The organism is Photorhabdus tasmaniensis (assembly GCF_011189505.1).
GTDB classification, from domain to species: Bacteria; Pseudomonadota; Gammaproteobacteria; order Enterobacterales; family Enterobacteriaceae; genus Photorhabdus; species Photorhabdus tasmaniensis.
Genome location: NZ_PUJU01000002.1, coordinates 115343 through 166282 on the forward strand (window position 1 = coordinate 115343; position 50940 = coordinate 166282).

The window sequence follows — 50940 nt, forward strand, 5'->3', positions numbered from 1 at the left end:
TGCTTCTTTCAGTCTTATTCAGCAAGTAGGAAGACTTATCCGTAGTCATGAGTGTTATGGTGATGTGGTTATTTATGACCGGCGTTTATTGAGCAAAAGATATGGTGCGAGGTTGTTGAAGGCACTGCCGGTTTTCCCTATTGAGCAGCCGGAAATTCTTTCAGACGCGGAGATTAGACAAATGAAAAAGGATAAATAACTTACCACTAAAAACTGTAATTTATTTATCCTTTACAAATAAAATCGATATAGAAGGCTATTTACCCTACTTTTTTCAGAAAACAGGTTTTCAATACCAAGCCTTTGAGTTTATCTGCGTTACATTCAATTTCATCTTCGCGATGGTTTAGACGAATATTTTTGATGATAGTGCCGCGTTTTAACGTCGCTGATGTGCCTTTTACTTTCAGATCCTTGATGACCTGTACAGAATCGCCATCATTGAGCACAGTACCATTGCTGTCTTTTACTTCGGCATCCATTTTATTATTTCCTCAAGTTATTTATGAAAATAAACCTGGATTATAGACAATTAATGCTGGTTTTTAAAGGATATGGTGATGTTTGTCTGTATGGAGGGTATTTTATGATATTTCTCTGTGCCGGAGTTGGGTGATAAAGGGGCGAAATAAACAACCCCCGTTGTTGTTAATGGGGGTTGTGAGTAATGCAGAGCTCTTAATGTAACGGCTCTTTATATTTTATTGCTCAACGCTTGCTTCAATAAACCATAAGAATTTGTCGAGGTCCCGGGAGGCTGCGGTGAACATGTCTGCGGTATTTTCATCCTCAACTTCACCAATTGCTTCGCGGATATCATTAGCGACAATAGCATAACGGTCAGCCAGTGCTTTTAGATGATCTTGCACGTCATGAATATTTGTTGGGTAGCTTTTCAGTAAAGTGCCTTTATTAACTTCTTGTACTGTTCCGAGAGCTATTCCACCAAGTTGTACCACTCTTTCTGCAAAAATATCCAGATGTTCAATAATAGTGGCACGAAAGTTATCCAGCATTTCATGGATGGAAATGAAATTTTTACCGCGCATGTTCCAATGTGCCTGTTTGGTCAGCAGGGAAAGATCAATAAATTGAATCACCATATGGTTTAAAATTTCAATTGTTTCTTGCTTAACGCTATCATCGACATCATTACGAGTATAAAGCAGTGTGGATGGTGCTGTTTTGACTAATTTGGCAGTACTCATAATAATTTTCCCCTAGTATTAATAATGAGCTTCTCATTTATTGGGATGAATGTAACTCAATATTAGTCTTAAGTCATATAGCTTATTCCTATTAAATCAATAGTTCATTCTTATAAAGTTTACGGAGAATGTTAAAAATATAATTATTATTCAAATAAATATGTGTGATTTATTTTCTGATGAATAATAATGGTTATACTTATAAATAACCGGAGAATTATTTTATTAATTACTCCGGTTTTAGTTTTATTTCGATTAGATAAGGCGATTAATCGACCTCAGTGATTTTAGGTTTTCCTTTAATCGTTGACGTAGAACCGATAGAGGCAAAAATAATACAGAACAGTGCCAGCCATTGAATCATGGTCAGGTGTTCATTGAGGAAAACAATACCGGATAGAGCGCCAAGGGCTGGCTCAAGGCTCATCAGAGTACCAAATGTTTGTGCAGGTAAACGGGTCAGGGCAATCATTTCCAGTGTATATGGGAATGCGGTGGACAGAATCGCTATTGCCAGTGCCAGGGGCATAATTGACATATCAAATAATAATTCTGGCCCTGTTTGTATCAGCCCCACAGGGAAAAATATCAGGGCTGCGATCAATGAACCGATAGAAACCGTTGCCGCACCATGACCTGCTCCAGCGCGTTGACCAAAAATAATGTACAGTGCCCAGCAAACACCCGCACTGAGTGCATATATAATACCTACAGGATCCAAGCCATCAATATTACTGCCAATAGGTAGCAGGAAAGCCAGACCGGCGATAACCAGTATGACCCAGAGAAAATCTATTGGCCTGCGCGATGAAAACATGGCTACGGCCAGTGGGCCGGTAAATTCAAGCGCCACGGCAATACCTAAAGGGATCGTTGTCAGTGCCATATAAAACGTATAATTCATTGCCCCAAGGGCAATACCATAGGTAAGCAGTGGCATAGCTGAATTTCGGCGAAAGCGCAGACGCCAGGGTTTAAAAATAATGAACAGAATGAGAGTTCCAAGACCTAGCCGCAAAGCGGTAACGCCAGGTGCACCGATAACCGGAAACAGCGTTTTGGCAAGAGAAGCACCGCCTTGAATTGATGTCATGGCAAGTAGTAACAATATTACCGGTATTAATGGAAGGGCACTCTTTTGGCGCTTGGAAGAAAACATCCGGGCAAAACCTCAATAAAAATCAAGTGATCTGGCCGATAATCTTCGCAGTGAAATGCAGATAACTCAATAGGTTTAGAGAATATAATTTTAGAGAAATATTCTTCATTTATTAGACTATATTATATATGAATAGTAAAATTATATTTTACTATTGAAGTATGCTCCTGAAAAAATTATATTTTATTTTGAAATAATGATAATTTAGGCGTTAAGATGGTTAAAGTGTTTATAATAATCTGAATTATGCTTTAATGATTAAGCATAAATTACGATTATTACTGATAGAGTATCATGATCGGCATTCTTTTTTTCTTTTTCATTTGTTGGATGACTATAATATTAACGTATAATCATATCCTTTACCGTAAAGATGTAGTAACAGGAGTTTAGAGAATGAAAAGTATTGCCGTTTATTGTGGTTCAAGCTTGGGGCTATCTGAAATCTATAAAGAAAATGTCATTATTTTCGCAAAAGAGTTAGTTAGGCGTGATATTACTCTGATTTATGGTGGGGCCAGTGTGGGTATTATGGGAACTGTTGCTAATACTGTTCTGGAAGAGGGCGGCAAAGTCATTGGTGTTATTCCCACATTATTGGAAGAGCGCGAAATATCACATAAAAATCTGACCGAATTATACGTTGTTGAAACTATGCATCAGCGTAAAAATAAGATGATTGAGTTAGCTGAGGGTTTTGTTGCTTTACCTGGCGGTTTTGGTACGTTAGAAGAGTTCAGTGAAGTATTTACCTGGAGCCAGATTGGGCTACATACTAAGCCTTGCGGTATCCTGAATATCAATAATTTTTACGGGCCGTTGATTGCTATGATTAATAAAATGGTGGATGAACAATTCTTGCATGAAAAATATCGTCATATGGCAATAATCGAGCAAGATCCGGCCTGCTTGCTTGATCGTTTTAATACTTATCAGGCACCATCTGTAAAAACGTATTAAATTATAAAGAAATGAGTAGAGTAATGATAATTAATCTTTGATTAAGATGTCTCTTTAAATATATAAACCATTCCTGTCGGATAAATATTAATTTAAATATTTCCTACAGGAATGGTCGTTAATATTAATGATTAAGCATTAGCTTACAATAGTATATTCTACGATTGGATTATTACCGTTATCAGCCAAGTAGGATAAATGTAAATCATCACCTTCATAGTCTGTTGATATTGAGTAACTGCTGCTTCCGATCAGAGGATTACTCCATGTAATATAGATACTGTAAATTTCACCTTTACTGTCCACAAATACATAAGTACAGCGCCCTGCAACACCACCCAGTAGACTGTTTGAATCACTTCTCCAAATGCCTTTTCCAGGGGTGTTATCACTGCTTTTATTAATTACTTGCGGAGGAAGAGTTGTCCACTCACCCTGATCCAAACGAATAGAATCCTGAATAAGTTTAAGTTTATATACTGATTTGTTAGTTACTTTTGCAATAACACTGATTGGTGCTTTTAACGAAATCGCTTCAATCTCTGACATAATATTACCTCTTATAAAAAGTTTAAAAAATAATTATTAATTACCAAGGTCTTAATTTAACCTGCTGTGGTTAGATTAAATATTTTGGTGTGGAACCGAACTTTTTAGTCATATTTTATGACTGGTTTTTTTACCTTTCATTAGAATTCCATTTCATAACGCTTCCTAAAAGTTAATTTATTTATATTTTGGTTTTTCATCCAAGATTACAAATGTCAGTGTTGATTTTTATCTTTTTAACAAGTTAAAATTGACAACCAATCATTTGTTAAAATAAATCTTCTGTAATTTCGGTGTTTTTCAACAATACCTTTTCTCTCAGATAAATGTCAATTTTTTTACCCTCTGAGTTTTGTTATAAAATAATAAGAGATTAATTATATTTTTATACTCAAAAACATAGATGTAGATGATAAAATATATCTGTGTTTTTAATGGTTGATATGTAAAGTCATTGTAATAACAAACAAAAATGGATTGTCAGGGTTATAATTAACTAATAGTAACTTCATTATTTATTGAACGTTAATTCATCGTTGGGTCGATGAGATGTTAATGCATTGTAATGTTGGATGGGGAAATTTGGTGATGGGTTGTATTTGTTCAGTATAATTGTAATCGTCTATCCTAATTCAATAACCTTGATTATTGTTCAGAAGTTTATTGATTTATTTACCTATTTACCTATTGATTAACAGATATTTGTATAATGAGCTAACATTATATTCACTATAGGTATTATTACATTATTGATGAGAATATCATAATAAAAGGGAATTTATTGTAAACGCAATGTCATTAATACCTAATGCCTAATATGTTTATTTGTGGTGTAATACATCACTATTGATTTTTTTATTTCCTGTTTGTGTCCAATTTGAAAGTGCATTTTGCATTAAATAAAACCACATAACGATATCGTGTTATAATTCAACGTGGTCAACAGAATAAGAACCTTCTTTCTATCTTATTAAAAGTGGGTAACTAGAGCAGTTCATGGCGCATTATTAATAATCGATCTATAAATCACTATTCATCCGTGTTTTTTTATACTTAATGATTAGACGACCGGTCTACTTTTTGGGTATTCCGATGATACTGACCTTGAATGTTGAAGGAGAATATCAATGTTGCAAACGCAACAAATAAATTGCTGTATCGTACTGGCTTCACGTCCGCATGGTTTCCCGATATCCACTGATTTTCGTCTGGAACAGCAACCTATCCCTGAGATTAAGCAAGGAGAAGGGCTGTTATGCACCGCCTTTAGAAAGTGCTCCTGAGGCATTTATTGGCCTGTTGCAAGGTTATAACTTCTGATCTAGCGAGGTAATTATGCAAAATTTTGACTATTACAACCCAACTAAAATCGTTTTCGGTAAAGATACGATTAAACGTCTTGACAACCTGGTACCACGGGATGCGCGGTTACTGATCCTCTACGGTGGTAGCAGCGCTGAAAAAAACGGGACGTTGGATGAAGTCAGGTGTGCGTTGGCTAATCGGACTATCCATGAGTTTGGCGGTATTGAACCTAACCCGACCTACGAAACGTTGATAAAAGCGGTTGAATGGGTACGCAGTAATGAGGTGGATTTCCTGCTTGCTGTCGGTGGGGGTTCTGTGATTGATGGTACTAAATTTGTCGCTGCCGCTGTGCATTTTGATGGCGATCCCTGGTGTATTTTGGAAGAGCGTGGTCGCAATATTCGAAGTGCCCTGCCGTTTGGTGTCGTTTTGACTTTACCGGCAACAGGTTCAGAGATGAACAACGTTGCCGTTATCACCAATAAAGCGAAACAAGCTAAACGAGACCTAATAAACTCATCTGTTTTTCCCCGGTTTTCTATTACGGATCCAACGAAAACCTATACGCTTCCGTTACGTCAGGTGGCTAACGGGGTGGCTGATGCTTTTGCACATATTATGGAGCAATATCTGACTTATCCTGCCAAGGGTATGCTACAGGATCGGTTTGCTGAAGGGGTGTTGCAGACACTGATTGAAATTGGTTCTCAGGCGATAAACTCCCCGGATAACTACGATATTCGTGCAAATTTGATGTGGGCAGCGACGTCGGCTCTCAACGGCTTGATTGGTGCAGGAATGCCGCAGGACTGGGCCTCACACATGATCGGACATGAATTAACCGCGCTTTATGGTATTGATCATGCGCGAACACTCGCGATTATCCTGCCGGCGAATCTGCAAATTCGTCGGGAAAGCAAACGGGGTAAATTGTTGCAGTACGGTGAACGTGTTTGGGGCATCACCAGCGGCAATGAGGAACAACGTATTGATCAAGCCATTGCACATACCCGCAGTTTCTTCGAGAATCTGGGGCTCCAGACCCACTTGTCTGATTACAATCTTGGTGTTGATGACATTGAGTGTCTGATAAAACAATTGGAAGCTCATGGTATGACTCAATTGGGTGAAAACAGCGATGTTACGTTAGATATTAGCCGCCAGATCTTGCACGCAAGTCTTTGAGCTGGACAAATGCCCTGGATGCCCAGGGCTTCTCCCCACAACATCATTATATAGGAAAGAAATGCCTGAACCAAAAATGAACAATAAATATCAGCAATCATCATATATTCAGTCTGAAAATGATCTTTCCCGGATTGTCGTGAGCGGCAGACATCATTTTAACGAGTGGTTGTATTTGCGAAGTGCATTATGGCCTGCGACATCAGAAGAAAAACACCGCGAAGAAATGGACTCGATTTTAGATTCTGATAAAAAAATCGCTTTTATAATTCAATCTAATACAGATAATTTCTGGGGTTTTGCCGAGGCTTCACTTCGCTTTGAATATGTCAATGGATGCTGCTCTTCACCTGTTGCTTATCTTGAAGGTATTTATATTTCCCCGGAACTAAGAAGAAAAGGTTTAGCAACTCGACTTATCACTTGTATTAAGAACTGGGGTAATGATCATGGATGTACTGAAATGGCGTCAGATACGGATATAAATAATAGCGAATCACAGGCTCTTCATTTGTCTCTTGGGTTTGTCGAAGCAGAGAGGGTGGTGTTTTTCAGGAGATCAATTAAATAGGGATAAGAGAAAGAAGCAAAAGAATTTGGCATGAAAGATATTTCATCTAAAATTAAAAATCGCCTTTTATTTAGGAAAGTCAATATACGGGCAAGAAATGTAAATCATGGATCGCCAGACATGAAAAATTTTGATATTAGCAACTATAGGCGATCCTGTTGTTTTATTGTGGCATAATGCGCCACTATCGATTTTTTCCAATTTCCTTTTTGTTTCTAAATTTAAGAGCGAATGCAGTGTTAAGTACAAACAACATCACCATGCAATTTGGCAGTAAGCCCCTGTTTGAAAACATTTCTGTCAAGTTTGGCAACGGTAACCGTTATGGTCTGATTGGCGCTAATGGTTCTGGTAAATCCACGTTTATGAAAATCTTGGGTGGCGATTTGACACCCTCTGCCGGTAACGTCAGCACGGATCCCAATGAGCGTATTGGTAAACTGCGTCAGGATCAGTTTGCCTTTGAAGAGTTCACTGTACTGGATACAGTGATTATGGGGCACACGGAACTGTGGCAAGTGAAACAGGAGCGTGACCGTATTTATGCGATGGCAGAAATGAGCGAAGAAGATGGCTATCGTGTTGCGGATCTGGAAGTGTCCTACGGCGAGATGGATGGTTATAGTGCCGAAGCGCGTGCCGGCGAGTTGCTGCTGGGGGTGGGTATTCCGGTAGAACAACATTATGGCCTGATGAGCGAAGTTGCACCGGGCTGGAAATTGCGTGTTTTGCTGGCTCAGGCTCTGTTTTCTAATCCTGATGTTCTGTTATTGGATGAGCCAACCAACAACCTGGATATTGATACCATTCGCTGGTTGGAGCAGGTGTTAAATGATCGGGACAGCACCATGATCATTATTTCCCATGATCGCCATTTCCTGAATACAGTCTGTACTCACATGGCAGATCTTGATTATGGTGAATTACGTCTGTTCCCCGGTAATTATGATGAATATATGGTTGCTGCAACTCAGGCACGTGAACGTCTGATGGCTGATAATGCGAAGAAGAAAGCACAGATTGCGGAATTACAATCTTTTGTCAGCCGTTTTAGTGCCAATGCTTCCAAATCAAAACAGGCGACTTCTCGTGCTCGCCAGATTGATAAAATCCAGTTGGATGAAGTTAAAGCATCCAGCCGTCAGAACCCTTATATCCGCTTTGAACAGGATAAGAAATTATTCCGTAATGCTCTGGAACTGGAAGGTTTGACGAAAGGTTATGACAATGGCCCGCTGTTTAAAAATCTCAATATGTTGCTGGAGGTCGGCGAAAAAATGGCGGTTATCGGTGCTAACGGTATCGGTAAAACGACTTTCCTGAAAACACTGGTGGGTGAAGCAGAGCCAAACAGTGGTACGGTTAAATGGTCTGAAAACAGCAGCATTGGTTATTATGCTCAGGATCATGCCAGCGATTTTGATTGCGATCTGACGGTTTTCGATTGGATGAGCCAGTGGAAGAGAGAAGGGGACGATGAGCAAGCTGTCCGCAGCGTGCTGGGGCGTTTATTATTCGGTCAGGATGATATTAAGAAGAAAGTCAAGGTGTTATCTGGTGGTGAAAAAGGCCGGATGCTATTTGGCAAGTTGATGATGAAACAGCCAAATATTCTGATAATGGATGAACCAACAAACCACCTGGATATGGAATCCATTGAATCTCTAAACCTGGCGCTTGAAATGTATCAAGGGACTTTGGTATTTGTTTCCCATGATCGGCAATTTGTTAGCTCATTGGCAAGCCGTGTTCTGGAAATCAAATCTAATACCGTCATTGATTTTAAAGGGACTTATGATGAATACCTGAGAAGTCAGGGGATTACTGAGTAAGCGTTTTTTGGCATAAGTTGCCCTAGTTTAGCTCACTGGGGCAACTTGTTTTCATCAGTTGCACACTTCGCAATTGGGATCTTTAAGTAATTTAATATCACGAAATTGCATCGTCATGGCATCAAACAGTAAAACCTTTCCGCTGTTTACCTTGCCATATCCGGTGAGTAATTTGATGGTTTCCATGGCTTGTAATGTCCCGATGGTACCGACCAATGGCGCCATGACGCCCGTTTCTACACAAGTCAGGTTATTTTCACCAAACAGCCGGCTCAAACAGTGGTAGCAGGGGGCATCCGGCTGATAAGTAAATACGGTCAATTGCCCTTCCATGCGAATAGCCGCACCGGAAACCAGAGGCATTTTCCTTACCAGGCACAGACGGTTCAATTGTTCGCGGATCGCAACATTATCAGTGCAATCTAATACAGCATCATTTTCACTAATAAGCTGATCCAGCACCTGATCTTCCAGCAATGCATCGACGGTTTTGATGGTGGCATACGGGTTTATTGCTTGAAGCGTTATCTGGGCTGAGTGTACTTTGGTCATCCCGATGCGTTCATCCCGATGCAAGATCTGTCGTTGTAGGTTTGAGAGAGAAACGGTATCAAAATCTAACAGTGTTATTGTTCCCACGCCTGCTGCTGTCAGATACTGGGATGCAGCACAACCTAAGCCACCCACACCGACTATCAGGATCTTCGAGGATTTCAGTTTTTCCTGTCCATCAAAATCAAACCCGTGTAGGACAATCTGACGGTTATAGCGCAGGGTTTCTGCGTCTGTCAGTTCAATAGTCATTATTCATTTTTCAATAGATGATTGAACAATTCGATCTTAACAATTTCGCCAGCTTCTACCCGACCACGTTCGCGCTCCAGAACGATAAAGCAGTTACCCAGGCTGAATGAACTGAATATATGGGAGCCTTGATGCCCTGTAGTGCGAACTTCCAGCTCACCTTGTTCATTCACAGAGACAATACCGCGTTGAAAATCTGTTCTTCCCGGTGTTTTTTTCAATGGCGTAGTCACTTTAGCATGGAGGCGCATTGGGGGTTGCCATGCTGTAAAACCGGACAAACGGGCAATTAAAGGTTGCACCAGTTGATAGAAGGTGAGGACAGCTGAAACTGGATTACCCGGCAAACCACAGAACCAGGCGTTTTTCAATTTGCCAAAAGCAAAAGGTTTACCCGGTTTAATTGCCAGTTTCCAGAAACTGATTTCTCCCAGCTCATCCAACATCTGCTTGGTGTAGTCTGCTTCACCCACAGAGACGCCGCCACTGCTGATGACTAAATCAGCTTTCTTATCTGCTTCTTCGAAAGCATTGCGTAAAGCTTCGGGGTTATCTGCGATAACGCCTAAATCAATAACGTCGCAGTCCAGTTTTTCCAACATCAGGCGAACAGCAAAGCGGTTGGTATCATAAATCTGGCCTTCTTTAAGTGGCTGATCGATGGCTTGCAGTTCATCACCGGTGGAGAAAATGGCAACGTTTAATTTGCGAACCACTTCGATTTCAGCGATTCCCAGAGAGGCAATCAGTGGTAATTGAGCGGTGGATAATTTACTGCCTGCCGGCAATGCTACCGCTCCTTTGGAGATATCTTCGCCTGCCAGACGGATATTCTGGCCCCGTTTGGCGGGTTGAGAGAAAACAACGCCATCATCAGTAACTTCTGTGTGCTCTTGCATAATGACAGTATCAGCATCTGCGGGAACAGGAGCGCCGGTCATCATCCGGATGCAGGTTGTCGCAGGCCATTCTCCCTGAAAAGGCGCGCCAGCCAGTGCTTTTCCTGCCAGAGGAAGAGGAATGTTTCCATGCAAATCGGCATAGCGAACGGCATAGCCATCCATGGCTGAGTTAGCAAAAGGCGGGACATTGATAGGAGAAATAATATTTGCTGCGGTAATCCGCTCGGATGATTGGGTGAGATTGACGGTTTCTGTGTCAGTCAGTGGTGCAACTTGCGTCAGAAGTTTTTCCAGCGCTTGTTCCAAAGAGATCAATTCAGAGGTGTGGCAGTGATCCATAATGGTGCTCCCAGATAGTATTTTGTAATAGCACCATTATGGCAGAGATCATCATATGTGTTAGTTATATTAAACTTTAATCATTGCCAACATGTCTTCACCATCTTCATCCATACCGACTTCAACAAAACCAAAGCTGGAGTAAAAATTTCGCGCTATAGGATTATTCGGTTTGTAACAGATTTCGATCTCTTCCAATCCATCTGTTCGCCTAATTTCATCAAGGGCCAACAGCATTGCTTTGCGTCCAATACCTTTGTTTTGATAGTGTCGATCCACCATAAATCGCCAAATCGATACTCTCCGGTCCGTCTCAGGTACCCACATAAAGAATCCAACAGGTTTGTCGTCTAAGCAAATGGTACGTGTTTGGTATGAGGGATTGAATTTTGATTCAACCAGTGACCACGTATTGTCTGCGACATATTCGTACTGGTAATCGGCTACGGTTAGATCACAGACATCTTCATAATTATCCTGATTCACATCAGTAAGGGTTATATGCATGTAATATCCTTTGAGAATTAGCTCATTTTGGCAAAGATGAACATGTGAATTATCTAACGTTTACTTAGAGTAAATAGCTGGCTGCTGTAGTAGGTCCGATCGAATCTGAAGTCAACCAGCTATCAATATTTACTATGCTATCAGATAAATTTTATAAAGTTTGACCGCTGTCAATCTTGATGATCTGCCCTGTCATTGCTTCTGCTTTTAGTAACATCAAGGTTATTTCTGCGACATCTTCTGGTGTCGAGATGCGTTCTAAAGGCAAATTTGCACAGAGGGTTCGCATTTTCTCCTCCAATCCTTTCCACCACCGGGTTTCGACCGCGCCTGGTGCCACGCAGTTAACCCTTATTGATGGAGCCAACGCACGGGCCAATGATCTGGTGAGCCCGTGAATAGCTGATTTGGAAACCGCATAGGGAATAGAAGAACCATAGCCGGTTTCGCCAGAGATACTACCGACATTCACAATAGCACTACCCGCTCTTTTCCTAAGATAAGGTGCTGCATACCGGCAACAATGAAATGTGCCTTTCACGTTAACATCAAGAATGGTATCCCAAATATTGTCGGATAGAGATTCGAGATCATCAAATTGAAGTTGCTTTGTTGTCCCGGCATTATTAATCAGGTAGTCGATGCCGTTAAATTTTTCGGCAACAGTGTTGATCATTGCCTGCACAGCGGATTCGTCGGTAACATCGGCTTTTATTGCTATGGCTTGCCCTCCGTCCCGGATAATAGATTCGGTTGTTTCCTGAGCGTCAAGTTCACTTTGTGAATAGATAACGGCCACAGCAGCACCTTGTTTCGCCAGCATGATACTGATAGCCCGTCCTATACCGGTTCCACCTCCGGTAACAATGGCTGTCTTACCTTGGAATTCTTTATACATAAAAAGCTCCTTATTAATAATATTGGTACACACAACATGATAAATCATACATTTCTGGCAGCGGCTTGACAGTATCATTATGGCATTATTGAGAGCAGGCTCAGTTTATGTTGCGCGGTAACAGCTTGATTTAACCTTCGGAAAGGTGAATGAATAGAGCGGAGCACGAGATTTCAAATACTGTGTCGTTCCGGATACTGTAACTCAAGGCTTACTGAATACTTTATTAAGGGGAAGAAATAATTTACGTTTTTATGTAAATTTTATTAACAAGAAGAGTGTATTGCATTTGATTTTTGTTATAACTTGTGAAAAACAAATTAAAAAATGATGTTTTCATGACAATGAATAATTCAATTTCTTCCCAGACGAACCATCGCTATCAGGCTTTTCATATCGCAATGAGTGGTTTTTTGGCACTGGTTGTTGCTATGGGAATTGGACGTTTTACCTTCACTCCTCAAGTTCCCTTAATGATCGCAGAATCCCAGCTTAGTCTGACTGGTGCGGGTATCGTCGCAGCTTTTAACTATCTGGGATATTTGGCGGGTTCCTATGATGCGATGCAGGCGCGCCGTTTTATTGAATATCGGCTCTGGGCAGGATTATGGGGGACGGTAATTATCACGTTGCTTTCTGCGCTACTGGATGGACCGATATTACACAGTGTCGCCCGTTTTGTTATTGGCTGGGCAAGTGGTTTGACATTAGTGCTGGTGGCGGCATGGGTAAATGAACAGTTAGCCAGCTTGAACCGTCCTGCGTTGGGTGTCGCCATATTTGCGGGACCCGGCGTCGGGATATTCGTTACTGGTATTCTTGCTGTCGGGATTCAGGCATGGCAACTGAGTGCTGCCGAAGCATGGCTGTTGTATGGTATTGTGGCGCTGATTTTTAGTATCTATATTAGTCGGCATCTGCCCCGTAGCGGTAAACTGCACCGTTCACAAATTGAGGTGAAGAAGCTGATTTGGACACCCGCAATTAAGCGGTTGGTATGGAGCTACAGTTTAGCGGGATTTGGTTATATTTTACCTGCCACTTTTCTTTCGCAAATGGCCAGTGATCGTTTCCCTGGCAGCTTGTTTGCTCAGTTTGTCTGGCCGATATTTGGTGGTGCCGCAGTTATCGGCATCGGTTTTGCTGTTCTGACCCGTCATATGCTGACAACTCAAATCCGGCTGGCAATCACTTTATGGATCCAGGCGGTGGGGATTCTTATCGCTGAGATTGTCCCGGGAATAAGTGGCTTGGCATTAAGCGCTTTATTGATTGGGGGTGGTTTTATGTGCGCGGTGCAAATGACGTTTCAGTATGGGCGTGAGCTGGCACCAGAACATAGCCGTTATATGGCGGGGTTGCTGACGACGGGATATGCTATCGGGCAGCTTGTTGGGCCAGCGTTGTCAGCGCTTTCCACCGCGATAACCGGGAAACTGGAGCCTGCGCTGTATGTGGCATTTATTACATTGATGATTGCCGGGTTGTTGGTTTGTCACAGGAAGAAACCTGTTGTTGAAATTCGTGTGTAAAAAATCCATCTGATTGCCCTCGGAAAAGCTTGGTTTTCAGGGCTGGGAGGAGGGGCTGCGACTTTCCCACTCACTGATTCTTTTTGCATTCTCACATTGTCCTTTGTATCTTGTTAATCTATGAAACGTGCATACCAGTATCAATTCTACCTAACACCGGAACAAGCCGAGTTTTTAGCCCGGACGTTCGGTGGTGTGCGTTTCATCTATCATTCAATTTTACTACCCGCCAGATAATGGAAAGTAATCCCTTTGGAGAAAATAATGTCATCCCTAAGTAAAGAAGCCGAGCTTGTGCATTCGGCGCTGGAAGCTCGAGGTCTTGAAACGCCTCTTCGTGGTCAGGCATTGGCACCGGAAGTGCGCAAAGTGCGGATTGAGGAGCATATGACGGAAATTATGCAGCTGTTGAATCTTGATCTAAATGATGACAGTTTGGCGGAAACCCCCAGTCGTATTGCGAAAATGTATGTTGATGAAATTTTTTCAGGGTTGGACTACAGTAATTTCCCGAAAATCACATTGATAGAAAATAAAATGAAGGTGGATGAAATGGTGACGGTGCGTGATATCACGTTAACCAGCACCTGTGAACATCATTTTGTGACTATTGATGGTAAGGCGACTGTTTCCTATATCCCGAAAGATAAAGTGATTGGGTTATCTAAAATTAACCGCATTGTGCAGTTTTTTTCGCAGCGCCCACAGGTACAGGAACGTCTGACCCAACAGATCCTGATTGCATTACAGACACTGCTTGGTACCAATAATGTTGCCGTATCTATTGATGCGGTCCATTACTGTGTGAAAGCCAGGGGCATCCGTGATGCAACCAGTACCACGACAACGACATCCTTGGGTGGGTTGTTTAAATCCAGTCAAAATACCCGTCAGGAGTTTTTACGCACGACACGCCATTTGTAATTTTTACATCGGGATATAAAAATGACCCGCCAGAGAATTGATTCACTGGACAGTATTCGTGGTCTGGCGATTCTGGGGATATTGTTGCTCAATATCTCCGGTTTTGCTTTGCCATCCGCGGCTTATTTGAACCCGGCATATAATGGTTCAGCCTCTGCAACAGATTTGATTATCTGGTTTGTACTCAATATCTTTGCTCAGGGAAAATTCTTGTGTATTTTTGCCTTCTTATTTGGTGCAACACTGGAGCTACTATTACCAAGGGGCAAAGTCTGGAACCACCCACGATTAATCATACTTGCCCTGATTGGCGGGATACATGGCATCCTGTTCTGGGATGGTGATATTTTACTCTCTTACAGTTTGACTGGTTTTTTTAGTTTTCATCTGATCAGTCAAAATAGCGCTAGCAGCCGGTTATTGATGAAAGGCGCTGTTTTTTATCTGATCGGATTAGTGCTGTTATTTATTCTTGGTTTTTCTTCCAGAGGTGAATCTAACGATGTCTGGCGACCGACTGAATTCCATGTGTTATACGAAACATTCTGGAAAACAGGTGGTGGATGGCTGGCAGTAGAAGAACGTTTTAATCAGGTCATGTTGATGATGATTATGCTGTTTGTTCAGCATGGCTGGCAATTGATCGGCATTATGTTATGTGGTGCCGGATTAATGCGTAATGGCTGGCTAAAAGGTGAATTTCCGGTGAGCTATTATCGAAATGTGGCGCTATTGCTGATACCACTCAGTGTTGCTGTCCAGATATTCTCTGTGGCGCTCCAATATGCGCATGACTGGGATTACTTTTGGTCAGGTATTGTTGGCTATATCCTTTCTGGATTGGTAATTCCATTTCAGGCACTGGGTTATATGGCACTGATATATGGTTTCTGGCCGGTAATTTCATGCTGGCGGATTAATCGCTGGCTCAGGCAGGTTGGACGAATGGCGATGAGTAATTATTTACTGCAAACTTTAATCTGTACTGCATTGTTTTATCACTTTGGATTATTTGCTCAACTCAATCGCCTGGAGCTACTGGTATTGATTCCATTTATTTGGACAGTGAATATTCTTTTTTCATGCTGGTGGTTACGCCGTCATCAGCAAGGGCCATTGGAACAGCAGTGGCGAAATACTACCGCAGCATTGGCACGCTCCGTTTAGGCTGAGTTTTGTCCATTTCCTGTAATTCTTCCGGGGTGACAGCCGGATAATCAGTTATACCTGCTGGTACTTTATGCGGCGCAGGAATTGGGATCAAAGGACCGAGGAAACGCGGTTCGCGTTTCAAAATATAAAGATCGGTTAGCGCGCCAAGGCGGGCAATTATTTCACGTAACCGAACAGTGATCATATTTTTAGGCGTGGAAACGGCATAACACTGAGCGTCAATGCCCATATGTATAGCGATAAACAGCGCCCGTTCGCAATGGAATCGTTGAGTGATAATCGTAAAATCATTAGTGTTGAAAACCTTACGGGTTCTGACTATTGAATCAAGCGTCCTGAAACCCGCAAAATCCAGCACAATGTTTGTGGCCGGAATACCTGCTTTCACTAAATCCCTGCGCATGGTGACAGGTTCGTTATAACTTTGTTGGGCATTGTCGCCACTCAGTAATAGATATTTGATTTTGTCGCTGTTATAAGCATTAACTGCACCCTGAATGCGGTACATATAATACTGATTGGGGGCACCAGAATGGTAGTATTTAGACGTCCCAAGCACCATACCCACTTCACGTTCAGGGAGTTTTTTGAGGTCGTCAAAAATATAAGGGGCCGTTTTCCAGCTAATCCAGCGGTCAAGTGCAATAGCGGTGAGCGTCAGCGTCCCTGCGATGAATAACAGACCAATTATCAGGCGCTTCCACATGCTTTTGCCTTTAATATGTATCAATGACTAATATTGACTAAAGGCTACTTTACCTGAAATTCCGAAGCAAGTTTTCTCTATAAGAAAAAAGGCTGACAGTGGTTTTTTGTTGTCTGTTTCTTGCTATTTTGCCCCACCGCAGTCGGCAGGCATCGTGTCAGGGAGGTCGGATGGTGGCCTTGATTCACATTTCCTGTCTTTAAGGCGTTGTAGTGGCTACGGATATACCGTAAGATCCGATTCTTGACGTAAGGGCGCTGTCAAATGTTGAGATTGAAAAAATATCGGAAGATTAAGGCATTAAAATAAACTCGATAACAATACTCAGGTTGAGAATATATATATTCTTTTTGTGAACTCTGACATGTTATTTTTGATTTTTATATGTTTTACTTTATGCTAAATATTGATGTTAAATAATAATATATTGCCGGATCTGTTTCTGCGATAGATATGCCTATTCTAATCTGCCAGGGATTTATGGGAGGTTATGTTGTCTATTTATCATTGCTATTGAATATTAAATTGATTATTTTTGAAGTTATAGTAAAGCTTGTAAAATAAAATTATTGTCATCAGATCTTTCTCTATTGTTAAATGTAGAATTAGTTAAATAACTTAAATATATATCTATATCTATTTTGGTGATTAATATCGTGTTGATTAAAAGTGCTTTTACTGGATAGAATATTGGAATTAACATTTTCTGGTGTATTTTTATGTAGGAGATTTTTCCAAAATCATGTTAAGTATAACAAGGTGACTTTTATGAAAAATGAAGTGATTTTATCTAATTCTTTGCAAGAAAGAGATCTCGATAAGTTATTTAATGATGAAGTGTTGGCTATCCATGTAAAAAAGTATGTAGATAGTCATATTTCAGATAAACTTTCTGATTTCTTCCTCTCTCATGAAAATCTAGAACATTATCTTCATGATTTAAAAAAAGGAGATGAAATTGTTTTAGTCGATTATGGCGTTGATAGAGTTGGTGTGCCTTATAACTCAACTTTTGGCAAACCCAAAGATAGTGATAGTTATAAAAGATATTTTGAGAATGCATTACCCGCAATAAGAAACGTTAGAAATTTCTGTGCTCCAATGCTGGCACCTTTCGATAAATTTCGTTTAGAACTGGATGAAGTATGGTCTGCGGGTGCCAGTATTGCAAATTTTGAAAGTAAAAAGATGCATGCAGGGATTGCCAGGGTCATGAGAAGACCAGAACTCTCTATCATGTCTGAAATACAACCTCACTTTGATGGCCTTCAACAACAATCTGTCAATTTGCTAGGGCAATTTTCTGTAAATATATATATAAAAGTACCTGTAAGTGGAGGGGAATTAGAGTTGTGGGATGTTCCAGCTATTCCTATTACCGAGTTGATTGAAGATAGTTCAGAACATGATTGGCGGGGCTCTCTTCCTCCCTCTATTTGTATTAAGCCGGAATTGGGAGATTTAATAATAATAAACACCAGGAAACCCCATGCAATTCGTAGCTTTTCTGAGGGAAGCAGAATATCATTGCAAAGTTTCATCGGCGTATCACCAAATAAACATCTAATGTTATGGGATTAATGATATTGTTGGTGTAATTAGCATATTGGGAATATTTTTTCTTTTAGGGGTTGGGAGTGTCATATCCCAATCCTATAAATATGAAAATTATGTCAAAATACCTGAATGTAAATTATCTTCATACTGTTTTTTGGTTTTTTTGCCGGCATTGTTTATTTGTTATTTTTGGGATGATTATTAACTAATGTTATTTTATACTTGTTATGATTTTTTAGCTACATTTATGGTAATTTGGTTTTGTGTTATTAGTTTCGTGAATAAGAGAAGTGAATAAAATAAAATTATCATATTAAATTCGTAAAATATTTTTTTGGGCTGTGAGTGTGCAACTCAATAATACTATATCAGTTAAGTATAATTTGGTAAAAATTGCGATAAACCTTCGGCCAATGTGGGCGGAAATATAAGACAAAAATCTTGAAGGGTTTTCAGATAGTAAAATGCCGCAATGAATATGCGGCATAGAGGTATAGTGGTTTTAAAGGCTGCGGTGCTCGTCGTTTCTGTCTTTTGGGCTTGTGTCTGACTCGCCAGGGACGAGTAACAGCCGCTGATGTGGGGAGCACCTTGCCCGATCCGGGCGGATAATAGTCACAATGAAGTCCGTTTATATATGCGATATTCCGGTTTCCAAAAGTTACGTTCAATCGCTTCATCCAATGCACCGTCTGACGTGACAGTCGCAACACCTTGTATTTGCGCTTCTTTTGCAACTTGTTTTGCAATTTTGCGAGAAACTTCCTGAATATCATCAATGAGTGGCAGTAACGGACCTGTACCCTTTTTCGCCAATGGTGAACAATCAGCCAGTATTCGACTTGCCGTCATCAACATACCATCAGTGACGAGTTTGGCCCCAGAGGCAATAACACCTAAGCCAATTCCAGGGAAGATATAGGCGTTGTTACATTGAGCGATCGGATACTCTTGATCTTTGTATTTTACCGGATTGAATGGGCTACCTGTTGCAACCAGGGCTGCGCCATCTGTCCAGTTGATAATATCTTCAGGACGGGCTTCAACACGGGAAGTTGGGTTGGATAATGGCATAACGATTGGACGTTCACAGTGTTTATGCATCTCACGGATGATCTCCTCTGTGAACAGCCCCGCTTGACCTGAAACGCCAATTAATACCGTAGGTTTAGCATTACGAACAACGTCAAGCAGAGAGATAGAATCGCTGTTTACATCCCATTTAGCTAAGGGGTCGATTTTTTGTACCAGCTTGTTCTGGAAATCCAATAAATTTGGCAGTTTATCTGTCAGTAAACCGAAACGATCAACCATGAAAATACGGGCGCGAGCTTGTTCTTCATTTAAACCTTCAGATTTCATCTGGGCGACAATCTGCTCTGCGATACCGCAACCGGCGGAACCGGCTCCCAGGAAAGTGACAGTTTGATCTTTCAATTGACGACCGGCAGCACGGCTGGCTGCAATCAGGCTACCCAGTGTGACAGCAGCGGTTCCCTGAATGTCATCATTAAAGCAACAAATCTCATGGCGATAGCGGTTGAGCAGGGGCATGGCATTTTTTTGCGCGAAATCTTCAAACTGTAGCAGCACATTTGGCCAGCGGCGTTTAACGGCCTGAATAAATTCATCAACAAATTCATCATATTCTGCGCCGGTAATACGCGGATGGCACCAGCCCATATATAACGGGTCATTCAGGCGCTGGGGGTTATTCGTTCCCACATCCAGAACTACCGGCAGTGTATACGCCGGGCTGATGCCACCACAGGCGGTATACAGGGAAAGTTTACCAATAGGAATACCCATACCGCCGATACCTTGGTCACCCAGACCAAGAATACGTTCACCATCGGTGACAACGATAACTTTTACATTTTGTTTAGTCGCATTTTGCAGCATGTCATCAATATGCGTTTTATTTGGATATGAGATGAACAAGCCACGGGCGCGGCGGTAAATATCAGAAAAATGTTCACAAGCTTCACCAACCGTTGGGGTATAAATGATTGGCATCATTTCGCTCAAATGTGCATCCAGCAGGCGGTAGAACAGAGTTTCGTTAGTGTCTTGAATATTTCGCAGATAAATGTGTTTATCTGCATCATTTTTGAAATCAAGATACTGCCGATAGGCGCGTTCAGCTTGTTCTTCAATGGTTTCAACCGCTTCCGGTAATAAGCCATGAAGGTTAAAGTTGCCGCGTTCTGCTTCGGTAAAGGCACTGCCTTTATTCAGCAAGGGAAATTCCAACAGGATGGGGCCCGAATAGGGAATATATAATGGACGTTTACTTTCGTGTTCCAGTTCCATGAATCTTACTCTTTGAACTAAATGGATAATAAGGTCAGTTATAGATCCTAAAAGATAGGAAAAATATGTACAGCAAATGTTACTTAATTAGAGGTATTATGAGTAAAAATGAGAGATAACATCCAGATTTAGCTAATAAATAAAATGTTACGTTACCCAATTTTGTAGGAGAAAATCCTCCATTAGGGTCATTTCTTCGACACTTAAGCGACGAGAATTATTGACAATTTGGCCGATAACTTTACGTGATACGCTCATAGCGTCAGCCAATTGCTGCTGAGTAATATTCATCGGCTTTAAAAATTCTTCGTTAAGCATCTCGCCAACGGTAGTCGGTTCTGCCGCAAGAGTATCCATTGTGTCCCCCATTAATATTTGCGCGGACCTAGATAAACATCATATGCGGCACTATCAAGCCAGAGAAAAATGAGCCGCCACTGGAAAAACGCATTTTTCACTGAATTCAGAACGTGTGGTAATCAAATTTACCGCATCCTAGTGCAGCAAGTGTGGATTGCGTTGCACTGTGTTGGGACAAATGGCTGTTTTTTCCCTCAATTAATACTGCTGTTTCGATGGACAGACAATCACCACCAGAAATATTCATCAGGATCAGAGCTGCTTGTAATGGGGGTAAGCTTGGGTTAAAAGCGGCATTTTCTGCATAACGCCCAGGATAGATTTTTCCATCTTTTCCCAGCAGTGCTATACCACTGTATGAATTGCTGTATGGGGCATGGCTTCGGTTTGCCGCATCCAGTGCGGTTAGTACCAGTTCATCAGTGGTTTCTATTTGATAACCATGATTAACCGGATCCATCAACAGGGTAGTGATACCCAGATCGTTTGGACCAAAGGAATATGGCAAATAGTCACCTAATGTCAAAGATTCTTGTTTTGGCAAGTGGATCTCTAATTGTGTGCCACTATTAAGTTCATTCATAAACTGGCGACAGTGACCGCATGGAGAGTAATTAACCGTGATAGAGGTTAGTTTTTTCTCACCGCGTAACCAGGCGTGAGTAATAGCACATTGTTCAGCATGAATAGTTTGCTGTAATGGCACATTGGTAAATTCCATATTGGTGCCGAAGTAGAGATTTCCGCTTTCGCCACGGGCAATTGCGCCGACATTAAAATGTGATATCGGGGCTAAGGAGTATGCCGCTGCGAGTGGCAGTAGGGCGATAGCCAATGTGTTATCGTCAAAGCCGCAGGTTTTCTTGACAGATTCAGCTTGTTCAGCCGTGAACATGGCAGGAAAGTCGTCGTTTCCTGCATAGGGAGAAAGCGCATCCTGTAGTTTAGATGGCAACTGTGCCCAGATAGAGCGAAAGCGAGCTTGCATAGAATGATCTCCAAATTAACTTAAGGTCATTCTAGGCGCTCTGATCAGATTTATAATGTGATTAATGTCACATAAATAATGAAAACTATGTAATTAAATCCGGTAATTGAAGGATTTATATCAAATTTTTCAACTGGTAACTAACCAAATAGATATAACAGCACTGGAAATATAAAAGGGGCGGTCAATGAAGTAATGATACCGCAGGTCATCAGTGCTAACGAACTGTATGCGCCTTCAACAAAATTGACTTCTGCACAACGGGCGGTGCCCAAAGCATGTGATGCCGTTCCCATTGCCAAGCCACGGGATGCTTTAGTTTTCACTTGCAAAATATCGAACAGGTTATGACCAAAAATTGCCCCAAGAATGCCGACAAAAATGACGCAAGCGGCACTGATTGCCGGAATACCGCCGATAGCATCTGCTACTGCCATTGCTATTGGTGTAGTGACTGATTTAGGCAGTATCGAGGCGGCCATTTCAGGTGTTGCGCCCATCCACAATGCAATAGCAGTACCTGTAACCATAGCGACAATACTGCCGATAAAACAGATACTGATAATGGATTTCCATTGGGCGCGGATTTGGTGCAACTGTTCATATAAAGGAAATGCCAGCGCAACCACGGCGGGCTGGAGCAGATCATTAAGAATTCGGCTGCCGGCGAAATAGTGTTCATAAGGGGTATTGGTTATTAACAATATTGGAATAAGTACAGCAATAGAAACCAATAAGGGATTCAAAATAGGAATTTTGAATCTTAGTGAGAGTTTTCTTGCGGCGTAGAATACAGTCAATGTTAATGGCAGTGACCACCAAATGTGACTTAACATATTTATTTCTCTTGTTTTTCTTGTTCAGTCTTAACTTCTGATGCGGAACCGATAATTGGACGTTCGCGGAGAACATAATGGGAACTGTAAGCAACAATAATCATAACAACTGCGGTGCTGATCAGGCATGAAAGGACAATCGGTAGTATCTGTTGGCTGAGTTGATCGTAATAGTTCATCACGCCTACACCGATAGGCAGAAACAGCAGGGTCATATTTCTCAATAACAGACTGCAACCGGGTTTTGCCCAGTGGGCAGGGATCAATTGGAAAGCCAATAAGACGAACAATATCAACATACCGATAATACTGCCGGGAACAACGATGGGTAACAGGGCAGAGATGGCATTGCCTGCCAACAAACACAGATAAATCAGTACAAATGCTCGCAGGTACTGCCAACCTATAATCAGTACTTCACGAAACGACATAACAAAATTCCTAATTCCAGTGAGGAATTCATCATACAATTAACCCTGGGAATGTGCCATAGATCACATTCAAAAAAGCGGGGACCATTGCTGATCCCCGCTAATAAGATATATTTGCAATAAATTGATTGTTATTTCACCAGCATACCCGGTAGTGCGCCACTGTCAGGACTGAGCAGGAAGATATCTTTTCCGCCAGGCCCAGCTGCCATCACCATTCCTTCAGAAATACCGAAGCGCATTTTACGTGGAGCCAGGTTGGCAACCATTATGGTTAAACGGCCTTCCAGTGCTTTCGGATCAGGATAACTGGAGCGGATACCGGAAAATACCTGGCGAGTTTCACCACCAAGATCCAGCGTCAGTTTCAGCAGTTTATCTGAGCCTTCTACAAAATCAGCCTGTTTGATAAGGGCGACGCGCATATCAACTTTGGCGAAATCATCAAAAGTGATTGTACCCTGAATTGGCTCTTCTGCCAGTGGACCGCTGACTTTTTGTGGTGCGCTGATGCTTTCTTTAGACGCAGTAACCATCGCATCCACTTTATCCATATCAATGCGGTTAAACAGGGCCTTAAAGGTGGAAACCTGATGATCCAGCAGCGGTTGTTCAATACCATTCAAGGTCAGTTCGGTATTCAGGAAAGCTTCTGCGCGTTCTGCCAGACTGGGTAAAACGGGTTTCAGGAAAGTCATCAGAACGCGGAACAGGTTGATGCCCATTGAACAGATAGCTTGAAGATCCGCATCACGGCCTTCTTCTTTTGCCACAACCCACGGAGCCTGCTCATCCACATAACGGTTTGCCAAATCAGCCAATGCCATGATTTCACGGATTGCTTTACTGAATTCGCGGTTGCTGAACTCTTCTTCAATCACTTTCGCGCTATCAATAAACTTCTGGTAAAGCGCCGGATCAGCGAGTTTATCCGCCAGCTTGCCATTAAAGCGTTTATTAATGAAACCTGCGTTACGGGAGGCCAGATTCACCACTTTGTTAACGATATCGCTGTTAACACGCTGAACAAAATCTTCCAGATTCAGGTCGATATCATCAATACGGGAAGAGAGTTTGGCCGCATAGTAATAACGCAGGCAGTCTGCATCCAGATGATCCAGATAAGTGCTGGCCTTGATAAACGTACCACGGGATTTGGACATTTTCGTGCCGTTGACGGTGACGTAGCCGTGAACAAACAGATTTGTTGGCTTGCGGTAACCGCTGCCTTCCAGCATGGCAGGCCAGAACAGGCTGTGGAAATAGACAATGTCTTTACCAATAAAGTGATAAAGGTCGGCGGTGGAATCTTTTGCCCAGAACTCATCAAAGCTCAGGTTTCCGCGTTTGTCACACAGATTTTGGAAAGAACCCATATAACCAATAGGTGCATCCAGCCAGACATAGAAATATTTGCCGGGTGCATCAGGAATTTCAAAACCAAAATAAGGTGCATCACGGGTGATATCCCACTGCTGTAAGCCGGATTCAAACCATTCCTGCATCTTGTTAGCAACTTGTTCCTGCAATGCGCCGGAACGGGTCCATGCTTGTAACATGTCACTGAATACAGGTAAATCGAAGAAAAAGTGCTCGGATTCACGCATTTCTGGCGTTGCGCCGGAGACAACAGAACGTGGGTTAGCCAGTTCTGTTGGGCTGTAAGTTGAACCGCAAACTTCACAGTTATCGCCATACTGATCTTCTGCCTTACATTTTGGGCAGGAGCCTTTTACAAAGCGATCAGGCAGAAACATCCCTTTCTCAGGATCGTATAACTGAGAAATAGTGCGGTTCTTAATATGGCCGTTCTTTTTCAGTTCCAGATAGATTTCAGTTGATAATTCCTGGTTCTCTCTGCTGTGCGTAGAGTGATAGTTATCATAGCTGATTGAAAAGCCAGTAAAATCCTGATGATGCTCTAGGTTCACGGCGGCGATCATCTCTTCGGGAGCAATACCCATTTGCTGTGCTTTCAGCATGATTGGTGTTCCGTGAGCGTCATCGGCGCAGATAAAGTGAACCTCTTTGCCGCGCATTCGCTGAAAACGGACCCAAATATCTGCCTGGATATGTTCCAGCATGTGACCGAGATGGATTGGACCGTTAGCATATGGCAACGCACACGTCACCAATAATTTTTTTGCGACTTGAGACATAGTAGGGATCTGACTTCCAATAAATGAAAAGGGAGTTTGATGTTACCTGATCAAAAAAATTGTCGCTAGGGTAACTCTTGATCTTCGCGAGTTTTATTGGATAAAAATTGAATCAGTGAGTTGGAAGTGGGTTTTTGTCGTGGATCTTATCTGAACGCATTGGGTTCTGTTATGATGAAAAGATGGCTTTTATAGTTAATCATGATAATCAAAGGAGCCGGGATGAACGCAAAATCCCCTGAGCAGACCAATCCTGACCTGCTGAAATCTCAGGTAACAACAATACTTGCTACCTTTACCCATCTGACACTGGAACGCGATCTGACAGCTCTGAAAGTACTGCATCACTGTACGATGCTTGATGATGTTCTACACATTGAATTGATCATGCCGTTTGTCTGGCGGCGTGGCTTTGAAGCCTTGAAAGAGGCGACAACGAAAAAGTTGCAGTCAGTGACTGGCGCAAAATCTGTTGCGTGGAAACTGAACCATGATATCAGCACATTACGCCGCGCTAACGATTTGCCGGGAATTAATGGTGTTCGTAATATTTTGGCTGTCAGCTCAGGTAAAGGTGGCGTGGGTAAATCCAGCACCGCAGTAAACCTGGCGTTGGCGTTGGCGCAGGAAGGGGCAAAAGTCGGTATTCTGGATGCGGATATCTACGGTCCTTCGGTTCCGAGCATGTTGGGAACCACCAAAGAACGCCCAACTTCCCCGGATGGGCAGCATATGGCACCAATTATGACTCATGGTCTTGCCACTAACTCTATTGGTTATCTGGTGACGGATGACAATGCCATGGTATGGCGTGGCCCGATGGCCAGTAAGGCATTGATGCAGATGCTACAGGATACATTATGGCCGGATCTTGATTATCTGGTTATTGATATGCCACCGGGAACCGGTGATATTCAGCTTACGTTGTCACAAAACATCCCGGTCACGGGGGCGCTGGTGGTGACAACGCCGCAGGATATCGCCTTAATTGATGCGATGAAAGGCATTGTCATGTTCCAAAAAGTGAAAGTTCCTGTACTTGGGATCGTTGAAAACATGAGTGCGCATATTTGCGGCAACTGTGGTCACCTGGAGCCTATTTTTGGTACCGGCGGGGCGGAAAAACTGGCCGCTAAATATCATTGCCAACTGTTGGGACAAATTCCTCTGCATATTTCGTTACGTGAAGATCTTGACCGTGGAGAGCCTACTGTTATCAGCAATCCTGATAGTGAATTCACGGATATTTACCGGGAAATTGCCGCGAATATTTCTGCACAGATGTACTGGCAGGGTGAGAAGATACCGACGGAGATTTCGTTCCGCGCTGTTTAATACCCATATTCGATTAATAGCAACGGGTTATGATATTTTCATTACCCGTTTTTTGCGTATAGAAGAAAGAATTCTTTTCAGATTCATCTCTGTTGCAGGGTTTTTATGCGAAACGCTTCGAAAAAAATGAGACTTAATCTTGTTTACACTGGAACAGATACCATTAACTCCCTATAATCTCGCCCGACTCAGCACTCTTAAGTGTTTTGTTCCCCATTTTTTCTAGAATCAGGTTAATCTCTATTATGGCTGACGAAGCACATCAGTGCACAATTGTAGGAATCTCCGGTGCATCTGCCTCAGGTAAAAGTCTCATTGCGAATACACTTTACCGTGAATTACGCGCTCAGGTTGGTGATCACAACATCGGTATTATCCCAGAAGATTGTTACTATAAAGACCAAAGCGATCTATTAATGGAAGAGCGTTATAAGACCAATTATGACCACCCAAGCTCTATGGATCACAGTCTGCTCTTTTCTCACCTGCAAGATTTGAAAGCCGGTAAATCAATTGAATTACCACAGTATGATTATGTCGCGCATACCCGCAAGTCAGAAGCGATTCATTTTGCGCCGAAAAGAGTTATTATTCTGGAAGGTATTCTGCTATTGACGGATAAGCGCTTGCGCCAGGAGATGGACTTCTCTATTTTCATTGATACACCGTTGGATATTTGCCTTATGCGGCGTATTAAACGGGATGTTAATGAACGAGGGCGTTCTCTGGATTCTGTGATTGAGCAATATCATAAAACTGTACGTCCAATGTTTCTGCAATTTATTGAGCCATCAAAACAATATGCAGATATTATTGTGCCTCGCGGGGGTAAAAACCGCGTAGCGATTGATGTGCTGAAAGCCAAAATTGGTCAGTTCTGCGAATAATAAAACGTTGCTTGTCAGGCATTGATAAGCATCATCGTATTTGAGTTTAAGAGGGAAATAATGCGACTCTGTGACCGTGACATTATTAAATGGCTTGATGAAGGTAAACTGGTCATTTCTCCACGTCCGCCGATTGAGCGAATTAACGGAGCAACGGCTGATGTGCGCCTTGGAAATCAGTTTCGTGTTTTCCGTGGTCATACTGCCGCGTATATTGATTTGAGTGGCCCAAAAGATGAAGTGGGCGCTGCCCTTGATCGCGTGATGAGCGATGAAATTATCCTGCCTGACGGTGAGGTTTTTTTCCTCCACCCCGGAGAGTTGGCACTGGCTGTCACGTTGGAATCCGTCACGTTGCCTGATGATTTGGTGGGCTGGCTTGATGGACGTTCTTCTCTTGCCCGTCTTGGATTGATGGTGCACGTGACGGCGCACCGCATCGATCCGGGCTGGCATGGTCAGATTGTTCTCGAATTCTATAATTCGGGTAAATTGCCTCTGGCGCTGCGTCCGGGTATGGTGATCGGCGCTTTGAGTTTTGAACCGTTATCTGGCTCGGCTGATCGTCCATATAATCGTCGTCAGGATGCAAAATATAAAAATCAGCAAGGTGCGGTGGGTAGCCGTATTGATGAAGATTAATGTTTTTATCGGTTACTGAGTCGCATTTACCGCTTTAATAAAGCTGAGGAAGTCATGAAAAGATTACTGACGACACTGGTTATTTTGCTGGTCGTGATTATTACCGGTTTGGCGGCATTAGTCATGTTAGTGAACCCGAATGACTTTCGTGCTTATATGGTTAAACAGGTGCAAAAGAAGAGTGGCTATCAGCTTGTTCTGCAAGACAGTATGCGCTGGCATGTCTGGCCAAAACTTAGCATTATTACCGGGCGTATATCATTGACTGCACCGGGAGCGGCGCAGCCAGCAGTGACGGCAGAAAATATGCGCCTGGATGTGGAGTTGTGGTCACTTCTTTCCCATCATCTTGCAGTTAAAGAGGTGATGTTAAAAGGGGCGGTGTTACGATTAACCCCGGAAAGCAAACCGCAGAAAAATGAAAATGCCCCTGTTGCACCGAAAGGGAATACAGCAAATCCTGTCGCTAAAGGGGAACGCTGGAAACTTGATATTGCCAGAATTAAAGTCGCTGACAGTTTGCTTATCTGGCAAAGCGATGATCACGCTCAGTTGAATGTCCGCGATATTAATCTGCTAATGAAACGGGGTGATCAAAACTATATCAGTGTGGAGTTGAGCAGTAAGGTCAGTAAGAATCAGCAAGAACTGGCTTTTAATCTTAATGCAAATGTAGACATTTCTGGTTATCCATATCGTGTGGCCGGTAATATTGGTTCTTTCGATTATCAGCTTCAAGGGGTAGGTATACCCACGGGGGGGATTAGTGGTTCGGGAAAAGTGAATGCGGTTTATCAGGAAAAAACGACAGATGAACCACAAACAATCTCTCTACAGGCCCTGAATTTCACTGCTAATGAGAGTGAGTTGCATGGCAGTATAAAGGCAATATTGGGTTCTCACCCTGATTATCAGATAAATTTATCTTCCCAAAAATTGAATTTGGATAATCTGGTGGGATGGGATTTGCTTCCTGAAGATAATTCAAAAGTTAAACGCCATTACCGCATAGAAAATAGTTCAGCTAAACCGGTGATTGCAGTTTCTAGTCCGGCACAGCCTGATTATGGTGCTGCATTTCTGAATGATTTTGATGCCGATGTGACGGTTAATGCGAACAAATTTATTTATCGGGGAATGGAGATCGATGACCTGATATTTAAAGCCACGAGTAATGAGGGTATTGCCAAAATTTCTGTTCTGAGTGGGAAATTATTTGGTGGCCATTTCTCCATTCCAACCACTCTGGATGCAACAGGTAATCAACTTAAATTACATACCAAGCCTTTACTGCAAGATATAGAACTGGAACCGGTACTCAAAGCCTTTTCTTTACCACAGACATTTAGTGGTAAATTCAATCTGAATGGCGATTTTTCGGGTAAAGGATATGATGGTTATGCTATTTCGCATATATGGCATGGTGATCTTGATTTCAGTTTAGTTAATGCCAAAATGCATGGATTGAATATCTCCCAATTGATCCAGCAATCCGTTGCCCGTGCAACGAATAAAGTGAATATCCCTGATGATATGGATAACTTTACCCGTGCCAAAAGGCTTGATATTAAAGCAGTACTTAATCGGGGTGATGTAAAAATCAGTCAGCTTCGTGCTGAATCCGAGCTGCTAAATATTGACGGTCAGGGTGAGGCCAACCTGCTTAAACAAGATGTTGATGTCTCCTTAAAAGTGCAGGTAACACAAGGGTGGAATGCAGATGATGAATGGGTGCGCCGTTTGCGCAAACTGAAAGTGCCGCTGCGGGTTTATGGTAATTGGAGCAATCTGAAATACAACCTTGATATTGAGCAATTGCTGCGTAATGAGCTGGAGGACAAAGCAAAGCAGGCTATCAATGATTGGGTTGAACGTAACAGCAATAAGTAATAAAGAACAATAGGACGCCCTGGTGCATTCGGAGCGCTTTGTTGAACCATTGAAGTTTGCTGGGGTAAACTGCGAAGTTATAATGAATGCCGTCAGGGGACTCAACGCCCGGTACAGTTCATCAGAACTGACCGGGCTTTTCTTTTATTCCCGGAGGAAAATAAGAACTTGGTGATGCTGGTGAAATAGCACCGGGTTATTCTTTATCTTCTTCCTCTGAAACCAATGGTGTAATTTTTACCTTATTAATTCGGTGACTAGTGACTTCCAATGGCTCAAACAGATAATTATCAATCTGCAATTGCTCACCTTGTTGTGGAATATGTTGTGAATGCTCCATCAATAAGCCTGCTAAGGTTTGATATTCACGCTTTTCATCCAGTTGCAAAGGAACATAAAGGATCAAATCATCCAGCGGCATATAACCATTGGCAATCCAGCAGCCATTTTCAGTCGTTTGAATATCATGACGGGCATCCGTTTCTTCGCCATCTACCGGCAGATTACCCGCGATAGTTTCCATGACATCGGTCAGTGTAACGACACCTTCTACAGAGCCAAATTCATCGACGACAAACGCGAAGTGAGTCTGTGCCTGGCGAAACTGCTCCAACGCTTGCAGCAGGGAAAGTTGCTCAGGGAAAATCAGCGGTTGTTTTATCAACGAATGCAAATCAAAAGGCTGTTGATTGAGTTGTTGATTCAGTAAATCAATGACATGGACAACACCTAATGGTTCGTCACTGACATTTTCATCTGTCACGACAATCCGTGTGTGAGGGTTTTTACTCAGGACTTGTGTCAGATTTTCTGCCGGCGCATTGATATCAAGGTATTCCACGTCGTGGCGTGAGGTCATGATACTGTTGACGTTACGTTGCGCCATACCCAGAACTCTGGCAATCATCTGGCGTTCTTGTGGATCAAACACTTCCTGATTATCAGAAATCAGATTGGATGTATGGTTATCTAATTCTGCCTTTTCATGTTTCCCGCTGAGGATACGCAAAACGGCTTCTGCTGTTCTTTCACGCAGTGAGCGGGAAGCAGTAAGAAATCTGCGGCGGTTAAACTGAGCAAACTGGTTCAGGGATTCAATCATAATTGAGAAACCGATAGCGGCGTACAAATAGCCTTTTGGTATGTGATAACCAAAACCTTCGGCAACCAGACTGAAACCGATCATCAGCAAGAAGCTCAGACAGAGAATAACGATGGTGGGATGAGCATTGACGAAGGTTGTTAACGGCTTACTTGCCAGTATCATCAGGAACATTGCGATGGTTACCGCTGCGATCATGATACCGATATTATCAACCATACCGACAGCAGTAATCACTGAGTCCAGAGAGAAGACGGCATCAAGGACAATGATCTGCGCGACAACCGTCCAAAATTTAGACGTTTTGCGTTGTTGCCCTGAGTGTACATCTTTGCCTTCCAGTCGTTCGTTTAGCTCCATAGTCGCTTTGAATAGCAAGAAAAGGCCACCCACCAGCATAATCAAGTCACGGGCACTGAATGGATGTTGCCAAAGCGTAATTAATGGATTCGTTAGCGTTATCAGCCAGGAGAGACTAAAAAGCAACACGACACGCATCAGTAGTGCACAGGTCAACCCTGTGATACGCGCTTTGTCTCTTAGTTTTTCAGGAAGTTTATCTGCCAGAATGGCAATAAAGACCAGGTTGTCGATTCCGAGGACGATTTCTAGAACGATAAGAGTAACCAGTCCAGCCCATATCGTCGGATCTGCGATCCATTCCATACAGTTTGTTTTACCTTCTTAATATGACGGCTTATGCCGAATAATGAATAATGGGCATTGACTCATCAAATTTCAATAGTTGATTTTTCATCTGAGGAAGTTTTTTTCAAAAAATAAGTTATGGCGGGATTGATAGCACCAATAACTATCCACTGAGCCTAATCCTGAGTTAACATGTGATCACATTAACAAATTGCATACTAATGATAATTAATGTGCAAGTATTATCATCAGACAGGAGTTATTCATGTCCAAGCAGCAGATTGGTGTTGTCGGTATGGCGGTGATGGGGCGTAACCTGGCACTGAATATTGAAAGCCGTGGTTATTCCGTATCTATATTTAATCGTTCAAGTGATAAAACTGACGAAGTGATTGCCGAAAACCCAGGGAAAAAATTAGTTCCAAGTTACACTATTGAAGAATTTGTTGATTCACTGGAAAAACCGCGCCGTATTCTGCTTATGGTTAAGGCTGGCGAAGCAACCGATAAAACTATCGCTTCACTGACTCCGCATCTGGATAAAGGTGACATTTTGATTGATGGTGGTAATACCTATTTTCAGGATACTATCCGCCGTAACCGGGAGCTTTCTGCTCAGGGCTTTAATTTTATCGGTACAGGCGTTTCCGGTGGTGAAGAGGGAGCATTGAAGGGGCCATCGATCATGCCTGGTGGTCAGAAAGAGGCGTATGAACTGGTTGCGCCAATTTTGCAAGAGATCGCGGCTAAAGCGGAAGGTGAGCCTTGCGTGGCATATATTGGCCCGGATGGTGCCGGTCATTATGTGAAGATGGTCCACAATGGGATTGAATACGGTGATATGCAGCTCATTGCAGAAGCTTATTCTTTACTGAAAAATGCCCTGAATCTGAGCAACGAAGAGTTATATGAGATTTTCACTGATTGGAATAATGGTGAACTGAGCAGCTATTTGATTGAAATCACGGCTGATATTTTCCGCAAGAAAGATGAAGCAGGCCAATATCTGGTTGATGTGATTGTGGACGAAGCAGCAAATAAAGGGACTGGTAAGTGGACCAGCCAGAGCTCTCTGGATTTGGGTATTCCATTGACGCTGATCACTGAATCTGTATTTGCACGTTATATCTCTTCTCTGAAAGATCAGCGAGTTGCCGCCGCTAAAGTTTTGAGTGGGCCGCAAGCACAGTTGTTCAAAGGTGATAAAGCTGAATTTGTTGAGAAAGTGCGTCGTGCACTCTATTTGGGTAAAATCGTTTCATATGCTCAGGGCTTTCAGCAATTGAAAGCGGCATCTGATGAGTACCAATGGAAGCTGAATTACGGTGAGATTGCTGGAATTTTTCGCGCCGGTTGCATCATTCGCGCGCAATTCCTGCAAAAAATCACTGATGCATATAACGAAAATGCAGATATTGCTAACCTGTTGCTGGCACCTTACTTTAAGAAAATTGCTGATGAATATCAGCAGGCGTTGCGTGATGTCGTCTCTTATGGTGTGCAGAATGGTATCCCGACTCCGACTTTTTCCGCCGCTATTTCTTACTACGATAGCTACCGTTCAGCCGTATTGCCAGCAAACCTGATTCAGGCACAACGTGACTACTTCGGGGCTCATACTTATAAACGTACTGATAAAGAGGGTGTTTTCCATACTGAATGGATGGAGTAGATCCTGTTATTACCGATTGACCAGAAGAGTGAAGCGTTTGTATTAGGTATGATGTAGTTTTAGCTTCCTCGATAATTCTGGATGCGCCGTTGCGGTTTTTTTATCGTGTGCTGCAACGGTGTGGCTTAAATTAATTTTCAGAATATGATTTATCTGAGAGTGATGATTGTCACATTAATCCCGAATGACGAAATGGCGGCAGTACTAATGCAGTACTAATAATGTGAAAATCAGAACGGCTATTTCCTGCATGAACCAGTCTCAGATTCTCAGGGAAATTGAGACCTTTATCAATGATTGCAATGCCATGTGCATCATAAGAAAAATAGAGTGATCCGTTATCAATATATTCTCTGATATTGACATCTCTTATGTATATTACCTTGATAGTTTTTTCTTTGAAAAACGTTACACCTGTGATTAATTCTTTTTTCATTTTTTCTACTCTTCAAAGTTGATGTGAGTAATATATAGATGGTAGATTTACATAATAAATGCAATATATTGTTATAAATATGAAAGCTTGATATTTACAGTAAGGTTTTTACCGTAATTTTAGTATTCTCATTTAATATGGATGTTTTTCATTAATAATATTACGTAAATATCTATAAATAGATATATAATAATGGAATGGTTGGGTTTTTTGATAATTCATAAGATAATCGTTAGATAAGTATTTTTCTGAAAAGAGGAATAGATAAAAATGAATTATCGATTATCGATTATTGAAAAATTTACTGTTTTGGCAGAAGAGATTACGACCTGTTTTTTATCATTATTTACTACAAGTTATTTATTACATATTGATAAATAAAAAATAATTTATGGTATCAAAGTCTTTGATGACCATGGAATACACCGTTGCGGTTGATGATATGCCGCAACGGTGGTACTTAAATTTTCAGAACGTAGCCTGTCTGAAAACAAAGATTAATTATTATTACATCATGCCCGAATTAGAACGAAAAATCGGTACTGATGATATGAATATCAAAACGGTTATTACCTGCGTTGACTATTCTCAGATTTTTAGGGAAATTAGCTTTCTCATCAATAGTAACAACACCATTTTCATCACGATGAAAATAGAATGAGCCGTTATTAATATATACTCCAGTCTGGGTATTCCTTATTGCAATAGCAGTGACTAACTCTATATTATATGGGAGTATGCCAACGAGCGCATAATCATCATCAGTCGTCGTCTCAACTGGGCCTACGCAAACTGTGTTTGTGAACATGGAGAATCTTATACCTGAATTGGTGTCATCAATGATTCTTAATGCAACCAGGCATGTATCTTTTGGTGCGACTTTAAATTTAGATAATCCTTTAATTTCTCTATCAATATCTGGATGATCATATTCCCATTCACGATAACGTTGGCCTGGTTCCCAATTACTATAATGACGCCACGCATAAACTTTTGATAGCGTTCCAATTTGCACTGAACGAAATCTATCGTTGAGATCGTAAGGCAGTGGAATAATGCTATCGTTTTCTGGATAATGATGCGCTTCTCCTCGATAGTACTTTCTATCGAAAAAAGTTGCACCTGTAACTAATTTATCAGTCATATTTCTTTACTCCTTGAAAAACTTATTTTGGGAAAATGTAATCTTTCTTTTTTAAAGCAAATTTAGAATACAATGAGTGTGGGGTTTTTGTATTTAATAAAATATAATGAACAGATGTATTAAATTGTTGTCAATATAACGTTAATATAATTGACATGTCATTTTGTGGTTAAAGGTTGAAATAAAGGTTCTGAAATTAAAATAATTGAAAATTCCTATCAAGAAATATCTTTATTTGGACAGGGAATTATTCCCTAATGTAATTGATAACTTTTTATATATGACTAAATAGTGAATAATTAGATATTCATGGTATTTGATAATTATATCTTCCCGTTAAATGTTTATATACTTTAAAAGTAATGATAATCATTATCTAATGATATGAATTTTCGGGGGGGGATAGTTACTGCTTTAAATGAAAAAAGCGTAAAGTATTATCTTAAATAGCCTATTGCCATAGGCTATTTAATTAATTTTTCGTCATTGAATTGAGAATTATTTGCTTACCTTAAGTTAGCAATGAAATTTACTCATGACATTTCTTCAACTTCAATTGGCCTATTATCACTTTAATTTTCCGTAATTGTATTTATTCGGTCCGCCGAAAATTCACCAGTTCAGGTTGTGCAATTCGGTGATAATCTTTGGTGTTGAGAATGACAGAGTATTCAAGGCTGCCGGCATTAAAGGCCAGTTCATCAAAACGTTCAAACAATAAAGGGTCTGCAACCAGTTTTAGATCTGGATGGAAACTGAAAGGAGGAATAGCCCCGAACACACATTGGGTTAGTTCGGAAACTTCTTTAGGACTTGCCAAGGATGCACGAGTGCCACCGAGCTGTTTTGCCAGTAACAAGAGATCAGCTTGTTGATCCGCAGGCAGTACAGCAAGTACATATTGACGGAATCCTTTCCCTTTGACGTGACAAACTAATCCTTTAGCTCCTTGCCCAAGTTGTGTACCACGGATTTTTGCAACGTCTTCAGAGCGCCCTGCGGTTGGATGTTTCATCACCCGATAATGGGCATGATGATCATCCAGTAACACAGTCAGACGGTTAAATATTTCGTTAGAGGACAAAATAAGCTCCTAAGCAATAGTGTAATGAATTGATATATGATCTTTTTCAATTATTGGATTTATTATATTTATATTAAGACATATTACCAACCAGAAAGGTTATAAAGCTGGCATTTGAATGGATATCATCTGATTCTATCGAGGTATATATTTATATTTTTTAAGTTATACGACTTAAATAGAGTTATTATTTATATTTGTTGCAAGAGAATTGTTTATGTTTTCATATTAAAACTATTTTAATATTAAGGAGTTGCTAATGATGACAACGAATTTTTTTATGCCATTGGTAAATATGATAGGGGTGGGCTGTCTGGTTGAAGCGGTAAATTCGATGAAAGATTATGGTTATAAGCAAGCATTTATTGTGACTGACCATGTTTTAAATGAAATTGGAATAGTAGCAAAAGTTCAATCTTTGCTGGCAGATGTGGGTATTGAGAGTGTGGTCTACGATGGTACACATCCGAATCCGACGACGGTTAACGTTTCTGAAGGTTTGGATATTCTGCGTCAGCATAACAGCGATTGCATTATTTCTTTAGGTGGTGGTTCTCCACATGATTGCGCAAAAGCTATCATGTTAGTGGCAGCTAACGGTGGAGATATTCGGGATTACGTAGGCACTGATCGTTCATCTAAGCCACATTTGCCATTAATTTCTATCAATACTACTGCGGGTACCGCATCAGAAATGACGCGTTTCTGTGTTATCACGGATGTGGAGCACCAGGTAAAGATGGTTATTGCGGATAAAAATATCACACCTGTTTTGTCCGTGAATGATCCGGAATTGATGGTGGGAATGCCGAAAAGTTTAACCGCAGCGACCGGAATGGATGCAATGGCTCATGCGGTTGAATCCTATGTCTCTCTTGGGGCTAATCCAATAACGGATGCTTGTGCGTTGAAAGCGATTACGATGATTAGCCAATCTCTGCGTCACGCAGTAGAAGATGGGAATAACATAGAAGCCCGTGAGAACATGGCTTATGCACAATTTTTGGCAGGTATGGCATTTAATAGTGCATTGCTTGGATATGTTCATGCCATGTCTCACCAGTTGGGTGGTTCCTATGATTTACCCCATGGTGTATGTAATGCTGTTTTATTGCCGCACGTTCAAGAGTTCAACGCCAAAGTGTCTGCTGGTCGTTTGAAAGACATTGCGGCTGCTATGGGGGTAGATGTAAGAACGATGAATGATCAGCAAGGGGCGGCGGCATGTATTGCTGAAATTCGTCAGTTGTCAAAAGATATTGGCATTCCGGCTGGTTTGGCTGAACTGAATGTCAAACCAGAAGATCTGCCAATGATGGCAACAAATGCCTTGGAAGATATCTGTTGTTTGACTAATCCCGTTCAGGCTACCCATGAGGAAATCGTTGCAATCTTCAAAGCAGCTATGTGATCGGGTTTATCCATAGAGACCTAGGCGGGAAACGGTCAGCTTATCGCCATTGTAGAGATCTTTTAAATCAATGGCGGTATCAGCTTTACGTATCAACCGCCAACTGCTTCACCTTTCCCGTAATCGGCGAATGACACAACTGAGATCCAGATTTTGGTCTTGGAGAAGAACCATCAGGTGGTACATCAGGTCTGCGGCTTCATTCGTTAGCTCTTCTCTGTTATTAACCGCCGCGGCCAAAGCGGTTTCTACACCTTCTTCACCCACTTTCTGGGCGATTCGTTTAGTACCGCTGGCATATAACTTTGCGGTGTATGAGTGGTCAGGGTCTGCGGTTTTACGGCCAGCCAGTAATTTTTCAAGCTGATAGAGAAATCCCCATTCAGTTTGTGCCGGAGCAAAGCAGCTGTTTGTACCAAAATGACAGGTAGGGCCGATCGGATCAGCGAGTGCTAACAGGGCATCATTGTCACAGTCAGGGTAGATATTGACCAAATTAAGAAAATGGCCGGAGTTTTCACCTTTGGTCCACAGACGCTGTTTGCTACGGGAAAAGAAAGTGATTTTACCCGAGTTGATAGTGGTATTAAGGGCTTCTTTATTCATATAACCCATCATGAGGACATCACCAGATACCGCATGTTGTACGATAACCGGCATCATGTAAGTGACTTTTTCCCAATCCAATTCTTCGATTTGTTGTTCGGTCAGCAAGTTCTTATCTCCACGTTTTGTTGTGCAAGGTACTGTTTCAATTCACCAATATTAATAATATGTTTATGAAATACTGATGCGGCGAGCGCACCATCGACATTTGCCTGTTTAAAAGCGTCGAGGAAGTGTTCTGGTGCCCCCGCACCACCGGAGGCAATGAGAGGGACATGGCAGACGTCGCGTATCTGTTTTAGTTGCGTCAGATCGTAGCCATTGCAGACACCATCCTGGTTCATCATATTCAGTACGATTTCGCCGGCACCACGGCGTTGTACTTCTTTTACCCAATCGAGGGTTTGCCATTGAGTCGCTGTGGTCTGTTTTTCATCCCCGGTAAACTGATAAACCTGATAGCAGCCTGTGCTTTCATTAAACCAGCTATCAATTCCTGCGACGATGCATTGAATGCCATAACGATCCGCCAAACGGGTAATTAAAGTGGGGTCAGCAAGTGCAGGGGAGTTGATAGAGATTTTATCTGCCCCAAACGAGAGGATTTTCCCCGCATCTTCGACGGTTTTAATGCCACCGGCGACACAGAAAGGGATATCAATCACTTTTGCCACTCTGGCTACCCAACTTTTGTCTACCACTCGTCCATCAGATGAAGCGGTAATATCGTAGAAAACCAGCTCGTCGGCACCTTCTTTTGCATAGCGTTGAGCCAGTGGAACAATATCACCGATGATCTCGTGGTTACGAAACTGAACACCTTTAACTACTTGCCCATCACGAACATCAAGACAAGGAATTATGCGTTTTGCCAGCATTGAATTGCCTCCGTTAGTGTAAATTTCCCATCGAGTAATGCACGACCAATAATCACTCCGGCGACACCGCTGGCAGGCAGAGAGGCGATATCATTTAACGTGCCAATACCCCCTGAGGCCTGAAATGCAATTTGCGGATAGCATTGGCAAATTTCTCGATAGAGTTCGATGTTCGAGCCATTTAGCGTGCCATCGCGGGAGATGTCGGTACACAGGACATATTTCAGTCCCAAAGGCAGATATTGTTCAACAACCTGTTCTAGCGTGACAGATGAATTTTCCTGCCAGCCATTGATAGCAACCTGTTTCATACCTGCGTCATTGATGCGTATATCCAGTGCCAGCACAATGTTTTCTGCACCATAACGTTCAAACCATTGCATAACTAATGCCGGTTGTTTTATGGCGGTGGAGCCAATGACAACCCGGTTGGCACCGGCATTAAGCAATGTTTTTACATCTTCTTCTGTACGGATGCCGCCACCGACCTGAACAGGCACGGAAACAGCCGAAAGTAACTTTCGCAGTAAAGGCGTTTGGCGGGCTGATGGATCTTTAGCGCCAGTCAGATCGACCAGATGGAGTAGTTTTGCTCCCTGTTGAGCATATTGCTGAAAATGGGACAGAGGATCATATTGATAATCCCGCTGTTGATCATAATTTCCCTGATGTAACCTTACGATCTGACCATCAATCAAATCTAATGCCGGTATAATCATTGCGTTTACATCTCCAGAAAATTCTTTAATAGCCTGGCTCCGGTGGCACCAGAACGTTCAGGGTGAAACTGCACACCAAAGAAGTTATCTTTAGCAATTGCACTGCTGAAACTATTGCCATATTCAGTCTGAGCGATTGTGTAGGTATTCACCGGGATCGCGTAACTATGAACGAAATAGAAATAGCTATTGTCTTCAATACCATGGAATAGAGGATGCCCGGCTTGTGGCAGAACTTGGTTCCAGCCCATATGAGGCAACGGAAGCCCATTGGTAGCCATTTTTTTGACCGGTGAGTCAAAAAGCTCAAGCAGGGTGACATTATCACCTATGACATGATTGCCTTCTTCGCTGGTGGCAGCGAATAACTGCATACCAAGGCAAATACCTAACACCGGTTGGCTCAGTAGTTTAATTAACGGGATAAGTTCCCGTTGTTTCAGTTGATCTATTGCTGCACCCGCTGTGCCGACGCCGGGCAGAAGTAATTTATCTGCGGCCAGGATCGTTGCTGCGTCCAGACTGATTTCAGGCTTATAGCCTAATTTTTGGATGGCATAAACTACTGATGACAAGTTAGCGCAGCCAGTATCAAGAATGACGACTTTCATCATAGGACCCCCTTGGAACTCGGCAGTGTATCGCCTTCTATCCGAATTGCCTGACGCAGTGTCCGGCCAAAGACTTTGAACAAGCTTTCCGCTCTGTGGTGATCATTGCTGCCTTTCGTTTCCAGGTGCAGTGTGCAGGCCATTGCATAAGAGAGTGAACGGAAGAAATGCTCAACCATTTCGGTACTCAGATCACCCACCTGCTGGTATTTGAATTCCGCTTTATATTCAAAATGAGGGCGACCGGAGATGTCCAGAGCACAGCGGGCAAGACATTCATCCATTGGCAACACAAAACCGAAGCGGCAGATGCCCCGTTTATCTCCCAGAGCCAGCTTTAACGCTTCGCCGAGAGCCAGACCGGTATCCTCAACAGTGTGGTGATCATCAATACAGAGATCGCCGTTAACCTGGACATGCATACGGAAACCACCGTGGGTAGCAATCTGATCCAGCATATGGTCGAAGAATCCGACACCGGTATTGATCATACTGTTACCTTCATGATCGAGCCAAACGTCAATATTGATGGAAGTCTCTTTTGTCACTCGCTGAACGTGAGCATGGCGATCTTTACGGGTTAGTTGCTCACTTATGGTTCGCCAGCCAAGATTTTTCGGATGGTAACGTAACCCCTGAATCCCTATATTTTCAGCCAGTTGCAGATCTGTTTCCCGGTCACCAATAACATAGCTGTTAGTCGTATCCATCAAGCCTTCCGTCAGATATTTTTCTACCAATTTTATTTTGGGCTTACGGCAATTGCAGTTATCTTCTGGTTTGTGCGGGCAAATTAACACTTCGTCAAAGTGGATCCCTTGAGAACTAAAAATCTGCATCATCAGGTTGTGTGGTGGTTCAAACTGTTCCAATGGAAAGCTATTGGTACCAAGACCATCCTGATTAGTGATCATAATCAGCTTGAAACCTGATTTTTGCAGGGCAAGCAGAGCAGGAATAACATCAGCTTCCAATGCCAGTTTGTCCAGGCGATCAACTTGAAAATCTGTTAATGGTTCAGTGATCAGTGTGCCATCCCGGTCAATAAAAAGGAGTTTCTGGTTCATCAGCGTGCGGTTTCCTTTTGTTGTTCATTTTTAGTGGAAAGGGTGCTGATGGCTGCAACCACCTGCTCACACTCTTTACGGGTGCCTATGGTGATCCGCAGGCAACCATCCAATCCGGGCTGTTTGCGCTGGTCGCGCAGGATAATGCCCTGATGCCATAATGTCCTGAAAATGGTCTCGGTGTCATAGAATTTCACCAGTATGTAGTTGGTTTCACTGGGAAATACTTTTTCAACGATGGCCAATTTATTCAGAGCTTGCTGCAAGTAGTCGCGGTTCTCCCTGATTTCTACGACCCGTTTTTGCATAACGGCAATACCTTCTGCTGTCAGTGCTTGTGCTGCAATATTCGCAACAGGCGTGGAAAGCGGATAAGGCGCAATGACTTTTAATAACAGAGTGATGATATCCACAGAGGCGAGAGTAAATCCACAGCGTAAGCCCGCTAAAGCAAAAGCTTTCGAGAGGGTTCGCAAAATGACTAAATTCGGATAGTTTTTTAGCCAGCTTGCGATACTATTTTCCGGACAGAACTCGATATAGGCTTCATCAATAGTGACAATTGCGCGATTTGCGGCCAGTTCGAGAACTTTACGCAGTGAATCAGGGTTAATCGCGTTCCCTGTTGGGTTATTAGGGCTACAGATATAGATAAGCTTTACCCGGTCGAGGTTATTTGCGATCGCTTCGATATCCAGTTGCCAATTTTCTAGTGCGGCAATTTTCTTTTGTTCGACACCAAAAGCTTCCGCGCTGACACTGTACATACCATAAGTCGGAGGGCAGAACAGCACAGCATCTTGTCCGGGTTCACAAAAGACACGGATCAGTAGCTCAATGGATTCATCTGCACCACGGCAGGCCAGCACCTGCTCAGGTTGTAAACCGGCATAGGTAGCATAACGGCGGATAACTGATGCAGGCTGGCAGTCAGGATAACGGTTCAGTGTTTGCCCGGTGAATTGGAAATCAGGTGCCAGTGGGTATTCATTGGCATTCAACCAAACATCGCCATTGCCACCGAGGCGACGGGCGGACATATAAGGTATTAAGTTGCGGATATTTTCGCGTGCCAATAGATTGGCATCAAAAACGTTATTCATGTTCACTTCCTATCTGCAATATTTAGTGCAGCCACGCGTAAAGTGACGGCGTTTTTGTGAGCAGTCAGTTGTTCTGCCTGCGCCAGTGTTTCAATAGTTTGGGATAAGTTCAGTAGCCCTTGCGGAGTGAGTTGCTGAATCGTCATCCGTTTTAGGAAATCAGCCAGACCAAGGCTGGAATAAGTTGAGGTGTAGCCATAGGTTGGTAAGACGTGATTGGTTCCTGAGGCGTAATCTCCCGCAGATTCCGGCGACCAGTCGCCAAGGAAAACCGAGCCGGCATTGGTGATTTTGTCAACCAGCTGTTCTGGTTGACAAGTTTGAATAATCAGGTGCTCAGGGCCGTAGCGGTTACTGATTTCCATACACTGTTGCAGGTTTTTTGTCACAATAATGCGGCTGTGTTCCAGTGCTTTGGCGGCAATCTGTTTGCGGGAAAGCTGGATAAGCTGTTTTTCGATTTCCGCTATCACTTTTTTGGCTAGATTCTCATTAGGAGTGACCAATATGACTTGTGAATCCGGGCCATGTTCTGCTTGTGAGAGTAAATCGGCAGCAGCAAATACAGGATTTGCCCCCTCATCAGCAATAATAAGCACTTCCGATGGTCCGGCAGGCATATCAATAGCGGCACCATCCATTCGCTGACTAATTTGTCTTTTAGCCTCAGTGACATAAGCGTTACCAGGACCAAAAACCTTATCTATTTTGGGTATGGATTCTGTTCCGAATGCCATAGCGGCAATGGCCTGCGCTCCGCCAATCTGGAATATTTCTGTAATTCCGCACAGTTTGGCGGCATAGAGAATTTCATCGGCAATCGGTGGCGGAGAACAGAGAACTACTTTACGGCAACCTGCTATTTTGGCAGGCGTTCCGAGCATTAAAACGGTAGAAGGTAATGGTGCGGAACCTCCGGGGATATACAACCCGACAGAATCAATGGGCCGTGTTATTTGTCGGCAATGGACTCCCGGCTGAGTTTCCACTTTAATCTCCACGGGTTTCTGCGCTTCGTGGAAAACGCGGATATTATTCATTGCTTGCTGCATCGCCTGTTTAATTTCATTATTCAGGCGGTTCTCTGCGACTTCTATCTCTTCCGGCGAGATACGGATATTTTTAATAGTGGTTTTATCGAAACGTTGGCTGAGTTCCCGCAGAGTGTTATCACCATCCGCTTTGACTGCATTCAGAATGTGTTCCACTGTGCGGGAAATTTCTTCTGAAGCCGCAACAGCAGGGCGTGTCAGCAAATTGCTTTGCTGTTCAGCATTACATTCCTGCCAACGAATCAAGGTTTCGAAACGGGTAGTCATCTTGTTTACTCCATCATTTTTTCAATCGGCAAAACTAAAATGGAACTGGCACCAAGGGATTTAAGTTTCTCCATTGTTTCCCAAAACAAAGTCTCACTGCTCACCATGTGCATGGCAACGCGGCTCTGATCGCCTGCCAGCGGCAAGATAGTTGGACGTTCTGCACCCGGTAGCAGAGAAATCACTTCTTCGAGTCTTTCACTTGGTGCGTGCAACATGATGTACTTGGATTCACGGGCCTGAATTACCCCCTGAATGCGGGTCATTAACTTGTCAATCAATTGCTGTTTTTCGGCGGGCATTTCGCCATCACGTTGGATTAGACAGGCTTTTGAACGGTAGATAACGTCTACTTCCCGCAGGCCGTTTGCTTCCAGAGTTGCACCGGTTGAAACCAGATCACAGATGGCATCTGCCAAACCGGCCCGGGGAGCAACTTCTACTGAGCCATTCAGCAGACAGGATTTAAAGTGGATTTTTTTCTGATCAAGATAGCGTTTTAGCAGGTGAGGATAAGAGGTTGCGATACGGGCATCTTGCAGACATTCAACGCCGGTATAGTTGTAATCCAGGGGTGTTGCCAGTGAAAGACGACAAGTGCCGAAATCAAGACGGCGTAAAGTGAAATAACGAGGATCTTCTCCCTGAGCACGACGATTTAGCAACTCTTCTTCCAGTACATTTTCACCAATCATGCCCAGATCAACGACGCCATCCATAACCAGCCCTGGGATATCGTCATCACGTACCCGCAGGATATCAATTGGCATATTCTCCGCGAATGCAATCAGGCGTTGTTGTTGCAGATTGATTTTAATCCCGCAGCGAGCCAGTAACTCGCGTGAATCTTCGCTTAATCGACCTGATTTTTGCATCGCTATACGTAAACGTGATTTATCTAACATTTTTATCCCTATTTAAAATTGGAGACATAAAAAAACCCCCGGAAGAATTCTTCCGAGGGTTTTGTATTGCATTCATGCCACCGGAAGACCCGCTAAACGTCTTCCAGCACACAACAGCCTGAAAGACTAATCAGGATGATGGTGATGATGGTAGTTGAATTGAATGCGGATCATAATGGGCTTCTCTTTTTTACATTGACTATTTTTAGTATTTACCATTTGCTGCTGGTTGCTTTGGTTGGCTAACCCACAGTGATTAAATTTTCTGCTTGCTATTCAACCTATACGATTTGGCAGGCTAAAAGCAATCAATTTTTTTAGCGATAAATTTTTATTGTAATAATATCTTGTTTTTACTTGAAATATTGTTTTTCATAAGAAAAATACAGGATTAATAATAACAGTGGCTTAATGTTCAGATTGTCAGCATAATCAAAGTAATATCAGGCATAAGAAGGGGTGATGATGAAAAAAGTTTCCATTATCGGTCTGGGTTGGTTGGGGATGCCATTAGCCAAAGCATTGAGCCGTAGCGGTATGCAGGTTGTTGGCAGTAAAACGACGTCAGATGGTGTAGAAGCAGCGCGCATGTCTGGTATCGAATGTTATTTGTTACAACTGGAACCCCAAATTAATTGTGCGCTTGATGATTTGGAACAGTTGATGGTCGCTGATGTGCTGATTATCACTTTACCAGCAAGCCACACGGCGGGTGGCAGTCATAACTATGTTAAGGCAGTTCAGTTAATTGTCGATACTGCCCTATCGTATTCTGTACCAAGGATTATTTTCACCAGTTCTACTTCTGTTTATGGTTTTATTGTCGGTAATCTGAATGAAGATGCCCCTTTTTGCCCTGAAACACCGTCAGCTCAGGCATTGGTTGAATTAGAGAATTGGTTGCACAAATTGCCAAATATTACCGTTGATATTTTGCGTTTGGCTGGGCTGGTGGGGAGTGGTCGTCATGCCGGGCGTTTTCTGGCGGGGAAAAAGGAACTAAAAGGTGGGGATCAGCCGGTAAATCTGGTTCATCAGGATGATGTTATTTCAGCCATTAATCTGTTAATTCAGCGAACTGGAGGGGGGCATATTTACAATTTATGTGCGCCTGTTCATCCAACCAAAGCTGAGTTTTATCCTAAAGCCAGCAATCAGCTTGATTTAATTCCACCTGAATTTGCTAGAGAAGTCACTCAGGTGGAGAGCAGGATTGTTGATGGCAGCCGTATTTGTAAGCAATTAGGGTTTGAGTATCAATATCCGGACCCTAGATGGATGCCAATGAGCTGATTTTTCTCAACTTAATTCAATCATGACGATCTCTTTGAACGCGGGTCTTGCTGCCATCAGTTGGTACCAGCGTTCAATATTTGGCAGAGATGGACGTTGGATGGGAACGTTAAGCCAAGGGTAAATCATGGGGCCGAATGCAATATCAGCTATGCCAAATTTGTCTCCGGAAAGAAATTCCTGTTCTGCCAAGGTGTTATCTACTATTTTTATCAGTTTTGCAATTTCAGCCAGTGTTTGTGCTATCTGTTTTTGATCCCGTTCGGTTTCAGGTGTGCGAACAAAGCCTAACACTAGCTGTTTGATACAGGGAAATAAATGTGAACCGACCCAATCCATCCATTTATCTGCATTTGCTCTTTCTTGTAGATCTTGCGGATAAAGCAGATGTTCACCAAATTTCGCGGCAAGATAACGAACAATTGCGTTAGATTCCCACAAGATAAAATCACCTTCTTGCAAACAGGGAATTTGTCCATTGGGGTTCATTTTCAGATATTGCGCGTCATTCAGTTTGCCAAATTTACCGCCAACATCTATCTGGTTGTATGGCACATTCAGCTCTTTCAGGCACCAGAGCACTTTTTTTACATTGGAAGAGTTTTTACGGCCCCAAATGGTCAACATGAGTTTCTCCTTGCATCAGATTAAATTAAAACCAATGATCAGAATAATCTTTGCACTATTACATTGGTTTCTTGTCATACAACATCTTATATTAATAGAAATCTGACATTTTTCTTGTAAATAAAAGGGGGAAGGGTGATGAAGAACAGTTTGGCTATGGTGATGAAATGTGTTAGTGCAGTGCTGTCAGCTATATTAGTTGTCAATACCAGTGCTTATGCATCGGATGAACCTGTTATTCCTCCAATGGAGGCTAAAGCGTATGTGTTGATGGATTATGCTAGCGGTAAAATTCTGGCTTCTGGTCATCCTGATGAGCGGCTTGATCCCGCCAGTCTGACAAAAATTATGACCAGCTATGTTGTCGGTCAGGCGATAAAAGCCGGAAAAATCACACCGGAAGATCTGGTTACGGTCGGAAAGGATGCCTGGGCGACAGGTAATCCGATACTAAAAGGTTCTTCTCTGATGTTTCTTAAACCCGGTGACAGGGTGAAAGTGATCGACCTAAATCGCGGTGTTGTTATTCAGTCTGGTAATGATGCCAGCATTGCTTTAGCTGATCATGTGGCGGGTAGTCAGGATGCATTTGTTAGTCTGATGAATAATTATGCAAAAGCACTTGGGTTGACTAATACCCATTTTCGTACTGTCCATGGATTGGATGCGGAAGATCAATTCAGTACCGCTCGTGATATGGCGGTATTGAGCCAAGCCATGATCCGTGATGTTCCTGATGAATACGCCCTTCATAAAGAGAAAGAGTTCACCTTTAATAACATTCGACAGCCTAATCGTAACCGATTGTTGTGGAATAAAAATATGAATGTGGATGGTGTGAAAACAGGCTATACCAGCGGTGCCGGTCATAATTTGGTTGCTTCAGCGACAGAGGGGCCAATGCGGCTTATTTCCGTTGTGCTAGGCGCACCAAGTGATCGGATTCGTTTCGCTGAAAGCGAAAAGTTACTTTTATGGGGATTTCGTTTTTATGAAACGGTGACACCAATTAAAGCCAGTGAACCGTTTGTTTCAGAAAAGGTTTGGTATGGTGATCGCTCAGATGTTGCTCTTGGTGTGGAAAAAGACGCAGCAATCACGATTCCACGCGGTCAGTTGAAAAATCTGAAAGCCAGTTACACGTTGAATCAAACACCATTGGAAGCGCCTTTGACGAAAAACCAGGTTGTCGGTGTGATTAATTTCCAATTAGGCGATAAAGTCATTGAGCAGCGACCTTTAGTTGTTAAAGACGTTGTTGAGAAAGGAGGGTTTTTCAGTCGTATTTGGGATTTGATTGTCATGAAAGTTAGCGGTTGGTTTAATGCTATTTTTGGTTGATTTAACTTAAACATGTGATTTATGTGGGAAGATGAGTTCGATCGTCAACATGCAGCAGATATCCTTCCTGGCTCAGGGCGCGGCATTTTTGCCGCGCACGTTTTACATTTATTTATCTTTTTCCAGAGAACAATCCCCGCTGCTTCTTACGGAAGAACCGTTATACCGGCCTTTGAATAATAAAACACCATTAGGTTTATCTTGCCAGTAAGCCCATAATTCGACTTCAGTTTTAACATGATGACCAATATTCTGATATCGAATATGCGTAGGTGATAAACCGCGATAATCGTGGGTTGATGTTCCTTCATATCTGAGTTCATAACTATCAGCAAATTCAGTCAAATCGCCACTTCTGAATAGAATACATGTCGCTACATCATGGAGCTCTACCCATCCATTAAGCGGTTTATTTTCACCTTCAGTATCTTTTTCAAAGACGGTGACATTTTTGCCAGTTTCAGTTTTACCAAATACGCGCAGCTTCCCAGTTTCCAGAGGGTGCAATAGTGATATTGAATTTCTCTGTGGATCTATAATCAAGCCGCCATATTCAAAGCCATTGACGCTGGCTGTGTAATTGGAAAAACGACTAACATTGCCTCCTTCGAAAATGACCAGTGGTTCATCAGGATTTGAAGTATCAAGTTCACCAGCAAAAGGTCGGACGGCATCACCATCAGAAAAAATTTTCTCACTTTCTCCAGTGCCAATAGCGCCATATATTTCTATTTTACTGTTCCATGCGACTTCATCTTTTTCTAAGGGAATAATAATAATATTCTCAGAAACTAATATCGGTGGGGATTGGTGAGTAATTCCTTCAAAAATAACATCGTAAACATCAAAAAATTCAACACTGCCCTCAACGAATTTGACGGCTCTGTGCCATGCTCCATTATAGAAATGATCCGTTGCATAACCTGAGGATGGTTTTTTAATACGCTGATTTTCTGTTGACATGTCATCACCTATTATTATAAAGGATAGTAAATAAAAGAAAAATAGATATTCATGCACTAAAAATAGTAGTAAGTGTTATTGATGCTTGTCAAGAAAATAGCTTTAAATTGTTTTTTTATTGTTTTATAGATAGTGTTAGATGTGAAATTAATTATTAATAAATTAAAACATTCTAACTGTAAAATAGAACTCATGAAATTACTTTAATACATGGTTGTTTTCGTTATTAAATATATGGTGAATAAATATATTGGAATTAGTTTTTTAGCTGTTATTGTTTTTATTTTACATAATATTTAAATTAAGTAAATGTTGAGCTGGGAAATTAAAATTAGTATTGTTGAAAATAAATTATTGTTTATTGCGATGGATTATAAGAAATAATATCAAAACAGGCGGAACCTTGAACTTTCGGTTCTGCCTGGAGAAAGGAGTATTTGGTAACAAGCTTATTTTGGCTTTAAATAAATATAAACCTTATTCTACCAAAGAAATACTGTGTCAAATTTTATAGTAACAATGTGGTATTTGACGCCGCTACCTAGTCGTTTATAACTTTATATTAAGCCAGTAATGTTGCGTTGTAGATATAATTGTAACCACCAGGAGAAACGACTGATGAAGAGGTTATATTCACACGTTTGTTACTACCGCAAGCATTCAAAAGAAGATGATAGAGTGCGTTACCTCTGTAGTCTTGCGCATTCCACCATAAGATATAGTTAAATTTGCCGTTAGGGAATTGCATAGTAACATTAATTTGCAATTGGTTTTGATCAGGTGCAGCTTGAACTGAAGTTACGGTGCCAACAGCGAAATAATAATTAGGAGCCTGAGAAGGAGAAGGTTGCTCGGTTTTACTCTCTGTTGCCACTTCACCAGTTACAGAAGGATGTGTAAAGTTCATTGTATTAATCCTATAGTTTAATGTAGTTAAAAATAAATTCTTATTACTCAAATGTGCGGGGAAATAATTTTGCCGCCGAAGAAATATAAGGTAATTGGTAATTGTAATCTATATTAAAAGTTTATCTGTGTTATATAATTATTGATGCTGTTAAAATGCCACCAATAATATATTTCCTCTAAATGGTTAGAATCATAATAAGCAAAGGTATAACGATAATCAAAAAATAATATTGGCGTTTATCTCTATCTCTTTGAATAGGTGAAATTAATAATCTATTTTCAGAGGCGTTATTGATTCTGGGTATTACTATTAATAAATCATTTGCATGGAAAGTAAGCTGAAATTGGCGAATAGGTATAGTGTGCGATAGATGATTTATCTCATTTTTTCTGGTTTGTATTTTTCAACGGACATTCTATTTAAATATTAGGTGATTATTTGTGTTCTATAATTTTCATGTGAATATATAATTGTAAATTTTGAAATTAATTTCATAAAATATATTTTGGTTTTAATAGTGTTAACATATATGATTTTATGTTAATAATTACAATGAAAACATATTATTTGAATAATTACATTTCGTTATGAAATATTAATGGTGAATAACAAGGTAAATGTTGTTATGCGTCTTTTTAAAGCTTGAGTTGATGATGTGTGTTCTTTTATAAATTATTTTAAAGGATATTATTTTGTTGGGGGGGTAAAGTAGACTTAAGTTTGGTTAATCATTATTTCTAATATTTTCTTCCGAGAAATAAATAAGGTTTCATAATTGTGCTACACCCATTTTTTGTCTTCCTGGCTTTTGTTGTGATGAAAACGATACCAAAAAGGCATCAACATAATTCAGTAACTGCCACATAAATTGACAACAATGATTTCGCGTTATTGTCTCATGGAGCGATTGCCATAACCGTTCTATTTTGTTTAGCCACGGTGAATAGACCGGTAAAAACAACAGGGTAAATTTGGGATGTCATGCCAGCCAGTCCTTTACCTTCTGACTTTTATGAATACCGTAGTTATCCAGGATTAATGTGAGGGTTTCCGCATGGGGATATTGATGATTCAGTTCATCTAACATTTTGATAAATAAGTCAGAGTTCTTTTTTATTCCTTTAACATAGGTGATTTGCTCTGTTT

General features: G+C 41.9%; 50 protein-coding genes, 1 pseudogene and 1 other annotated feature (1 of these 52 running past the window's edge). Of the genes and pseudogenes, 19 read left to right on the top strand and 32 right to left on the bottom strand.

Annotated features, from left to right (window positions below; all coding sequences use genetic code 11):
• On the top strand, positions 1 to 199 hold the 3' end of the coding sequence (gene dinG, locus C5471_RS01200) for an ATP-dependent DNA helicase DinG (protein WP_133815061.1). 1937 nt of this gene lie to the left of the window's left edge; the window shows 199 of its 2136 coding nt (coding positions 1938-2136); its start codon lies beyond the left edge, outside the window; the stop codon is at positions 197 to 199.
• A 61-nt stretch (positions 200 to 260) separates the two neighbouring features.
• Here dinG and C5471_RS01205 read toward each other — a convergent pair whose 3' ends face one another.
• The 3 genes from C5471_RS01205 to rhtA all read right to left on the bottom strand — a co-directional run bounded on the left by C5471_RS01205 (position 261) and on the right by rhtA (position 2367).
• A complete protein-coding gene (locus C5471_RS01205; RefSeq protein WP_021325754.1) occupies positions 261 to 482 on the bottom strand; it encodes an alkylphosphonate utilization protein in 222 nt (73 codons plus the stop codon).
• Between the two features lie 219 nt (positions 483 to 701).
• Positions 702 to 1208 (bottom strand): DNA starvation/stationary phase protection protein Dps, encoded by a 507-nt coding sequence (gene dps / locus C5471_RS01210; protein ID WP_133815060.1) that lies wholly within the window; start codon positions 1206 to 1208, stop codon positions 702 to 704.
• Between the two features lie 268 nt (positions 1209 to 1476).
• Positions 1477 to 2367: a threonine/homoserine exporter RhtA gene (gene rhtA, locus C5471_RS01215; RefSeq protein ID WP_133815059.1), complete on the bottom strand. Its 891-nt coding sequence runs from the start codon at positions 2365 to 2367 to the stop codon at positions 1477 to 1479.
• 396 nt (positions 2368 to 2763) lie between these two features.
• On the opposite strand from rhtA, the gene C5471_RS01220 reads away from it, so the two are divergent.
• Positions 2764 to 3327 carry an LOG family protein gene (locus C5471_RS01220; RefSeq protein ID WP_133815058.1) on the top strand — a complete coding sequence of 188 codons (564 nt, stop codon included), beginning with the start codon at positions 2764 to 2766 and terminating at the stop codon, positions 3325 to 3327.
• Between the two features lie 138 nt (positions 3328 to 3465).
• On the opposite strand, the gene C5471_RS01225 is transcribed toward C5471_RS01220, so the two are convergent.
• Positions 3466 to 3876 carry a toxin gene (locus C5471_RS01225; protein WP_133815057.1) on the bottom strand — a complete coding sequence of 137 codons (411 nt, stop codon included), beginning with the start codon at positions 3874 to 3876 and terminating at the stop codon, positions 3466 to 3468.
• A 1127-nt stretch (positions 3877 to 5003) separates the two neighbouring features.
• Between C5471_RS01225 and C5471_RS01230 the strand changes: the two genes are divergently transcribed.
• The 4 genes from C5471_RS01230 (at position 5004) to C5471_RS01245 (ending at position 8772) form a co-directional block, all read left to right on the top strand.
• The gene (locus tag C5471_RS01230; protein WP_207627099.1) at positions 5004 to 5159 is read left to right on the top strand and encodes a hypothetical protein; all 156 of its coding nucleotides are present in this window, start codon (positions 5004 to 5006) and stop codon (positions 5157 to 5159) included.
• Positions 5160 to 5211: 52 nt separating this feature from the next.
• On the top strand, positions 5212 to 6369 hold the full coding sequence (locus tag C5471_RS01235) for an iron-containing alcohol dehydrogenase (RefSeq protein WP_133815056.1): 1158 nt from the start codon (positions 5212 to 5214) through the stop codon (positions 6367 to 6369).
• 76 nt (positions 6370 to 6445) lie between these two features.
• Positions 6446 to 6940 carry an aminoglycoside 6'-N-acetyltransferase gene (gene aac(6') / locus C5471_RS01240; protein WP_133815379.1) on the top strand — a complete coding sequence of 165 codons (495 nt, stop codon included), beginning with the start codon at positions 6446 to 6448 and terminating at the stop codon, positions 6938 to 6940.
• Positions 6941 to 7176: 236 nt separating this feature from the next.
• The gene (locus C5471_RS01245) at positions 7177 to 8772 is read left to right on the top strand and encodes an ABC-F family ATPase (protein WP_133815055.1); all 1596 of its coding nucleotides are present in this window, start codon (positions 7177 to 7179) and stop codon (positions 8770 to 8772) included.
• Positions 8773 to 8826: 54 nt separating this feature from the next.
• On the opposite strand, the gene moeB is transcribed toward C5471_RS01245, so the two are convergent.
• The 4 genes from moeB to C5471_RS01265 form a co-directional block, all read right to left on the bottom strand.
• The gene (gene moeB / locus C5471_RS01250; RefSeq protein WP_133815054.1) at positions 8827 to 9576 is read right to left on the bottom strand and encodes a molybdopterin-synthase adenylyltransferase MoeB; all 750 of its coding nucleotides are present in this window, start codon (positions 9574 to 9576) and stop codon (positions 8827 to 8829) included.
• Complete coding sequence (gene moeA / locus C5471_RS01255) at positions 9576 to 10817, bottom strand: molybdopterin molybdotransferase MoeA (protein ID WP_166295552.1); 1242 nt, start codon at positions 10815 to 10817, stop codon at positions 9576 to 9578. The genes moeB and moeA overlap by 1 nt, the downstream gene beginning before the upstream one ends.
• A gap of 69 nt (positions 10818 to 10886) precedes the next feature.
• Positions 10887 to 11324, bottom strand: coding sequence for a GNAT family N-acetyltransferase (locus tag C5471_RS01260; protein WP_133815053.1), 438 nt, complete (start codon positions 11322 to 11324; stop codon positions 10887 to 10889).
• A gap of 151 nt (positions 11325 to 11475) precedes the next feature.
• Positions 11476 to 12222 carry an SDR family NAD(P)-dependent oxidoreductase gene (locus C5471_RS01265; protein ID WP_133815052.1) on the bottom strand — a complete coding sequence of 249 codons (747 nt, stop codon included), beginning with the start codon at positions 12220 to 12222 and terminating at the stop codon, positions 11476 to 11478.
• A gap of 344 nt (positions 12223 to 12566) precedes the next feature.
• On the opposite strand from C5471_RS01265, the gene C5471_RS01270 reads away from it, so the two are divergent.
• From C5471_RS01270 to yeiB, 4 genes are all read left to right on the top strand, one after another.
• The gene (locus C5471_RS01270; RefSeq protein ID WP_133815378.1) at positions 12567 to 13754 is read left to right on the top strand and encodes a YbfB/YjiJ family MFS transporter; all 1188 of its coding nucleotides are present in this window, start codon (positions 12567 to 12569) and stop codon (positions 13752 to 13754) included.
• A gap of 120 nt (positions 13755 to 13874) precedes the next feature.
• Positions 13875 to 13991: a helix-turn-helix domain-containing protein gene (locus C5471_RS01275; RefSeq protein ID WP_422630894.1), complete on the top strand. Its 117-nt coding sequence runs from the start codon at positions 13875 to 13877 to the stop codon at positions 13989 to 13991.
• A 27-nt stretch (positions 13992 to 14018) separates the two neighbouring features.
• On the top strand, positions 14019 to 14678 hold the full coding sequence (gene folE / locus C5471_RS01280; protein ID WP_133815051.1) for a GTP cyclohydrolase I FolE: 660 nt from the start codon (positions 14019 to 14021) through the stop codon (positions 14676 to 14678).
• A gap of 21 nt (positions 14679 to 14699) precedes the next feature.
• On the top strand, positions 14700 to 15845 hold the full coding sequence (gene yeiB, locus C5471_RS01285; protein WP_133815050.1) for a DUF418 domain-containing protein YeiB: 1146 nt from the start codon (positions 14700 to 14702) through the stop codon (positions 15843 to 15845).
• Here yeiB and sanA read toward each other — a convergent pair.
• A complete protein-coding gene (gene sanA / locus C5471_RS01290) occupies positions 15817 to 16557 on the bottom strand; it encodes an outer membrane permeability protein SanA (RefSeq protein WP_133815049.1) in 741 nt (246 codons plus the stop codon). The genes yeiB and sanA overlap by 29 nt on opposite strands.
• A 768-nt stretch (positions 16558 to 17325) precedes the next feature.
• Between sanA and C5471_RS01295 the strand changes: the two genes are divergently transcribed.
• Positions 17326 to 18138 (top strand): 2OG-Fe(II) oxygenase family protein, encoded by an 813-nt coding sequence (locus C5471_RS01295; RefSeq protein ID WP_133815048.1) that lies wholly within the window; start codon positions 17326 to 17328, stop codon positions 18136 to 18138.
• A 591-nt stretch (positions 18139 to 18729) separates the two neighbouring features.
• Here C5471_RS01295 and C5471_RS01300 read toward each other — a convergent pair.
• From C5471_RS01300 to metG, 6 genes are all read right to left on the bottom strand, one after another.
• Positions 18730 to 20427, bottom strand: a complete 1698-nt coding sequence (locus C5471_RS01300; RefSeq protein WP_133815047.1) for an NAD-dependent malic enzyme — start codon at positions 20425 to 20427, stop codon at positions 18730 to 18732.
• 147 nt (positions 20428 to 20574) lie between these two features.
• Positions 20575 to 20784, bottom strand: coding sequence for a HigA family addiction module antitoxin (locus C5471_RS01305; protein WP_166295555.1), 210 nt, complete (start codon positions 20782 to 20784; stop codon positions 20575 to 20577).
• 106 nt (positions 20785 to 20890) lie between these two features.
• Positions 20891 to 21775 (bottom strand): cytidine deaminase, encoded by an 885-nt coding sequence (gene cdd, locus C5471_RS01310; RefSeq protein ID WP_133815045.1) that lies wholly within the window; start codon positions 21773 to 21775, stop codon positions 20891 to 20893.
• Between the two features lie 140 nt (positions 21776 to 21915).
• Positions 21916 to 22611: a CidB/LrgB family autolysis modulator gene (locus C5471_RS01315; RefSeq protein ID WP_133815044.1), complete on the bottom strand. Its 696-nt coding sequence runs from the start codon at positions 22609 to 22611 to the stop codon at positions 21916 to 21918.
• 2 nt (positions 22612 to 22613) lie between these two features.
• Positions 22614 to 23042, bottom strand: coding sequence for a CidA/LrgA family protein (locus C5471_RS01320; RefSeq protein WP_133815043.1), 429 nt, complete (start codon positions 23040 to 23042; stop codon positions 22614 to 22616).
• 131 nt (positions 23043 to 23173) lie between these two features.
• Entirely contained in the window at positions 23174 to 25201 is a 2028-nt protein-coding gene (metG, locus tag C5471_RS01325; protein WP_133815042.1) for a methionine--tRNA ligase, read from the bottom strand.
• Between the two features lie 222 nt (positions 25202 to 25423).
• On the opposite strand from metG, the gene apbC reads away from it, so the two are divergent.
• The 4 genes from apbC to asmA all read left to right on the top strand — a co-directional run bounded on the left by apbC (position 25424) and on the right by asmA (position 29955).
• The gene (gene apbC / locus C5471_RS01330) at positions 25424 to 26536 is read left to right on the top strand and encodes an iron-sulfur cluster carrier protein ApbC (protein ID WP_133815041.1); all 1113 of its coding nucleotides are present in this window, start codon (positions 25424 to 25426) and stop codon (positions 26534 to 26536) included.
• A gap of 245 nt (positions 26537 to 26781) precedes the next feature.
• Positions 26782 to 27423: a uridine kinase gene (gene udk / locus C5471_RS01335; protein ID WP_133815040.1), complete on the top strand. Its 642-nt coding sequence runs from the start codon at positions 26782 to 26784 to the stop codon at positions 27421 to 27423.
• 60 nt (positions 27424 to 27483) lie between these two features.
• On the top strand, positions 27484 to 28065 hold the full coding sequence (gene dcd, locus C5471_RS01340) for a dCTP deaminase (protein ID WP_133815039.1): 582 nt from the start codon (positions 27484 to 27486) through the stop codon (positions 28063 to 28065).
• A 54-nt stretch (positions 28066 to 28119) separates the two neighbouring features.
• The gene (asmA, locus tag C5471_RS01345; RefSeq protein ID WP_133815038.1) at positions 28120 to 29955 is read left to right on the top strand and encodes an outer membrane assembly protein AsmA; all 1836 of its coding nucleotides are present in this window, start codon (positions 28120 to 28122) and stop codon (positions 29953 to 29955) included.
• Between the two features lie 196 nt (positions 29956 to 30151).
• On the opposite strand, the gene C5471_RS01350 is transcribed toward asmA, so the two are convergent.
• A complete protein-coding gene (locus C5471_RS01350) occupies positions 30152 to 31723 on the bottom strand; it encodes a TerC family protein (RefSeq protein ID WP_133815037.1) in 1572 nt (523 codons plus the stop codon).
• Between the two features lie 247 nt (positions 31724 to 31970).
• On the opposite strand from C5471_RS01350, the gene gndA reads away from it, so the two are divergent.
• Positions 31971 to 33377, top strand: a complete 1407-nt coding sequence (gndA, locus tag C5471_RS01355; protein ID WP_133815036.1) for an NADP-dependent phosphogluconate dehydrogenase — start codon at positions 31971 to 31973, stop codon at positions 33375 to 33377.
• 169 nt (positions 33378 to 33546) lie between these two features.
• Here the strand turns inward: gndA and C5471_RS01360 are convergent, their stop codons facing one another.
• From C5471_RS01360 to C5471_RS01370, 3 genes are all read right to left on the bottom strand, one after another.
• Positions 33547 to 33813 (bottom strand): hypothetical protein, encoded by a 267-nt coding sequence (locus tag C5471_RS01360; RefSeq protein WP_133815035.1) that lies wholly within the window; start codon positions 33811 to 33813, stop codon positions 33547 to 33549.
• Positions 33814 to 34336: 523 nt separating this feature from the next.
• Positions 34337 to 34957, bottom strand: coding sequence for a beta/gamma crystallin domain-containing protein (locus tag C5471_RS01365; protein WP_133815034.1), 621 nt, complete (start codon positions 34955 to 34957; stop codon positions 34337 to 34339).
• 592 nt (positions 34958 to 35549) lie between these two features.
• Complete coding sequence (locus tag C5471_RS01370) at positions 35550 to 36041, bottom strand: YbaK/prolyl-tRNA synthetase associated domain-containing protein (protein WP_242688534.1); 492 nt, start codon at positions 36039 to 36041, stop codon at positions 35550 to 35552.
• Positions 36042 to 36300: 259 nt separating this feature from the next.
• Here C5471_RS01370 and yiaY point away from each other — a divergent pair, with 259 nt between their 5' ends.
• On the top strand, positions 36301 to 37452 hold the full coding sequence (yiaY, locus tag C5471_RS01375) for an L-threonine dehydrogenase (RefSeq protein ID WP_133815033.1): 1152 nt from the start codon (positions 36301 to 36303) through the stop codon (positions 37450 to 37452).
• 108 nt (positions 37453 to 37560) lie between these two features.
• Here yiaY and hisIE read toward each other — a convergent pair whose 3' ends face one another.
• From hisIE to hisL, 9 genes are all read right to left on the bottom strand, one after another.
• A complete protein-coding gene (gene hisIE / locus C5471_RS01380; RefSeq protein WP_133815032.1) occupies positions 37561 to 38166 on the bottom strand; it encodes a bifunctional phosphoribosyl-AMP cyclohydrolase/phosphoribosyl-ATP diphosphatase HisIE in 606 nt (201 codons plus the stop codon).
• Positions 38160 to 38936, bottom strand: coding sequence for an imidazole glycerol phosphate synthase subunit HisF (hisF, locus tag C5471_RS01385; protein WP_133815031.1), 777 nt, complete (start codon positions 38934 to 38936; stop codon positions 38160 to 38162). The genes hisIE and hisF overlap by 7 nt, the downstream gene beginning before the upstream one ends.
• A complete protein-coding gene (gene hisA / locus C5471_RS01390) occupies positions 38918 to 39655 on the bottom strand; it encodes a 1-(5-phosphoribosyl)-5-[(5-phosphoribosylamino)methylideneamino]imidazole-4-carboxamide isomerase (protein ID WP_133815030.1) in 738 nt (245 codons plus the stop codon). The genes hisF and hisA overlap by 19 nt, the downstream gene beginning before the upstream one ends.
• A gap of 5 nt (positions 39656 to 39660) precedes the next feature.
• Positions 39661 to 40266 (bottom strand): imidazole glycerol phosphate synthase subunit HisH, encoded by a 606-nt coding sequence (hisH, locus tag C5471_RS01395; protein WP_133815376.1) that lies wholly within the window; start codon positions 40264 to 40266, stop codon positions 39661 to 39663.
• Positions 40266 to 41333, bottom strand: coding sequence for a bifunctional histidinol-phosphatase/imidazoleglycerol-phosphate dehydratase HisB (hisB, locus tag C5471_RS01400; RefSeq protein WP_133815029.1), 1068 nt, complete (start codon positions 41331 to 41333; stop codon positions 40266 to 40268). Before hisB ends, hisH begins: the two co-directional genes overlap by 1 nt.
• Entirely contained in the window at positions 41333 to 42436 is a 1104-nt protein-coding gene (hisC, locus tag C5471_RS01405; RefSeq protein WP_133815028.1) for a histidinol-phosphate transaminase, read from the bottom strand. The genes hisB and hisC overlap by 1 nt, the downstream gene beginning before the upstream one ends.
• 2 nt (positions 42437 to 42438) lie before the next feature.
• A complete protein-coding gene (gene hisD / locus C5471_RS01410) occupies positions 42439 to 43755 on the bottom strand; it encodes a histidinol dehydrogenase (RefSeq protein WP_133815027.1) in 1317 nt (438 codons plus the stop codon).
• A gap of 5 nt (positions 43756 to 43760) precedes the next feature.
• Entirely contained in the window at positions 43761 to 44660 is a 900-nt protein-coding gene (gene hisG, locus C5471_RS01415; protein WP_133815026.1) for an ATP phosphoribosyltransferase, read from the bottom strand.
• Positions 44661 to 44686: 26 nt separating this feature from the next.
• Positions 44687 to 44811: a sequence feature (His leader region), on the bottom strand.
• Entirely contained in the window at positions 44787 to 44879 is a 93-nt protein-coding gene (gene hisL / locus C5471_RS25025; protein ID WP_339959141.1) for a his operon leader peptide, read from the bottom strand. It overlaps the preceding feature by 25 nt.
• Positions 44880 to 45125: 246 nt before the next feature.
• Between hisL and C5471_RS01425 the strand changes: the two genes are divergently transcribed.
• Positions 45126 to 45953, top strand: coding sequence for an SDR family oxidoreductase (locus C5471_RS01425; RefSeq protein ID WP_133815374.1), 828 nt, complete (start codon positions 45126 to 45128; stop codon positions 45951 to 45953).
• Positions 45954 to 45959: 6 nt separating this feature from the next.
• On the opposite strand, the gene C5471_RS01430 is transcribed toward C5471_RS01425, so the two are convergent.
• Positions 45960 to 46580 (bottom strand): glutathione S-transferase family protein, encoded by a 621-nt coding sequence (locus C5471_RS01430; RefSeq protein WP_133815025.1) that lies wholly within the window; start codon positions 46578 to 46580, stop codon positions 45960 to 45962.
• A gap of 138 nt (positions 46581 to 46718) precedes the next feature.
• On the opposite strand from C5471_RS01430, the gene C5471_RS01435 reads away from it, so the two are divergent.
• Entirely contained in the window at positions 46719 to 47921 is a 1203-nt protein-coding gene (locus C5471_RS01435; RefSeq protein ID WP_133815024.1) for a serine hydrolase, read from the top strand.
• 108 nt (positions 47922 to 48029) lie between these two features.
• On the opposite strand, the gene C5471_RS01440 is transcribed toward C5471_RS01435, so the two are convergent.
• The 3 genes and pseudogenes from C5471_RS01440 to C5471_RS01450 form a co-directional block, all read right to left on the bottom strand.
• The gene (locus C5471_RS01440) at positions 48030 to 48884 is read right to left on the bottom strand and encodes a hypothetical protein (RefSeq protein WP_133815023.1); all 855 of its coding nucleotides are present in this window, start codon (positions 48882 to 48884) and stop codon (positions 48030 to 48032) included.
• Between the two features lie 562 nt (positions 48885 to 49446).
• Positions 49447 to 49791: a hypothetical protein gene (locus tag C5471_RS01445; RefSeq protein WP_133815022.1), complete on the bottom strand. Its 345-nt coding sequence runs from the start codon at positions 49789 to 49791 to the stop codon at positions 49447 to 49449.
• Between the two features lie 772 nt (positions 49792 to 50563).
• Positions 50564 to 50940, bottom strand: a pseudogene (locus tag C5471_RS01450) (IS630 family transposase); the annotation flags it as partial.

Bases quoted from the DNA above. Each gene is read 5' to 3' on its own strand.
- C5471_RS01205 (WP_021325754.1), bottom strand. From the start codon at position 482: ATGGATGCCGAAGTAAAAGACAGCAATGGTACTGTGCTCAATGATGGC.
- dps (WP_133815060.1), bottom strand. From the start codon at position 1,208: ATGAGTACTGCCAAATTAGTCAAAACAGCACCATCCACACTGCTTTAT.
- rhtA (WP_133815059.1), bottom strand. From the start codon at position 2,367: ATGTTTTCTTCCAAGCGCCAAAAGAGTGCCCTTCCATTAATACCGGTA.
- C5471_RS01220 (WP_133815058.1), top strand. From the start codon at position 2,764: ATGAAAAGTATTGCCGTTTATTGTGGTTCAAGCTTGGGGCTATCTGAA.
- C5471_RS01225 (WP_133815057.1), bottom strand. From the start codon at position 3,876: ATGTCAGAGATTGAAGCGATTTCGTTAAAAGCACCAATCAGTGTTATT.
- C5471_RS01230 (WP_207627099.1), top strand. From the start codon at position 5,004: ATGTTGCAAACGCAACAAATAAATTGCTGTATCGTACTGGCTTCACGT.
- C5471_RS01235 (WP_133815056.1), top strand. From the start codon at position 5,212: ATGCAAAATTTTGACTATTACAACCCAACTAAAATCGTTTTCGGTAAA.
- moeB (WP_133815054.1), bottom strand. From the start codon at position 9,576: ATGACTATTGAACTGACAGACGCAGAAACCCTGCGCTATAACCGTCAG.
- moeA (WP_166295552.1), bottom strand. From the start codon at position 10,817: ATGGATCACTGCCACACCTCTGAATTGATCTCTTTGGAACAAGCGCTG.
- C5471_RS01260 (WP_133815053.1), bottom strand. From the start codon at position 11,324: ATGCATATAACCCTTACTGATGTGAATCAGGATAATTATGAAGATGTC.
- C5471_RS01265 (WP_133815052.1), bottom strand. From the start codon at position 12,222: ATGTATAAAGAATTCCAAGGTAAGACAGCCATTGTTACCGGAGGTGGA.
- C5471_RS01270 (WP_133815378.1), top strand. From the start codon at position 12,567: ATGAATAATTCAATTTCTTCCCAGACGAACCATCGCTATCAGGCTTTT.
- C5471_RS01275 (WP_422630894.1), top strand. From the start codon at position 13,875: ATGAAACGTGCATACCAGTATCAATTCTACCTAACACCGGAACAAGCC.
- folE (WP_133815051.1), top strand. From the start codon at position 14,019: ATGTCATCCCTAAGTAAAGAAGCCGAGCTTGTGCATTCGGCGCTGGAA.
- yeiB (WP_133815050.1), top strand. From the start codon at position 14,700: ATGACCCGCCAGAGAATTGATTCACTGGACAGTATTCGTGGTCTGGCG.
- sanA (WP_133815049.1), bottom strand. From the start codon at position 16,557: ATGTGGAAGCGCCTGATAATTGGTCTGTTATTCATCGCAGGGACGCTG.
- C5471_RS01295 (WP_133815048.1), top strand. From the start codon at position 17,326: ATGAAAAATGAAGTGATTTTATCTAATTCTTTGCAAGAAAGAGATCTC.
- C5471_RS01300 (WP_133815047.1), bottom strand. From the start codon at position 20,427: ATGGAACTGGAACACGAAAGTAAACGTCCATTATATATTCCCTATTCG.
- C5471_RS01305 (WP_166295555.1), bottom strand. From the start codon at position 20,784: ATGGATACTCTTGCGGCAGAACCGACTACCGTTGGCGAGATGCTTAAC.
- cdd (WP_133815045.1), bottom strand. From the start codon at position 21,775: ATGCAAGCTCGCTTTCGCTCTATCTGGGCACAGTTGCCATCTAAACTA.
- C5471_RS01315 (WP_133815044.1), bottom strand. From the start codon at position 22,611: ATGTTAAGTCACATTTGGTGGTCACTGCCATTAACATTGACTGTATTC.
- C5471_RS01320 (WP_133815043.1), bottom strand. From the start codon at position 23,042: ATGTCGTTTCGTGAAGTACTGATTATAGGTTGGCAGTACCTGCGAGCA.
- metG (WP_133815042.1), bottom strand. From the start codon at position 25,201: ATGTCTCAAGTCGCAAAAAAATTATTGGTGACGTGTGCGTTGCCATAT.
- apbC (WP_133815041.1), top strand. From the start codon at position 25,424: ATGAACGCAAAATCCCCTGAGCAGACCAATCCTGACCTGCTGAAATCT.
- udk (WP_133815040.1), top strand. From the start codon at position 26,782: ATGGCTGACGAAGCACATCAGTGCACAATTGTAGGAATCTCCGGTGCA.
- dcd (WP_133815039.1), top strand. From the start codon at position 27,484: ATGCGACTCTGTGACCGTGACATTATTAAATGGCTTGATGAAGGTAAA.
- asmA (WP_133815038.1), top strand. From the start codon at position 28,120: ATGAAAAGATTACTGACGACACTGGTTATTTTGCTGGTCGTGATTATT.
- C5471_RS01350 (WP_133815037.1), bottom strand. From the start codon at position 31,723: ATGGAATGGATCGCAGATCCGACGATATGGGCTGGACTGGTTACTCTT.
- gndA (WP_133815036.1), top strand. From the start codon at position 31,971: ATGTCCAAGCAGCAGATTGGTGTTGTCGGTATGGCGGTGATGGGGCGT.
- C5471_RS01360 (WP_133815035.1), bottom strand. From the start codon at position 33,813: ATGAAAAAAGAATTAATCACAGGTGTAACGTTTTTCAAAGAAAAAACT.
- C5471_RS01365 (WP_133815034.1), bottom strand. From the start codon at position 34,957: ATGACTGATAAATTAGTTACAGGTGCAACTTTTTTCGATAGAAAGTAC.
- yiaY (WP_133815033.1), top strand. From the start codon at position 36,301: ATGATGACAACGAATTTTTTTATGCCATTGGTAAATATGATAGGGGTG.
- hisF (WP_133815031.1), bottom strand. From the start codon at position 38,936: ATGCTGGCAAAACGCATAATTCCTTGTCTTGATGTTCGTGATGGGCAA.
- hisA (WP_133815030.1), bottom strand. From the start codon at position 39,655: ATGATTATACCGGCATTAGATTTGATTGATGGTCAGATCGTAAGGTTA.
- hisH (WP_133815376.1), bottom strand. From the start codon at position 40,266: ATGAAAGTCGTCATTCTTGATACTGGCTGCGCTAACTTGTCATCAGTA.
- hisB (WP_133815029.1), bottom strand. From the start codon at position 41,333: ATGAACCAGAAACTCCTTTTTATTGACCGGGATGGCACACTGATCACT.
- hisC (WP_133815028.1), bottom strand. From the start codon at position 42,436: ATGAATAACGTTTTTGATGCCAATCTATTGGCACGCGAAAATATCCGC.
- hisD (WP_133815027.1), bottom strand. From the start codon at position 43,755: ATGACTACCCGTTTCGAAACCTTGATTCGTTGGCAGGAATGTAATGCT.
- hisG (WP_133815026.1), bottom strand. From the start codon at position 44,660: ATGTTAGATAAATCACGTTTACGTATAGCGATGCAAAAATCAGGTCGA.
- hisL (WP_339959141.1), bottom strand. From the start codon at position 44,879: ATGGTAAATACTAAAAATAGTCAATGTAAAAAAGAGAAGCCCATTATG.
- C5471_RS01425 (WP_133815374.1), top strand. From the start codon at position 45,126: ATGAAAAAAGTTTCCATTATCGGTCTGGGTTGGTTGGGGATGCCATTA.
- C5471_RS01430 (WP_133815025.1), bottom strand. From the start codon at position 46,580: ATGTTGACCATTTGGGGCCGTAAAAACTCTTCCAATGTAAAAAAAGTG.
- C5471_RS01435 (WP_133815024.1), top strand. From the start codon at position 46,719: ATGAAGAACAGTTTGGCTATGGTGATGAAATGTGTTAGTGCAGTGCTG.
- C5471_RS01440 (WP_133815023.1), bottom strand. From the start codon at position 48,884: ATGTCAACAGAAAATCAGCGTATTAAAAAACCATCCTCAGGTTATGCA.
- C5471_RS01445 (WP_133815022.1), bottom strand. From the start codon at position 49,791: ATGAACTTTACACATCCTTCTGTAACTGGTGAAGTGGCAACAGAGAGT.